The following is a 57,671-nucleotide window of genomic DNA, read 5'->3' as shown; positions in this document are numbered from 1 at the left end:
AAGAAATATGGCAAACGGTTCTAAAAAAGGTTCTCTTTTAAGCGTTATTGATAGAACAAAAACAGCTACGGGAGCTAGAAAAATAAAAAAATGGCTAGAAAATCCCTTAATTAATTTAGAAGAAATTATAAATCGCCAAAATATTATTACAGATTTTATTGAAAATTATTTTGAAAGAATGGAAATTCAAAACTTTTTAAAAAAAGTTTATGATTTAGAAAGAATAGCGACAAAAATTTCTTATAATATTGTTTCGCCTAAAGACCTAGTTAATTTGAAAACTACCTTAGAAAAAATACCAGAGATAAAAAATATTCTTTCTAGTATTAAATCTGATAATATAACAAGATTAAATAATAAAATTTTTGAACTAGATAACTTAAAAGAATACTTACAAAAAGCAATAAGTGATAATGCTGGTCAAACAGTAAAGAGTGGTAATGTAATAAAAGAAGGTTTTAATGTAGAATTAGATAATTATAGAAACGCTCAAGAAAATTGTAATAATATGCTTATAGAAATAGAAACTAGAGAGAAAGAGCGTACAGAAATAAAAAATTTAAAAATTAAATACAATAAAATTTTCGGTTATTTTATAGAAATATCTAATGCAAATTTAAAAAATATTGATATAGAAAGTTTGGGTTATATTAGAAAACAAACACTTTCTAATTGTGAAAGATATATATCAGAAGAACTTAAAAAGGTTGAAGATTACATATTAAATTCAAATTCTAAAATTGAAGATTTAGAATTAGCATTATTTCAAGATATAAAAACAAGGACAAGAGATTATATCCAAGATTTACAAAAACTTGCAGATAGACTTAGCGATTTAGATGTATATATTTCTCTTGCCAATGTTTCAGAAGAATTTTCTTATGTGAAGCCTATTTTTAATAGTGATAGAAGTATAAATATAGTTAATGGTAGACATCCTATAGTAGAAAGAATGGTAGGAGATTTATCTTATATTAGCAATGATTGTGTTTTTGATACTAAAGATAATGTTTTATTAATTACAGGTCCGAATATGTCTGGTAAGTCAACATATATGAGGCAATTAGCATTAATAGTAATTCTTGCACAAATAGGTTCTTATGTTCCATGTAGTAGTGCAAATATACCAATATTTGATAAAATATTTACAAGAATTGGGGCATCTGATGACTTAGCTGGTGGAAAATCAACTTTTATGGTTGAAATGATGGAAGCTAAAAATGCCTTGCTTGAATCAACTGACAAATCCTTATTAATATTTGATGAAATAGGTAGAGGAACATCAACATACGACGGTATTGCACTAGCACAATCTATCTTAGAATATATTAATAATAATATAAAGTGTAAAACTTTATTTTCAACTCATTATCATGAATTGACGAAATTAGGAAAAGAGGTAGCAGGAATTAAAAATATTCACGTTTCAGCTAAAGAAGATAAGGGAGAACTCATATTTTTATACAAGGTGATACCAGGAGCAATAGAAAAAAGTTACGGGATTCATGTTGCTAAATTAGCTGATTTGCCAGAAGAAATTATAGATAAAGCAAATGTAATATTAACAAACTTAGAAAAAGATAACGAAGATATTAATACTTCTAAGATAAATGAAAATATTTCTAATGAATACAAGATGTTATCATTTGATTTAGATGATAATAATGAAAAATATCAGTATATCGAAAAAATATTAAAAGAATTAGATTTGTTTAACACAACGCCATTAGCCGCATTACAAGTGTTAAATGATTTGAAAAATAAATTAATTGAATAAATAGGAATAGAAGGGAGGTAAATAATGAGCAAAATAAATATTTTATCAGCTGAACTTTCCAATAAAATATCAGCAGGAGAAGTTGTTGAAAGACCTGCCTCAGTTGTCAAAGAATTACTAGAAAATTCTATTGATGCTGGGAGTACAAACATAAAAATTATAATAAAAGAATTTGGAATAGAAGAAATAAGAATTATTGATAACGGTAGTGGCATTAGTAATAATGACATGGAAAAAGCATTTATGCGGCATGCAACAAGTAAAATACGTACAGATTATGATTTATTCCACATAGAAACTTTGGGTTTTAGGGGAGAAGCATTAGCAAGTATTGCCTCTGTTAGTAATATTGATATAAAAAGTTGTGCTTCTGATGAACAAGGTAAGCGTCTTATACTAGAAGGTGGTAAAATTGTAAAAACAGAATATTATGCCCTTATACAAGGAACAGATATTAGCGTGAAAAATTTATTTTATAATACTCCAGCTAGATTAAAATATTTACGTAATTCTTATACAGAACAAGCAAATATAATGAATGTAGTTAATAAGCTAGCTCTATCTTATCCTAATATAGCTTTTGAAGTAATAGTTGATGATAAAATATTGTTAAAAACATACGGAGATAATAATATTCATAAAATTATTTCTAAAATATATAGTCTTACTGTTGCAAAAAATATGCTTAAATTTAAGGCAACAAGTGATGACTATAAAATAGATGGCTATGTGTCAAAACCAGAGGAAACTAGGGCGAATAAAAATTATATAAATATTTTTATTAATGGTAGATATATTAAAAATTATGCTATTCAAAATGCTATAACAGATGCCTACGGAACATTTTTGATGAAAAACAGGTTTCCTATTGCAGTTATAAATATAAATATGAATCCTATTCTCTTAGATGTTAATGTTCACCCAACAAAACAAGAGATTAGACTTTCAAAAGAATATGAATTAATTTCACTAATAAAAGATGCTATATCAGAAAGATTATCAGAAAACACCTATATACCAGATGGAATTAATAATGTTTTGCGTAATAAAAGTAAAGATTATTCTAAGCAACTAGATTTTTCAAATGATTTGGATAAAGAATTTGTTGCCAAAGATAGTCCTTATTTAGATTCAATAATTAATAATATTTCTTACAATCAAAGGATAAGTGATAAAAATGTAGAAATAAATACAGAAGATAAATTTGATAATTTTACAGACCAATCTTATAAAAATTATAATATTAATTTTGAAGAAAATACTCTAAAGGTAGAAGAAAAAATTGAGGACAGATATTTAAGCAATATTGAGGAAAAAAATTCTAAATATACTAAAATAAATTTACCTCAATTATCAGTTTTAGTACAAATATTTAAAACTTATATATTGGCACAAGCTGGAGAGAATTTGTATTTAATAGACCAGCACGCAGCACAGGAACGTTACAATTTTGAGAAATTTCAAAAAATATTTTCAGAATCAAAAAATATTTCCAAACAATTATTAATACCTATAACTTTTAATTTTTCAGTCGAAGAAGTGGCAAATATAAAAAATATATCTGAAAAATTAAATAGCTTAGGTCTTGTTATTGAAGAATTTGGTAATAATTCTTATATAGTTAGAGAATATCCGACTTGGATAGAAAATGACGCAGAGCATATCATAAGAAGTATTATTGACAAAGTCTCTTCTGATAAAAATATTGATATATTAAAACTTAGACATGATGCCATAGCAATGGCTAGTTGTAAAGCTTCTATAAAAGCTAATCAATATTTAACACATTTAGAAATGGAAAAAGTAATTTCAGATTTATATTCTTGTAAAAATCCATTTACTTGTCCTCATGGCAGACCGATAATAAGTAAACTTACAAAAAAAGATTTAGAAAAAATGTTTAAAAGAATAGTTTAATAATATAAGTAGGAAGAAAAGATGAATATACCAGTTATAGCTATTGTTGGAGCAACATCAGTTGGAAAAACAAATCTTAGTATAGAACTAGCAAAAAAATTTAATTGTGAAATAATTTCTGTGGATAGCGTTCAAATATATAGAGATTTCAATATAGGTTCGGCAAAAATAAAAGAAGAAGAAATGCAAGGAATAAAACATCATTTGATAGATGAATTAGACCCAATAGAAAATTTATCTGTATATGAATTTCAAAATCTAGCTAGAAGAAAAATTGAAGAAGTTTACTCAAGGGGGAAAATACCTCTTTTAGTTGGTGGTACCGGATATTATATGAATGCTATTTTATATAATTATGAATTTTCAAATTATAATAAAGATTTTAATATTGATAATATATCCCTAGAAGAGATGTTACAATATCTAAAAGAAAATTTTTTAGAAACCTACGAAAAAATTGATAAAAAAAATATGCGTCGAATAGTTAATGCTTATAAATATGCTATTTACGAAAGTAAATCATTGATAGAAAATAATAAGGGAACAGAAATTTATTATAGGTACAATCCTCATATCATAGTTTTAAATAGAGAAAGAGAAATTATCTACAATAGAATAAATGTTAGAGTAAATATTATGTTAAAAGAAGGACTTGTAGAAGAAGTAAAATCTATTATAAATAAATATGGCAATAAACTTCAAGCACTTAATTCTATTGGCTACAAAGAAGTAGTTAATTACTTAAATAATAATCAAAATCTTGAATTTCTTGAAGAAGATATAGCAAAAAACTCAAGAAGATTTGCCAAACGTCAAATAACTTGGTTTAGAAATAAAATGCCAGATACACATTGGTATAATATAGATAATATCGAAGAAATAGAAAGTATTTATCCTGATGTAGAAAATTTTTTAATGGTAAAAAATAATGAAAATAATTAATATAATAAAATTTAAAAAAAAATATAAACTTGACTTTGATAGTAGAGAACCCATATTTATCTCTGAAAATACTTTATTGAATAATAATTTAATAAAGAAAGGTGAAATATCAGAAGAAAAATTATTAAATATTTTATCAGACGAAAAAAACGAACAAGCCTTTTCTAAAGGTCTAAATTATTTAAGTTATGGTTTACGTACAGAGCAGGAAATTGAAAATTATCTTATTAAAAATAATTTTTTAGGAAATCAAATACAATACGCTATTGAAAAATTAAAGAAATTAGATTATATTAATGATATAAAATTTACAGACTTATATACTAAAGATAGTGTTACTATAAAGAAAAAAGGGCCTAGCTATATAAAAAGAAAATTGCTAGAAAAAGGAATAAAAGAATCTTATATAGATAGTTCTATTTTAAAAATTTGTACTTATGAAATCCAATGCGATAATATTTATTCAATTATAAAAAAAGAATATCTTAAAAATTCAGAATCAAAAAATAAAAAAATTCAAAAAATAACAAATAAACTTTATTCAAATGGCTATAATTTTGATATAATAAATTCTGTCTTTAAAATTTTTTTTGAAGATAATATTGAAGAAAATAATGATGAAATTATAATAAAAAAATATTATGATAAAGCATATACAAAATTTAGTAAAAATTATGAAGACAAGTATATTTTAAAACAAAAAATACTTGAGAAGTTGTTAAGAGATGGTTTTTCTTATAATGATATTAAAGACTATTTTTCAAAAATTGGAATTTAAAGGATTAAATTGATGGATAAAAGAAAAGAAAGACAAAAAAGAATAAGAAATTTTTCTATTATAGCCCATATCGACCATGGCAAGTCAACGCTGGCAGATAGAATTTTAGAAAAAACTAAAGCTATAGAGTCTAGAGAAATGAAAGCTCAACTTTTAGATTCTATGGATATAGAAAGAGAAAGAGGTATAACAATAAAATTGAATGCAGTTCAATTAAAATATACTTCAAAAAACAATGAGGAATACATACTACATTTAATAGATACACCAGGACATGTAGATTTTACCTATGAAGTATCTCGTTCTTTGGCTGCTTGTGAAGGAGCTATCTTAGTTGTTGACGCGGCACAAGGCATAGAAGCACAAACTTTGGCTAATGTTTATTTAGCACTTGATAATAATTTAGAAATTATTCCAATTATTAATAAAATTGATTTACCTGCCGCTAATCCAGAAAAAGTAAAAAAAGAAATAGAAGATGTAATAGGTTTACCAACAGACGATATAGTTCTAGCTTCTGCTAAAGCAGGTATTGGTATCGAAGAAATTTTGGAGCAAATTGTAGAATATATACCGGAGCCTACGGGAGATTCTAACGCTCCTCTACAAGCCTTAATATTTGATTCTGTTTACGATCCGTATAGAGGAGTTATAGTATCAGTAAGAATAAAAAATGGTACTGTTAAAGCAGGTGATAAAATTAAAATGATGGCAACAGGTGGAGTTTTTGATGTTACAGAAGTAGGGATACACACACCTAAAGAAAAAATTATTGATGAACTTACAGTAGGAGATGTTGGTTTTATCTGTGCATCTATAAAAAATGTTAGTGAAACTCGAGTAGGAGATACTATAACGTTATTAAAAAATCCAGCTAACCAAGCCTTACCTGGTTATAGAAAATTAAATTCTATGGTTTATTGTGGTTTATATCCGATTGATTCAGCTAAGTATAATGATTTAAGAGAAGCTTTAGAAAAATTAGAATTAAATGATTCTGCCTTGCAGTATGATGCTGAAACTTCTCAAGCCCTAGGGTTTGGTTTTAGATGTGGATTTTTGGGAATGTTGCATATGGAAATAATCCAAGAGCGTATAGAAAGAGAGTTTAATATAGATATTATTGCTACTGCTCCTTCTGTTGTTTATAAGGTTGAATTAACTGACGGAAGTGAAATTGATGTTTCCAATCCTTCAGAAATGCCCGACCCACAAAAAATAAATCAAATAAAAGAGCCTTATGTAAAATCTAGTATTATGGCACCTAATGATTATGTTGGCTCAGTAATGGAACTGTGCCAGAAAAAAAGAGGGACTTTTATAAATATGGATTACATTGACGCAACAAGGGTAAATATTATCTACGATATGCCTTTATCAGAAATTGTATTTGATTTCTTTGACCAGTTAAAATCTAATACTAAGGGGTACGCATCTTTCGATTATGAAATGACCGGTTATAAAACAAGTAATTTGGTAAAAATGGATATACTATTGAATGGGGAACAAGTTGACGCACTAAGTTTTATAGTGCATAGAGAATTTGCATATAATAGAGGAAAAGTTATAGTTGAAAAACTTAAAAAATTAATTCCGAAACAACAATTTGAAATACCAATTCAAGCAGCAATAGGTAATAAAATTATATCTCGTGAAACTATAAAAGCTATGAGAAAAAATGTACTGGCAAAATGTTATGGTGGAGATATTAGCAGGAAAAGAAAATTATTAGAGAAACAGAAAAAAGGAAAAGAACGCATGAAAGCAGTAGGAAGTGTAGAAGTTCCTCAAGATGCATTTATGTCAGTTTTAAAAATGGACGATGAATAAAATAATAAAAAATAAAAAGGGAATATATATACATATTCCCTTTTGTAAATATATATGCTCTTATTGTGATTTTAATAAATTTTATATTCAACATCAACCAGTTGATGAATATATAAAATATTTAATAAAAGAAATTCAAAATATAAAAGATAAGAATGAAATAGAAACAGTATACATTGGAGGAGGCACACCAAGTGCTCTTAATGATGGTCAGTTAGTTTTGTTATTAAATGCGGTTAGTCAAGTAGTAGATATAAATCAATTAAGAGAATTTTCTTTTGAAGCTAACCCAGAAGATTTAACACTAGATAAAGTGAATATCTTAAAAAAATTTGGAATTAACAGAGTGAGTATGGGAGTTCAAACCTTAAATGATGAATTACTAAAAGTAATTGGCAGAGGTCATAAAGAAAGTGATGTAGAAAATGCAATCTTAAATTTAAAATTAGTTGGCATAAAAAATATAAATGTTGATTTGATGTTTTCTTTACCCAATCAAACAATGGAAGACTTGTATTTAACTATGAAAAAAATAATTTCTTATGATATACCTCATATTTCTTGTTATTCATTAATTCTTGAACAAAGAACTAAGTTGTATAATCAAGTGAAAAATAAACACGTTATATTACCAACTAACGAAGTAGAAGAAAAAATGTATTCAGCTGTTATCGACTACTTAACAAACAATGGCTTCACTCAATATGAAGTTAGTAATTTTTCGAAAAAAGGTTACGAGAGTATTCATAATACAAATTATTGGAAAAATTTTGAATATTACGGATTCGGTGCTGGGGCTCATGGCTATATAGATGGAGTTAGATATTCTAATCATGGTCCTGTTAAGTTTTATATTGATAGTATGAAAAAAAATGGTCATGCTCGTAAAGAGATAACGCAAGTTTCAAAAAAAGAAAAAATAGAAGAAGAATTTTTTTTAGGACTAAGATTGCTTAGTGGAATTAATTTATTAGAAATTGATAAAAAATATAATATTAATTCCAGAGAAATATATATGAATAGTATTGAGAGTAACATAAGTAAAAATTTTTTATCGCTAGAAAATAATATAATTAAGCTAACTTATAAGGGTTTATTTTATGGAAATGATGTTTTTTCAGATTTTATAATTATTTCAGAAAATGAGTAACGAAAGTTACTCATTTTTTATATGATAATCTTTATTATTATTGTATTTTCAAACAATACATAGTATAATATGTTAGTGAATTTATAGACTAATCTAGCATTAAAATAAAAATTATTTGATAAGTTAAATAAAATTAATTGAAATTGAAAGGTAAATATAATGTTTGAAAATAAAAAAATATATAAAACTACATTAGCTGGTAAAGAATTAATAGTAGAAATTGGAGAATTGGCAAGACAGGCAAATGCTTCTGTTTTAATAAGATATGGAGATACGGTTGTATTGACAACAGCAGTAGCATCAAAAGAAGCAAAAGATGTAGATTTTTTCCCGTTAACTGTTAATTATGAAGAAAAAATGTATTCTGTTGGGAAAATCCCAGGAGGTTTTTTACGAAGAGAAGGACGTGCAGGAACGGAAGCAACTTTAGCGGCACGTTTAATAGATAGACCAATTAGACCACTTTTTGAAGATGGATTTAGAAATGAGGTACAGGTAGTTTCAACAGTTCTTTCAGTAGAATATGATTGTGATCCAGTTATGGCAGCTATGTTGGGAAGTTCTTTATCTTTATCTATATCAAATATACCATTTAAATCTTCGATAGCTGGAGTTACAGTTGGATATATTGATGGTCAGTATATTATAAATCCAACTGTTGACGAATTAGAAAAATCATTAATAGATTTAAAAGTAGCAGGTACTAAATATGCTATAAATATGGTTGAAGCTGGTTCTAAAGAAGTATCAGAAGAAGTTATGTTAAATGCCATAATATTTGGTCATGAAGAAATAAAAAGACTAATATCATTTCAAGAAGAAATTGTATCAGAAATTGGACAAAAAAAAATGGAGGTAACTCTAAAAGTTCTTGATGAAGAAATATACAATGAAGTTTATAATAAAGTAATTGAAAAAATGAAATTTGCAATTTCTATAAAAGATAAACAAAGTAGAGATGAGGCTATTTCTCTAGTTAAAAATGAAGTGATTGAATATTATGAAACATTAGAACTAGAAGATTTAGAAAAAACTATAAAAGAAGTCAAAGACTCTTTAGATAAAATTATAAAAAATGAAGTTAGACGAGAAATAACTGAAGATAAAGTTCGTCCTGATGGTCGTGAACTAACAGAAATTCGTCCACTGTCATCAAGAATAGATATTTTACCGAGAACGCATGGATCAGCAATATTTACTAGAGGTCAAACACAATCATTAGGAGTTGTAACTTTAGGTAATATTTCAGACGAACAAATAATTGATGATTTAACACAAGAAGAAAATAAAAGATTTATGTTACACTATAACTTCCCATCGTTTTCTGTTGGAGAAATAGGGTTTAGTAGAGCACCTGGTAGACGAGAAATAGGTCATGGGGCATTAGGAGAAAGAGCATTAGAACAAGTAATCCCTTCTAAAGAAGAATTTCCTTATACTATACGTGTAGTATCAGAAATTTTAGAATCTAATGGCTCAAGTTCTCAAGCAACTATTTGTTCAGGTTCAATGGCTCTTATGGCTGCAGGAGTACCTATAAAATCGCAAGTGGCAGGTATTGCTATGGGACTTATTAAAAAAGATGAAAATTATACTATTTTAACTGATATACAAGGTATGGAAGACCACTTAGGAGATATGGATTTTAAAGTAGCAGGAACTGAAAATGGAATTACCGCTCTTCAAATGGATATAAAAATTGATGGTCTTAGTGAACAAATATTAAAAGAATCTTTAGAACAGGCTCGTATAGGAAGATTAGAAATTTTAAACCACATGAATAGTATCATATCTTCTCCTCGTTTGGAAGTTTCAGAGTATGCACCAAAAATTAAAATTATTAAAATTAAACCTGATAAAATTAAAGATGTTATCGGTTCTGGTGGAAAAACTATCAATGAAATTATTGATAAGACTGGCGTAAAAATTGATATTGAGCAAAATGGAGATGTATTCATTTCTTCACAAAATATTTCAGATATAAATCATGCTGTTGAAATAATAGAAAACATTGTTAGGGAAGCAGAAGTAGGCGAAGTATATTTAGCTACTGTTAGAAGAATTGAAAAATTTGGAGCGTTTGTTGAATTATTCCCAGGTACAGATGCATTAGTACACATTTCAAAACTTTCTGATAAACGTGTAGAAAAAGTAGAGAATGTTGTAAAAATAGGAGATACCATTAAAGTAAAAGTAACTAAAATAGATGAAAAAGGAAGAGTTGATGCAACTTCTAACTTTGAGTAAAAGAGGTTATTTATGCAATTATTTTCAAACAAAAGAAAAGGCATATATGTTTATTTTAAACATGTTAGAGATATAAATAAATTAGAAAAATATGGCAATGTAATAACATATTCAAAAAAAAATAGATATATTTATTTTTATTTAGATGAAAATAAGGCAAATAAAGTTGTTGCTGAACTTAAAGAAAAAAAGTTTGTAAAAAAAATAATTTTCTCTGAATTGGCAGAACTAAATATTGATTTTCACAAATAAATGTATATAGAGGAATTATGAGAGTAATATCAGGAAAATATAAATCTATTAAATTAAACAGCCTAGAAGGAATGACTACAAGACCTACAACTTGTAAGGTAAAGGAAAGTTTATTTAATATGATTGACTGCTACAACATGAAAATTTTAGATTTATTTGCTGGTAGTGGTGGTTTAGGAATAGAAGCAATAAGTAGAGGTGCTAGGCACACAACATTTATAGATGGTAGTTCTTTGGCAATAAAAATTATTAATAGTAACATAAAAAAATGTAATGTTGATAATGAGTTATTCAATGTTTTTAAAAATGATTACCTAAGGTCTTTAAAAATATTTTCAAAAAAAAATGAAAAATTTGATATTATATTCTTAGATCCACCCTACAAAAAAAAGTTAATTGATTCTGCATTAGAAAATATAGTAAATTTGAATTTATGTAAGGATTTTTGTCTTATTGTATGTGAATATAGTTCAGAAGAAAAAATTAATTTTGATAGTAAAAAATTATCAGTTTATAAAGAAAAAAAATATGGAAAAATAAATATTACAATTTTTGAATATAGGGAGAATTAAAGTGAAAAAGAAAATAGCAATAATTCCAGGAAGTTTTGACCCTATCACTAATGGGCATTTAGATATTATAAAAAGAAGTAGCAAAATATTTGATGAAATAATAATAGCTATATTGGTTAATCCTGACAAAAATTATTTATTTACAAGAGAAGAAAGAGTAGATATGATAGAAAATATTGTATCTAATTTGCCTGAAATGAAAAATGTTAGGGTTGATAGTTTTTCTGGATTGTTGGTAAATTATGCAAAAAAAGTAAATTCTAATGTTATAGTTAGGGGACTAAGGGCAGTTTCAGACTTTGAATATGAAATGCAACTTACATCAATGAATAAAACATTAGATGAAAATATAGAAACATTTTATATGATGACAAATACAAAATATTCTTTTATTAGTTCTAGTATAGTAAAAGGGGTTTCAGGATTTGGTGCGGATTTGACAAAATTTGTTCCTAAATTAGTTGCAGAAAAATTAGAACAAAAATTGAAAGAGGAATAGAAGTGAAAAAAATATTATTTACTGGTGGTGGAACCATAGGGCATGTCGCTGTAAATGTAGCCCTAATAGCAGAATTTAGAAAATTTGGATACAATATTTCATACATAGGTAGTAAGAGTGGTATAGAAAAAGAAATGATAGAGAGTATTTCTGATGTAAGATATTATGAAATAAGTTCAGGAAAGTTAAGAAGATATTTTTCTATTAAAAATTTTACAGACCCCTTTAGAGTTCTAAAAGGAATAATTGAATCTATAATAATTATGAAAAAAGAAAAGCCGAATTTTGTATTTTCAAAAGGTGGCTTTGTAAGTGTTCCAGTATGTATAGCAGCAAAAATTTTAAAAATACCGTCATTACTACATGAATCTGATTTAAGTCCAGGACTTGCAAATAAGATAAATATAAAATTTTGCAAACATATATTTACAACTTTTGAAGAAACTATAAATTACTTACCAAAGGAAAAATCAAGTTTAATAGGTGTTATAGTTAGAGATGATATATATACTGGTGAAGCTGAAAAAGCATATAAATTTACTGGCTTAAATAAGGCAAAACCTATAATTTTGGTTATGGGAGGGTCTTTAGGCTCTAAAATCATTAATGAATATATATGGAATAACTTATCAAAATTATTGGAGAAATACCAAATAATCCACTTGGTAGGAAAAGATTTATATAATAAAAATGCTAAAGGTAATGGATATGTTCAATATGAATTTTTAAATAAAGAACTTTTTGATATTTTTCAAATTGTAGATTTTTCAATATCAAGGGCAGGTGCAAATTCAATTTATGAATTTTTAGCTCTAAATATTCCATCTATTTTAATTCCCTTAGGAAAAAATCAAAGTCGTGGCGACCAAATAGAAAATGCAAGTTTTTTTGAAAAAAATAATTTTGCAAAAGTTATAAACGAAAATGATTTACCTAACTTAGATACAAAATACTTTGATGATTTTTCATCTAACATACCAACTATTAAAAACAATATGATAAATTATAAGAAAGAAAAAGATATTATAAATACTTCTAAGAAATTTTATAATAAAATACTTGATATATTGGAGGATTAGAAGTGAAGAATATAAAAATTTTAACTTATGCCAAAATAATATTTTTTATTTTATTAATGGCTATTGCAATAATATATCCTAAAAATTTATTTGATTTTATTTTAACGGATATGATTACATCTATTTTTAAAAACAGTATTTTTTTAACGCTAGCAAAATTCATTTCACATTTACTTCATGATAAGATTTTACTTTTACTAATGGGAATTTTAGGTATATTTTTATTTTTTATAAAAGAATACAAGAAATCTATATTTATTTTAGGGAGTGCATTTTTTTCTGCTAGCATAACTTTAATTTTAAAGCATATTATTGGTAGAGTTAGACCACTACCAGATGTTTTTTCTGGTGGAAGTTTTCCTAGTGGGCATTCTGTTGTAGTTGTAGTTTTCTTTATGGCTTTAATATTTGTTATTAACAAAAAAAATCTATTGAAAAAACTTTTTACTGTATCAATTATATTAATAGGATTTTCAAGGTTAGTTCTTGGGGCTCATTATTTTACAGACGTTTTGGCTGGTATGCTTTTGGGAAGTATATTTATAGATTTAATGAAAGAATATTATCTTAAACTTTATACAATTTTTTCAAATATAACGGGGTTAGAAGATGAATAAAAATAAAGATTATGTATATGCTTTGATTTTAGTATTCATACACTTTTCTTTATGGTATTATTTTGCATACATAAGATATGCTGATATTGAAGTTAAAGATTATAAGTATATCTTAGGAATACCAGAATGGTTTTTTTATAGTTCAGTTGTAACAAGTATTTTTGTAATATTACTACTAATTTTATTTTGTAGAAAAATATTTAGTGAAGATATTTCTGAGGATTTAAAATAATATGAATAACGTAAATAATATTAAAGTAATTTTATTGTTTTCTGTAATATTTTTAACTATAATACTTCTTCCGCTTATTTTAAATAAATTAAATATTAATAAAAATAATGGAACTTTTTTTGAAAAATATTATTTAGCAGATAGAAAAGTTAGTGGTGTAATTCTTGCAATCACCCTTATGTCTACTTATGGTTCTGCTTCTACGTTTTTATCAGGTCCTGGTGTAGCCTATAAATTAGGTCTTGGTTGGGTTTTATTAGCGGTTATTCAAGTTACTGCTGGCTACTTTGTATTGCTGGTATTGGCAAGAAGATTTCAAAAAATTGCTAAGAAAATCAATGCAATTACAATAACTGATTATTTAAAATATAGATATAATTCAAATTTATTGGCTTATATTGCAACTTTTGCAATGATAATATTTATTTTAGCAGCCATGTCAGGTCAATGGATAGGAGGAGCTAAGTTAATATCTGCTCTTTTTGGTGTTGAATATAAATTTGCTATTATAATAGTTTCAGTAATTATATTGTTTTGTGTAGTTTTTGGTGGTCTTAAAAATATTTTAATAACGGACATGATACAAGGTTTAATAATGATTTTTGCGACGATAATATTATTTATTTCTGTTTTACGTTATGGCGGGGGAATAGAAAATATAATGAATAACTTATATGCACAAAATCCAAATTTATTAACTCCTTATGGTTCAAACGGAAGTTTAACAGCCATGTATGTAACATCTTTTTGGGTTTTAGTTGGTATTGGTTTAGTAGGTATTCCACATATCGCTATTAATTCTATGCTTTATAAAAATGAAAAAAGTTTAAAACAATCTATAATAATGGGAACAATAGTAATATTTATAGTAATGTTTGGAGTTCATTTTATTGGAGTTATAACAAGAGGTTTATTTTCAGATATTACAGATTATGATTCATTAATACCCATTGTTTCAATTAAAATATTACCTTGGTATTTAACAGCCATAGTATTATCATCACCAATGGCGGCAATAATTACTACTGTAAATGCACAGTTTTTATTAATATCATCTAATTTAACAAAAGATATTATTTTAAATATAAGAGGGATAAAAGATAAAATTTCGGGAAAAAATATACCGATATTAGTTTATTCTGTAAATATAATAATTTTAATACTGGCTGTAATTTTAAGTATTAATCCTCCTGCTATTATAGTAGAAATTAATTTATTTGCTTTTGGAGGTTTAGAAGCAACTTTTTTATGGCCGATAGTTTTAGGTTTATATTGGAAAAAAGCAGAAAAATTTGGAGCTTTAAGTTCAATATTTTTAGGTTTATCAAGTTATATCATATTTAAAAGATTTTATAAAATAACTTTTATTGAACCAGTAGTTATATCTTTAGCAATATCTTTGATAGCATTTTTAATAGTATCAATTTTATCAAATATAAATAAAAATAAAAATTTAATTTAGGAGAAAATTATGAAAAAAGTAAGAGTAACAAATACAAATGCAGAAAAATTTACTGTAAGCAATGTTTTAACAGTAGGAAAAGAATATGAAGTAGTTAATGAAACGGGAGAATATATTTTTGTTAAAGATAATACAGAAGAAATAGCAGGATTTTATAAAGATTATTTTGAAGAAATAAAATAAAATTTAGGTATTATTAATGGAAAATTTTAATTTTAAAAATTATGTATTACTTATTATTGCGGTTATAATAATACCTGTATTATTATTTTTAATAACTACTTTAGCTAATACTATTTCTAAAAAAAACATTACAATAAATAATTTTTCAGAAGTGAAAATTGCTAATCAAGTCCCTGAAGAAGCAAAAAAAGAAAACAGCATTCCAGCTGCAAATTCTACAAATAAAAAAAGTTAAAAATATAAAACACAGTTTAATAATTTAAACTGTGTTTTTGTTATATCGTTGATATTTTGACTTTGTAATTTCTTTATAGTATAATTAGAAATATTTTGCGAGGTAAAAATTATGGATAAAGATAAGGAACTTCATTGTTCATTTTGTGGTAAAAAATCAGAAGATGTTTTTAAATTAATAGCAGGTAATGGAGTATATATCTGTGATGAATGTGTAGAATTATGTTCTGATATTATAGACGAACAAATTTATGCAGAAAAACAATATAATAATAAAAGATTTGAATTGTTAAAACCAAAAGAAATTTTAAAAAATTTGAATGAATATATAATTAGTCAAGATAAGGCAAAAAAATCAGTAGCAGTAGCTGTGTATAATCATTATAAGAGAATAACTTCAGATAAAAATAATTCTGATATAGATTTACAAAAAAGCAATATAGGATTAATAGGCTGTACTGGTTCTGGAAAAACTTTGATAGCTCAAACTTTAGCTAAAATGTTAGATGTTCCTTTTGCTATTGCAGATGCAACTACATTAACAGAGGCTGGCTATGTAGGTGAAGATGTAGAAAATATATTATTAAGATTAATTCAAAATGCTAATTATGATATAGAAAGAGCAGAAAAAGGAATAATCTATATTGATGAAATTGATAAAATTGCTAAAAAAGGTGAAAATGTTTCTATCACACGAGATGTATCAGGAGAAGGAGTGCAGCAAGCATTACTTAAAATCTTAGAGGGAACTGTAGCAAGCGTTCCACCACAGGGAGGAAGAAAACATCCCGGAGAAGAAATGATAAAAATAAATACAAAAGATATTTTATTTATAGTAGGTGGAGCATTCGCAGGAATTGAGGAAATTATAAAACGACGTCTGGGAGATAAGGTAATAGGTTTTTCAAATAATGATGAATTACACAAAACTTCAGAAAGTGCAACTATAATTTCTAAAGTTAAGCAAGAAGATTTGGTTAAATTTGGTATTATTCCAGAATTTATAGGAAGGATACCCCTAATTTGTTCATTAGATGAACTTAATGAAAAAGATTTAGTTAGGGTACTACTAGAACCAAAAAATTCTGTGGTTAAACAATACAAGTATTTATTTGAATTAGATAATGTAGAGTTGATATTTGAAGATGAGGCATTAAAAGAAATTGCTAAAGAATCAATAAGCAGAAAAACTGGTGCTAGAGGATTACGCTCAATTATTGAAGAAATATTGATGGATACTATGTTTGAAATTCCGAGTAGAGATAATATTAAAAAATGTATAGTATCCAAAGACAATGTAATTAAAAAAACAAGTCCTAAATTAATTTAAGGAGAAAAAAATTGACTAAGTATTATTTATTAGAACATAAGGAACTTTTTATTCCTGATAATATATATAATATAGAAATAAAAGATAAATATTTTTTAAGTACTATAAAAAATATTAAAAATAAACAATTTAGAATTTTTGTAACAATTAATAGGAAACCTATGGATAGTTTTAATGGTGACAAAGATTTAGATATTTATGATGAAAATGGTTTTAATAAATTTTATGGTACATATGGTAGCTTGAAATATGCTAAAGATAGCAAATTATACACATATATTTGTGAAGGTGTTGCAGATGTTTTAAGTGGCGTTTATAAAGATGATAGAGTTGAACATTTAGAAATTGCACAAAAAAATACAACAAATATTAACTTCGACCAAGAAAAAAAGTTGAAAGTTTTGAAAAAAATATTTAAAGAATTTTTAACTTTGGAAAGATTGGATTTAGGAATATTTAATATTAAAAATTTAGAAAAATTTATAAATAAAAATTTAAAATTTTTTCCATTAGATATTTTAATGATGAGAAGAGTTGTCTTTACTACCGACTTAGAAAAAAAAACAGACATTATTATAAAATCAATAGAAAATATAACTTCAGCTTCTACTTATAAGAGAGATATTGATAATAAAGTTCGTATTAATATAGATAATCAGCAAAAAGAATACTTTTTAAGAGAACAGATGAAGGTAGTACAAGATGAGCTAAAAGAATTATCTCCAGATGAAGATGATATAGAGTTATTAAGAAAGAAAATACTTGAGTTAAAATTAAATAAAAATGATGAAGATACTCTTCTTAAAGAATTAAATAGATTAGAAAAAACGCCTGCTATAGCTCCTGAAAATTCTATAATTAGAAGTTATTTAGAAACAATAATATCGCTACCTTGGAATAAAGAAACAGTAGATAGAATAGATATTAAAGAATCTGAGAAAATACTTAATGAGTATCACTATGGCTTAGAAAAAATTAAAGAAAGAATTTTAGAGTTTTTAGCAGTTAAGAAATTGCGTAATGATATGAAATCTCCAATATTATGTTTAGTGGGACCTCCTGGAGTAGGTAAAAGTTCACTTGCAAAATCAGTAGCAAAGGCTATGGACAGAAATTTTATAAGATTGTCGCTAGGTGGAGTAAGAGATGAAGCTGAAATAAGAGGTCATAGAAGAACTTATGTTGGAGCTATGCCAGGTAAATTAATTCAATCTTTAAAAAAAGTTAAAACAAAAAATCCTGTAATATTACTTGATGAAATTGACAAGATGGCTTCTGATATAAAAGGCGACCCTGCGTCTGCCATGCTTGAAGTTATTGACCCAGACCAAAATTATGAATTTGCAGACCACTATTTAGATATTCCTTTTGATTTGTCAAAAGTACTATTTATAGCTACTGCTAATAATTTATCCCTTATTCCAGCACCACTAAGAGATAGAATGGAAGTAATCGAGTTAGAATCATATACAATAAAAGAAAAAGAAAATATTGCAACTAAGTATTTGATAAAGAATCAGATTTTAGAAAATGGTTTAACAGCAAATCAGATTAAATTTAGTAAGCAAGCTATCCTGAAAATTATAAATGGTTATACCTATGAAGCTGGTGTAAGAAATCTAAATAGATTGATAGGAAAAGTTTGTAGAAAAGCAGCTTTAAGAATATTAAAGGGTGAGGAAAAAATCAAAATAGGACTTGCAACGATTGAAGAATTTTTAGGTTATGCTAGGTATGACTTAAAAGAAAAAAATTCAAAACCAGAAGTTGGTATTGTTAATGGACTTGCATATACAACAGTAGGAGGAGATACTTTAGAAATAGAAACAAGTATATCTAAAGGAAATGGAAAAATAATTCTAACAGGTAAACTTGGAGATGTTATGAAAGAATCTGCACAAACTGCCATATCTTATTTGCGTTCACATTCTAAAGAATTAGAATTTGATAATATTGATTTTAATAAAATCGATATACACTTGCACGTGCCAGAGGGTGCTATTCCAAAAGATGGCCCTTCTGCAGGAATAGCAATAACAACTTCATTATATTCTACTTTAACCAATAAAAGAGTTAATAACGATATTGCTATGACTGGAGAAATTACTCTTCATGGTAAAGTTTTGCCAATAGGTGGAGTTAAAGAAAAAGTTCTTAGTTCTGAGAAAATGGGTATCAATACTATTATTTTACCTTTTAAAAATAAGGGAGATTTAAGCGACATACCCTCAGAAATAAAAGAAAACCTAAATATTTATTTTGTTAAAAATATTTCTGAAGTTTTTGAAATAGTTTTTAAAAAGGAGATTAGATGCTAAAATTTAATATAAATAATGTTGAATTAATAATTAGTGCCGTTTCTAAAAAACAGTATCCAGAATATGTTCTTCCAGAAGTAGCTATGTGTGGTAGGTCAAATGTTGGCAAGTCTTCTTTTATAAATACTATTTTAAATAGGAAAAACTATGCTCGTGTTTCAGCAAAACCGGGTAAGACAAGAACATTGAATTTTTTTGATATAGATAAAAAACTTGTTTTAGTAGATGTTCCTGGTTATGGTTATGCAAAACTATCAAAAAAAGAAAAAGAGAAATTATATGATATGATAGTAGAGTATTTTGTTAATAGGGGTAATTTACAATTTGTCTTACATTTATTGGATAGCAGACATACTCCATCTGAAGATGATATAATGATGAATGAATTTTTGAATTATTATCAAATACCATTTGTTATAATATTAACAAAAACAGATAAAATTTCTAAAAATGAATTATTAAAAAATAAAAACAAAATTACAAAATTTTTAGATTTAACAAATAATATAGATATAATTCCATTTTCAGCTGTAAAAAAATTAAATATTGACAAAGTATTATCTACAATTAATAAAGTTGTCGAGTAAAATAAGCAAGGCACTATTAGTGCTTTGTTTATTTTTTGATAAAATTAGTTTAAGTTATTATGATAAAATTATTATTTGAGGTATAATTTATGATATACGGGATAGGAACTGATATAGAAAGCATAGAAAGATTTTATGAATTTTTTGATAAAAAAAATTATATAGAAAAAATTTATACACAATCTGAAATAGAAGAATTTAATAGTATAAATAATTCTAGGAGAAAAGCAGAATTTTTAGCAAGTAGATATGCAGTTAAAGAAGCTATGAGTAAAGCATTGGGTGTTGGAATTTCTAAATATTTTTCTTTTAAAGAGGTTGAAGTAAAAAAAGATATTTTAGGAAAACCAATGATTGAATATAAAAATTTTGTTGTACATCTTACGATTAGTCATAATAAAGATAATGTAGTTGCTTTTGTCTTATTAGAGAAAGAGGATGAATAAAATGATACAGGATAGACCAACATATTTAAAAGTAGATTTAGATAATATATTATTTAATTATAATGAAATAAAAAAATTATTTGATAACAAAGAAATTATGGCAGTTATAAAAGCTGATGCTTATGGTCTAGGTGCTAAACAAGTAGGTAAATATCTGTATGATAATGGAGTAAAATATTTTGCAGTTACTACACTAGAAGAAGCCATAGAATTGAGAAAAAATGTTGGTGATGAACCTTTAATTTTAGTTTTAGGGGTAATAAATCCACAAAATATAAAATATGCAACTGATAAAAATATATCACTTTGCTGTCCATCAGTAGATTGGTTAAAAGAAGTTATTTTATATTTAGATGATATTTCAAAAAAACTTAAATTACATTTAAAAATAGATAGCGGTATGTCTAGGATAGGTATAACTACTGAAGAAGAAGCTATTGAAATAAATAATTTATTACAGGATGGTAGAATAGAATTAGAAGGAATTTTTAGCCACTATGCAAACTCTGATGACAGTAATATTGATTATGATATTAAACAAAGAGAAAAATTTAATTCTTTAGTATCAAATATAAGTTTAAAAGCAAAATATATTCATCAAGAAAATTCTGCAGCAACACTTAGATATGTAAAAAATGATTATAATTTTAATTTGGCAAGAGTAGGAATATCTATTTTTGGGCAATATCCAAGTGAAGAAATTAAAAAAATTTCTAACGTAAAATTAAAAAATGTGTCTTCACTTATTAGTAGAGTTATTCATGTTAAAAAAATAGCTCCACATACAAAAGTAGGTTATGGTTGTACATATGAAAGCTCTGAAGAAGAATTTATAGCTACTATACCAATAGGTTATAGGGATGGTTTACTTAGAAGGGCACAAGGTTGGTCTGTAATGATAAATGGTAATTTATGCCAAATTGTTGGTAGAGTATGTATGGATCAATTAATGGTTAGATGTCCTAAAAAAGTTTCAGTGGGAGATGAAGTATTGTTCTATGGTTCTCATAATAATCAAACTTTAGATGTTGAAGAATTTGCTAATCATCAAAATACTATTCACTATGAAATTTTTTGTGTTATAGGTTCGAGAGTTCCAAGAAAATATTTTATAGCTAATAAAGAAGTGGAGATATAAAATGCAAGAAAGCATAATAAAAAATTTAGCTGCTAAATTAAAAGTTGATAAAAAATATGTTATTAATGTTCTTGATATGTTAGAAGCAGGTAATACTATTGCTTTTATAGCTAGATACAGAAAAGAAATGACAAATTCTTTAGATGAAGTAGCAATAAAGCAAATACAAGATGAATATAATTATTTACAAACGCTAGAAAACAGAAAAAAAGAAGTTATTAGATTGATAGAAGAAAAAGGTTTATTGACAGAAGAGTTAGAAAAGACAATTAATCTTCAAGAAAAATTACAACGTGTAGAAGATTTGTATAGACCTTTCAAAGAAAAAAAGAGAACAAAAGCAAGGATAGCAAAAGAAAAAGGACTAGAAGAGTTAGCTAAATTTATACTAACATTACCAAAAACTAAAATAGTATTGAATAAAGAAGCTAGTAAATATATTAATGAAGAAAAAGAAGTTTATAATGAAGAGGAAGCAATAAATTACGCTTTAGATATTATAGCTGAAAATATTTCTGATAATGCGAAATATAGGGAATATATCTTAGAAAACACTCGTAAATTCGGAAAATTAATAACTAAAGTCAAAAAAAATTCTGAAGAAAAAGATGAAAATAAAGTTTATATAAATTATTATGATTATACTGAACCAGTTTCAAAAATAGTTTCTCACAGAATATTAGCAGTAAATAGGGCAGAAAAAGAAGATATAATAAAAGTAAGTATAGATAATGACAAAGAAATATTATGTACTTATATTTTAAGAGATATTATAAAAAATAAAGATACAGAAATTAAGGAAATTTTATTAACTTGTATAGAAGATTCTTATAAACGTCTAATATTTCCATCAATCGAAAGAGAACTTAGAAGTGATTTGACGAAAAAAGCTGAAGAAGAAGCAGTAATAATTTTTTCCGAAAATTTAAAACAACTTTTATTACAAGTGCCATTAAAAGATAAAAGAGTTTTAGGTATTGACCCTGCTTTTAGAACAGGTTGTAAAATAGCTGCGGTTGATGAATATGGAAATTTTATTAGTAAAAATGTGATATATCCTCACAAACCAGCAAATTTAGAAAAACAAAAAGAAGCTGAAAAAATATTAATTGATATAATTACTAAAAATAAAATAAATTTAATTGCCATAGGTAATGGAACAGCATCAAGAGAAACTGAAACTTTTGTTTATAATACTTTGAGAGATAACAAATTAAAAATAGAATTTTGTATAGTTAATGAAGCTGGAGCTAGTGTATATTCTGCAAGTGAAATTGCTAGAGATGAATTTCCAGATTTTAATGTTGAAGAAAGAAGTGCAGTATCAATAGCAAGAAGAATACAAGACCCCTTAAGTGAGTTAGTAAAAATAGACCCTAAATCAATAGGAGTTGGTCAGTATCAACATGATATTAATCAAAAATATTTGGGAAAAGAATTAGATTTTGTTGTAGAAACTGTGGTTAATAATATTGGAGTAGATGTAAACACAGCTTCTGTTCCTCTTTTATCTTATGTGTCTGGAATAAATAGACAGATAGCTAAAAATATTGTAAAATATCGAAAAGAAAATGGGAAAATTACTTCTATAAAAGAAATTTCTAAAGTTTCAAGACTAGGTGAAAAAACTTACGAACAATGTGTAGGATTTTTTAGAATAGTTGATGGTGATAATATTTTAGATTCTACTGGTATTCACCCTGAAAGTTACCACATTGCAGAAAAAATAATAAATAGTTATGGAATTGAATTAAAAAATATTGGAACTAAAGAATTAAGTCAAAAATTAGATAACTTAGATTTGAATAAGGTATCCTTAGAATTAGGTTGTGGTTATGAAACTTTGTTTGATATAGTTAAAGAATTAAAACAACCGATGAGAGATATTCGTGATGCTTTTGAAAAAACATTATTAAAATCAGATATTTTAACTATTGAAGACCTTAAAATAGGCGACAAATTAAGTGGAACAATAAGAAATATTACTCAATTTGGAGCTTTTGTTGACATTGGTCTAAAACAAGACGCAATGGTTCATATTTCAAAAATCAGTAAAAGTTTTGTAAAAAATCCACTAGAAGTTTTAAATGTAGGAAAAATTGTTGAAGTTTATGTTATTGATATTGACAAAGAAAGAGGAAGGGTGTCCTTATCAATGATTAAAGATTAGTGAGGTAATGTATGAAAAAACATAGATATTTACCAAGTATAGATTCCTTGAGAGCCTTGGCAGTAATTTCGGTAATAATTTATCACATGATGCCTAATCATTTGCCAGGTGGTTTTTTAGGAGTAGACTTGTTTTTTGTACTATCTGGATATTTAATTAGTTCGTTAATTATGCAAGAGTATTCAGAAACAGGAAAAATATCACTTTCAAAATTTTATATAAGAAGAGCAAGAAGACTATTACCTGCTGTATATTTAATGATAAGTATAATATTAATTATTATGGTTTTGTTCAATAAATATATTCTGGAAAAAAGTTATCTCGATGCAATATTCGGTTATATTTATTCTAGTAATTGGTGGTATATGTTTCATAAATTAGATTATTTTGATTCTTTTTATTCTATAAGTCCATATAAACATTTATGGTCTTTAGCAATAGAAGAACAATTTTATATGATATTTCCTTTAATATTTATTATATTGCAAAAAATATCAAGTAAATTTAAAAACAAGAATATATTTTTTTATTCAATAATTTTTATGAGCTTATTGTCATTAATTAATCATATAATTTTATTTGATATAGACAATATAAATCGTGTTTATTATGGTACTGATACTAGAGCTTTTGGGCTTTTAGTGGGAGTTTTAGGAGCAATTTATTTTCCACTTTCAAAATTAACAGAAAAAGTAACTTTACAAGAAAATAAAAATTACACATTAATTTCGCTAGTTTCCATTTTAATTTTTATAATATCAATGTTTTATGTATCAGAATACAGTAAATTTTTATATTACGGTGGATTTTTCTTATTTTCTTGCTTGTTTTTGATTATTTTAATAAGCACAGGACATCAAAATACCTATATTTCAAAAATAATGTCATTTAAACCCTTAGTATATATTGGAAGATTTTCTTATAGTTTATACTTGTGGCATTTTCCAATAATTATCTTGACAAGACCTGCTTCCGAATCTGGAAATCCAAATTTATTTTTTAATTTAGCTAGATTAGTATTGATATTTCTAGTATCTTGGATAAGTTATAAATTTTTAGAAACACCGATAAGATATTTTGGATTTGCCAATTATTTAAAAAATATATTCAAAAAAATTTCCAACTTGTCAAAAAATATAAAAATATCTTCTTTATTAACAAGTTCATTAATAATTATCTTACTAGTTATGGGCTTGTTCGGTAAGGCATTTCCTTATATTTCTACAAAATTTGCAAATGATAATAGTGTAGAATTATCTAGTTCATTTGTTACAAACAATGCAGAAAATAATAACTACAATAAAGATAATAATAAAAAAGAAGATAAATCTAATGATGCTAATTCTGAAGAAACATTATACAATAAAATCTTATTAATAGGTGACTCTCTTGCTGTTAATATTGGGGAAGAGATGACAACAAGATATCCAGAAATAGTTATAGACGGTAGAATAAGTAGACAAGGTGCAGAGGCTGTTGAAGTAGCAAAAAAATATGAAAATTATAATGATAAGAATGCAGCTGTAATATTCATATTAGGTACTAATGGAACTATAACAGAGAAACATATTGAAAGTTTAATTAAAACTTTTGAAAAATCTGATGTTTATTTTGTAAATATAAATGTTCCTAGAGCTTGGGAAGAAGGAAATAATAAACTTTTAGAAGAATCTAAAACAAAATATGAAAATTTTAATTTAATAGATTGGAATAAAAAATCAAAAAATCATCCTGAATATTTTAGACCTGATAATGTTCATCTTAGAGAAGAAGGTGTTACTGCTATGGCAGATTTAATTTCAAAAAATTTAAAATATCAAGTAAAGACAACGCCAACTCAATAAATTATAAAAAATCTCAAAATTTAAAGATAATTTTGAGATTTTTTATATTAATAATATACTTGTTAGATACTAAAAAAAAATGTATAATTAAAAAATATAAAATATTTTCAGGAGAATAATAATGATGAAAAATTTACAAACACCTCACATTAAACCAAATGGTGTAGAGATTGCAGAAACTATACTATTACCTGGCGACCCACTTAGAGCAAAATTTATAGCTGAAAAATTTTTAGAAGAGCCTGTTTGCTTTAATGAAGTGAGAGGTATGCTTGGATATACAGGAAAATACAAAGGCAAAAAAATATCTGTAATGGGAACAGGAATGGGACCAGGAAGTATAGGTATTTACTCTTACGAATTAATTCACTTTTTTGGAGTTAAAAATTTAATTAGAATAGGAACTTGTGGTTCTCTTCAAGAGAATGTAAAAATATATGATATTATTTTAGGTATGGCATCATCAACAACAACTAACTTTACAGATCAATATAGATTGCCTGGTCAATTAAGTTTACACTCATCATTTGATTTGTTATCTAAAGCACATAATATTGCTAAAGAAAAAGATGTAAATGTTCATGTAGGAAATATTTTATCTAGCGATGTATTTTACAATGCAGACCCAGACGCTATGAAAAATTGGATGAAGATGGGGCTTCTTGGTGTTGAAATGGAAAGTACAGCCCTATATGCAACAGCTATGGCCGCTGGAGTTAATGCTTTAACTATTTTGACAGTTAGTGATTCTTTAGTTACTGGAGAAGAAACTACACCAGAAGAACGTCAAACTGCTTTTACTAAAATGATGGAAATAGCTTTAGAGTTAGCATAATATTTAAGAAAGGTAACAATATAATGTTTAATAAATTATTTGAACAGTGGATAAATAGTGATGCACTAACAAATGAAGAAAAAAAACAATTACTATCTATTTCTGATAATGAAACTGAAAAAGAAGATAGATTTTATAAAGAGTTAGAGTTTGGCACTGCTGGTTTGCGTGGTAAAGTAGGCATGGGAACAAATAGAATGAATAGATTTGTAATTGCTAGAGCAACAAAAGCAACGGCAAAAACTATAATTAACAGTGGCTTACAAGAAAAAGGAATAGTTATAGCCCATGATTGTAGGTTATTTTCTAAAGAATTTGCCAAATTATCAGCCTTAGTAATGGCAAGTAATGGAATTAAATCCTATCTTTTTGAAGATTTAAGACCGACCCCAGAATTATCTTATGCAATTCGTTATTTAAAAACTGCTAGTGGAATAAATATAACAGCCAGCCATAATCCTAAAGAATATAATGGCTATAAAGTTTATTGGGAAGAAGGTTCTCAAATAAAATCAAATATAAGCGATAAAGTATTAGAATATATCAATGAAATGGATATATTTGAAGAATATGTAAATATTTCTGAAGAAGAAGCTATAAAACAAGGATTGTTAGTTTATGTTGGAGAAGAAATAGACGAAGAGTTCTATAAAGAAGTTTTATCCCAATCTATTAATGACGATAATGTTGATAAAAATATTAGTGTAGTCTACACGCCATTAAATGGAGCAGGATATAAGGCAGTAACTACAGTTTTAGAAAGAAGAAATTTTAAAAATGTTCATGTTGTAGAAGAACAAAAAAAAGCTGATGGGACATTTCCAACAATAGAATATCCTAACCCTGAAGATTTAACAGCATTTGAATATAGTGAAAAATTAGCTAAAAAAGTTAATGCTGATATTCTTATTGCTACTGACCCAGACTGCGATAGACTTGCAGTAGAAGTATTACATAATGGAGAAATAGTTGCTCTTAATGGAAATCAAACTGGAGCAATTTTAGTTCAATATGTAGTTGAAAATTTACATAAAAAAGACAAACTACCAAAAAATCCTGTAATTGTAAAATCAATAGTTACTTCTAAGATGATAGAACAACTTTGTAAAGAATACGGAATAGAAGTTGTAGATGTTTTAACAGGTTTTAAAAATATAGCCGCCCTACCTAATAAGTTTGATATAACAAAAGAAAAAAATTATGTCATGGGTTATGAAGAAAGTATAGGTTATAATGTAGGAACTTTTGTTCGTGATAAAGATGGTGTTACCATAGCAATGATGCTTGTAGAAGCAGCAGCATACTACAAATTACAAGGGAAAACATTAATTGATGTAATTGAAGAATTTTATGAAAAATATGGATACTATTTAGATAAAACAATATCAGTTACTTTAGAAGGTGTAGCTGGTGCTAAAAGAATAAGTCGTATGATGACCGAAATAAGAAATATTTATGCTCGTGAAATTTCTGGAGCTAATATAGTTTCTGTAACAGATTACTTAGAAGAAAAAGAATATAACATTGCAAGTGGAAAAGAAATATCAATAGATATTGAAAAAACTAATGCTGTGAAATTTTATTACTCTGATGAAACTTGGTATACCCTGAGACCAAGTGGAACAGAACCAAAAATAAAATTATATATATATACAAAAGGAAACGACAAAAAATCTGCTGAAAGTAAAATATCTTTAGTAGAAAAAACAGTTCTTGATTTATTATATTCAATAGAGTAATTATAAATAATAAAGGAGTTATAATGAAAATAAGTGATACAAGAATAATAAGTAATTATACAGTTTATAAAAAACATTTGAATAGGCATAACACTTTATTCGGAGGTCAAATTCTTTTTTGGTTAGATGAAGTTATGGGTATGACTATAAGAAAATATTCTAAAACATTATTTGTAACAGCAAGTATAGATACTTATCAATTTATAGAACCTGTACAAGATAATGAATTATTAAAAATAGAATCTTATGTAACAAGAGTAGGTAACAAAAGTGTTGAAGTTTTTGGAGAAGTAACAGCCTATAACACAGAAGAAAGAAAAAATAGATTGGTAGGAATTTCTTTTGCAACTTTTTCTATAAGAAAAGATATTAAAGAATTTTCTAAACTAGAAGATGTAGAATATGAAACGAAACTTGAAAAATTTGTTTGTGAAACTTATAATGATAGAAAAGAAAATAAAGTTTCTATAAGAGAATTTACTAAAAACTATATAGAAAAATTCAATGAATATTACAGAGGATAAAAATATGAAATATGAAACTATGTTAAATAGATTTTTAAATTATGTGAAATTTGAAACTAGGTCTGATGCTAAAAACTTCACAATACCATCTACACCACAACAAAAAGATTTTTTAAAAATGCTTCAAAAAGAATTAGAAGAACTAGGTTTAGCAGACATATATTTAAACGATAAAAATTGTTTTTTAACTGCGACGCTACCAGCTAATACAAATAAACCTTACGACAAAATAGGATTTATTGCTCATGTTGACACTGCCGATTTTAATGCTGTCGGAATTAAACCAAACGTTATAGAAAATTATGATGGACAAGATATTATATTAAATAAAGAAGAAAATATCATTATGTCAGTAAAAGATTTTCCGAATTTATTAAATTATGTTGGACAAACCTTGATTACAACAGACGGAACAACGCTTTTAGGAGCAGATGACAAGGCAGGTCTTGTTGAAATAGTAGAAGCTATTAAATATTTAGTAGAACACCCAGAAATAGAACATGGCGATATAAGAATAGCATTTGGTCCTGATGAAGAAATAGGTAGGGGGGCTGATAATTTTGATGCAAAACACTTTGCAACTGACTATGCATACACTATGGACGGTAGTGTTTTGGGAGAATTACAGTTTGAAAGTTTTAATGCTGCTCAAATAACTTATAAAATAAAAGGTGTAAGTGTTCATCCTGGAACAGCAAAAGATAAAATGAAAAATGCTAATACAATAGCAGTTGAGTTAGCAGCAATGTTCCCAGAAAAAGAAGTCCCAGAACATACTTCAGGTTATGAAGGTTTTTATTTATTACACAACATGGAAGCAAGAATCGAAGAAGCTAGTTTAACTTATATAATCAGAGATTTTAACAAAGAAAATTTCAATAAGAGAAAAGAGTTTTGTAAAGAAGTTGCTAAAAAAATTAATGAAAAATATGACGATGTAGTAGAGTACGACCTTTTTGACCAGTATTACAATATGGGAGATATAATAAAAAGTGATAAACGTTCAGTAAATAAAGCTGAACTAGCAATGAGAAATTTAGATATTACTCCGATAATTATACCAATTCGTGGGGGAACAGACGGTTCTAAAATATCATATATGGGTATTCCAACTCCTAATATTTTTGTTGGAGGAGAAAATTTCCATGGACAATATGAATTTTCTTGTTTAGAACATATGAAAAAATCTTCTGATGTAATAGTGGAGATAGCAAAATTAGCAAAAAAGTAAAACCAATACGTTGGTGTAGTAGATAAGCTGGTATTTACCCAGCTTATTTATTTTATAATTATATATTTACATTATTAAATAACTATGTTAATATTGTTTGGTTAGTAAACTTTAAGGAGAAGATTAATGTCTAAAAAATTTAGAGAAGATATTAGAAATATAGCTATTATTGCCCATGTTGACCACGGTAAAACAACTCTTGTTGATGAATTGTTAAAACAATCGGGTATATTTCGTTCTAATGAACATGTAGAAGAAAGAGCAATGGATTCTAATGATTTAGAAAGAGAACGTGGTATAACAATATTAGCAAAAAATACTGCTATTGATTATGACGGAAAAAGAATTAATATACTAGATACTCCAGGACATGCCGATTTTGGTGGAGAAGTAGAAAGAATAATGAAAATGGTTGATGGTGTTCTTTTGGTAGTAGATGCTTATGAAGGAACAATGCCACAAACAAGATTTGTATTAAAAAAAGCTTTAGAACAACACTTAAAACCAATAGTTGTTGTTAATAAAATTGATAAAGATTCAGCTCGTCCAGAAGAAGTGGTGGACGAAGTAATAGATTTATTTATTGAATTAGGATCAGATGATGACCAATTAGAATTTCCAGTTGTCTATGCTTCAGCAATTAATGGAACTGCTTCTTTAGATAGCGACCCAAGTAAACAAGATAGCAACATGAAGTGTCTGTATGAAACAATTTTAAAATATGTCCCAGCACCAGTAGACAATCATGAAGAACCTTTACAATTTCAAACAGCCCTATTAGATTATAATGATTATGTTGGACGTATTGGAATAGGTCGTGTATTTAGAGGACAAATGAGTCTAGGGGACTCTGTTACACTGATAAAATTAGACGGAACAGTTAAGAATTTCCGAGTTACAAAAATCTTTGGATATTTTGGTTTGAAACGTGAAGAAATACAAACAGCTAAAGCAGGAGATATAGTTGCAGTTAGTGGTATGGATGATATTAATGTTGGGGAAACAGTTTGCTCTATTGATTGTCAAGAGCCTTTGCCAGTTCTGCACATAGACGAACCGACATTGCAGATGACATTTTTAGTAAATAATTCACCATTTGCAGGAAAAGAAGGAAAATGGGTAACTGCAAGCAAAATTGAAGATAGATTAATGCAACAGTTAGAAACTGATGTTTCTTTAAGAGTAGAACAAGCAAGTAGTGATTCTTGGGTTGTTAGTGGACGTGGAGAATTGCATTTGTCAATATTAATAGAAAATATGAGAAGAGAAGGTTTTGAATTGCAAGTTTCTAAGCCCGAAGTAATAATAAAAAATATTGACGGTGTTGATTGCGAACCTATCGAAAGAGTACAAATAGATACTCCTGAAGATTGTGTTGGAGCTGTAATAGAATCTATCGGTCAGCGTAAAGGTGATATGGTTGATATGCAATCAGACGGAAATGGACAAACAAGACTTATATTTAATGTTCCAGCAAGGGGATTAATAGGATATAGAACAGAATTTATGTCTTTAACTAAAGGATATGGTATTTTAAATCATACATTTGATTCTTATCAGCCTATGCAAAAAGGGCGTGTCGGTGGTAGAAGAAATGGAGTATTAGTTGCTCTTGAAAACGGACAGCCTACAGCTTATTCAATATCAAGTTTAGAAGATAGAGGTATTGTATTTGTTGAACCAGGAACAGATGTTTATGGTGGTATGATTGTTGGTGAAAATAATAGAGAAAATGATTTAACAGTAAATATTACAAAAGCAAAAGCACAAACCAATGTTCGTTCATCAACAAAAGACCAAACTGTAACACTGAAAAAAGCAAAAATAATGACTTTAGAAGAAAGTTTAGAATACTTAAATGATGATGAATATTTAGAAGTTACTCCAGAATCTATCAGATTAAGAAAAAAAGAACTTGATAAAGCTGTCAGAGAAAAGATGGCAAGAAAAGCTAAATATTCTGAAGAATAAAAGATATTAGCTAAAGTTTAAAAACTAGAAAATAAATAAAGAATATGTTATAATCTATTCATAATTTTATTCATAGGAGGTATGAATTATGCCAAATATTTATGGATTTGGAATGTATGGAATATCAGGAACTTATTTACTTTATTTTGCTTTACTTATGATAATTCCACTTTGGGCACAAATGAAGGTTAAAAGCACATATAGTAGATACAAAACAGTAAAAACTTTATCTGGACTTACAGGAAAAGAAGTAGCAGAAGTAATATTAAAAGCTAATGGAATAACAGACGTTAAAGTTGTTAGGGGAGAAGTTGAACTATCAGACCACTATAATCCTAAAGAAAACGTAGTTGTATTATCTCCGATAGTATATTCACAACCAACGGTGGCTTCTGTTGCCATAGCAGCACACGAAATTGGACATGTTATTCAAGATAAGGTTGCAGACTATAAGCCTATGAGATTAAGACATTCATTTGTACCTATTGCAAATTTAGGAAGTAATTTATCTATGATTTTAATAATGGTAGGTCTAGGTTTGACTTACTTTATGACAGGAGGCTTAGGTATTTATATAGCATGGATTGGTGTTCTATTTATGTTGTTTGCGGTTCTGTTTCAAATTGTAACTTTACCAGTAGAATTTGATGCTTCAAAAAGAGCTTTGGAGCAAGTAGTTGATTTAGGAATAGTAAACAGTCAAGAACACAGACACTGTAAAAAAGTTCTTACAGCAGCAGCCCTAACTTATGTTGCAGCTGCAGTTGTTGCATTAATGGAATTAATGAGATTTATCTTGATAATTTTAAATGTAAATAATAATAGAAGTTAAATATACAAGAATTACTTAAAATTAATAAATTTATTTTAAGTAATTTTTTTTTGTGCTATAATTATATTGAAAAAATTTTTTACATTTGGAGGTAACATGAACAATATAAAAGTTGAACGATTAGTAATGGATATGATTGATGAAAATTGTTATATCATTCATAAAGATGAGAGGGCAATAATTGTAGACCCAGGGTATGGTTTTAAAAAAATAAAAAAAGAAATAGATAGATTGTGTTTGAATGTAGAAGCTATTATTTTAACACATGCACATTTTGACCACATAGCTGGACTAGATGAATGTAGAAAATATTATAAAATTCCGGTATACATTTCACCAAAAGAAAGTGATTGGCTTTCTTCTCCAGAATTAAATTTATCTTCTGTTGCGGGTATAGAAAATGGTATTAAAACTTTCCCAGCAGAATTTGAATTTGAAAATTACAAAGAATATACTTTAGCAGGTATGACATTTAAAGTTTTACCTACACCAGGGCATTCGCCAGGAGGACTGTCATTTGACTTTGGAGATTTTGTTGTAGTAGGAGATGCTTTATTTATGAGCGGTTATGGTAGATACGATTTACCTGGTTCAGATTATAAGGAGTTAAAAAATTCTATACATAATGTATTATTTAAGTTAGATGGAAATAAAAAAGTTTATCCAGGACATGGCTATGATACTTATATAAAAAGAGAAAAAGACTTAAATTTAATATAAAATTTTAATTCATAAGGAGGAAGGTTTATGAAGTATAATTTACCGAATATTAGAAAATATAAGTTATTAAAAGGTATAATTAATTCTTTAATTATTTTTTTTATATCATTTTTATTTGTTAAAATTTTTAATTTTTACTTATATATATTGTTATTTTTCATCGTTTTATTTTGTATTATGATATTTAATATTATTTTTTATCAAATTTTCTTTAAAAAATATCAAGAAAATACATATATAACTTTAAGTGATATAGAAATTATTAATAATATAAATAGATTTTATACATTTTATTTTAAAAAGGATATAATACCTACTAAAAATCTTTTATGTTATGAAATAAGACAAGGTTTTATTATGAAATATTTTTCTTTATATAAATTATCAATATCATCTTCATCTGACACAACAAGTATTTATGTGGAAGAAACCAAGATATATCAAATTGAAGAAATTATAAAAAATTATATTAATAAAAATATTATAAAGGAGGAAAATTATGAAGAATAAGAAAATAAAATTAAGTCCTTTTTATATTCTTTTTAGATTTTTTTCAAATTATAAGCTGTTAATACTATTCTTATTTAATCTTAAAAATACTAAAAGTTCAAAAGAATTTTTGCTTATGTTACTATTATTTGGGTTAATAAATTTGGCCTATCAAATTTTAAGTTATGTTAATACTTTTTATGAGTTAAAAGAAGATTCTTTGATATATAATCATGGTTTTATAAAAAAAGAAATAAAAATAATACAATTTTCAAATATTCAAAATATAGATTCTTCAGCTAATATTTTATATCAATTATTTGGTTTAGTGTCTTTAGATATTAATATTTTGAATGAAAATGTTAAATTATCTCCTATTACAAGAAACGAAGCAAATATTCTTATACATAATGTAAATAAATTGCCATCAGAAGATAATTTATTAGCAAAAGATGATGCAACTTTTAAACTAACATTAAAAAATTTATTTCTTTTAGGTTTATTAGAATCTAAGATAATAGCAACAATTCTTATAATTATGACTTTTTTAGATAAAATTGCAGACTTTTTTAAAGATTTTTTTGATTTTAATTTAAAGAATTATATACTTTCTAAAGGTGATGGTTATTTTATAGATATTATATCTTTTATATCTGCCTTGTTCCTTATTTTATTTATTATTTTTATCATTTCATTTTTACTAGCAATGATTAAATTTTATGGATTCACTTTACAAAATAAAGAGGATAAACTTATTTTAAAATACGGTTTAGTAAATAAAAATGCTTTAGTTATTAAAAAAGAAAGGATACAAAAAATTTCGATAATAGAAAGTTATAAATCTAGGTTATTCAAGTTAGCAAGTTTGGAAATAGTTACTACTGCAAGTAATGTAATTGATGATATATCTAAAAATAAAAACAATATAATATTAATTCCTATAGCTAAAAAAGAATTTATTGATAATTTTTTAAAAGAAGTTTTATACTTAGATACTGCTAATTATGAAAAAGAAAATTATGAAAAAACACCTGCTAGGGCTAAGAAAATTATTTTACGTTGGAGAATAATTGGTTGCTTTACTGTTTTAGTTTTAATTAATATTTGCTTGCTTGTTTTACCAATAGAAAAATGGAAACTTTCTGTTTTTTCAATATATTTTATAAGCCATTTTGCTTTTTTAATTCTAGTAGTTTTTGCCATAGGAACTTACAAGTATAATGTTAAAAATCTTGCCATAAGTTTGTCAGAAAATATGATTATAAAAAAAGATACTTTTTATTTTAATAAAAGAATAGATTATTTAAAGTCCATTAAGGTAGGTAGTATTTCAATAAAAAGTAATGTGTTTTTGAAAAAGAAAAAATTATGTCATATAGTTATAAATTCTATCGGTAAAAATTCTGACTTGATATTACCCTATTATGAAGAAAATTTTGTCGATAAGGTTAAGACCTATTTAGAAAAGGAGTAGTTATGAAAGAAATATTTAAAAAACAAAATATAGAACTTGATAAAGAAAGTTTAAAAGTTATAAGAATAGGTAATTTTATACCTCTTGCTGTATATTCTTTAATAATTTTTAGTGTTTTTACATATTTGATAATTTCTAACAAAATTTCAGTAATAAATTTTAAAAATTTTTTGATAATTTATTTTGTGTTAAATTTATTAATAATAGCATATATCTTAATAGAAACTAATGTTTTTTGTAAAATTTATTCTTATACAATATCTAATGAGGGAATTATAATTGTATCAGGTGTTTTTATTAAATCAAAAATATTTATACCCTATAATATTATTCAGAGTGTGGATATAAATAAAGGACCTATAATTAGAAAATTTGGATATTCAAATATTGATATAAAAACTTTAAAAGAAAATATTGAAATATATTATATTAAAAATGAAAATCTTGAAAAAATAAAGGAACAAATATTAAATAATAAAAATTTATATAAATTGAAATATTAATTAATTTTACTATTGACATTCGGATATAAAATTTGTATAATTATAAATGTTCTGTTGAACGTTATATTCCACAGTAGCTCAGTTGGTAGTAGCATCTGACTGTTAATCAGAGGGTCGCAGGTTCGAGTCCTGCCTGTGGAGCTTGGAGTAGTACTCAAGAGGCTGAAGAGGCGCCCCTGCTAAGGGTGTAGGTCGGGAAACCGGCGCGAGGGTTCAAATCCCTCCTGCTCCGTTATTTTGGCCCGTTGGTCAAGTGGTTAAGACACCGCCCTTTCACGGCGGTAACACGGGTTCGAATCCCGTACGGGTCACCATTTGAATTTTTTAGAGATTATAATATCGTTTTGGTCCCGTGGTGTAGCGGTTATCACGCCTGCCTGTCACGCAGGAGATCGCGGGTTCGATTCCCGTCGGGACCGCCATTATAATTTCTTTTTTTATTTATGGCGGCTGTGGCGAAGTGGTTAACGCATCGGATTGTGGTTCCGACATACGCGGGTTCGATTCCCGTCAGCCGCCCCATTTTTGAATTTATCTAGTTCTAATTTAGTTATCTAAGTTAGAACTTTTTTAATATCCTGTATCGCTTATAATTAGTGTTTATGTTATAATCAATAAAGGTGCTTTAAGGAGAAAAAATGAATAGAATCAATGAATTAATTAATGAACTAAATAAAATTTATGATATGAAGATTAATTATAATAAAAATTATGAAATGGCATTTACCCATTCTTCGTATATAAATGAACAAAAAAATTTACTCAAACATGATAGTTATGAAAGACTAGAATTTTTAGGTGATGCAACTTTAGAAATAAGTGTCAGTGAGTATTTATATATAAAATTCCCGAATTTTTCAGAGGGGCAATTAACAAAAATAAGGGCTTCGGTAGTTTGTGAGCCATCATTAGTAAAACAAGCTAAAAAATTAGGATTTGACAAATATATTATTCTAGGCAAGGGTGAAGAAAAAATTGGTGGAAGAAATAGACCAGCTTTGCTAGCAGATATATTTGAATCATTTCTTGGTGCACTTTATCTTGATAAAGGTTTAGAAAGTGTAAAAAATTTCTTGAGTAAAACATTGTTTAAAGAAATACAAGACGAAGATTATAGCACGTTTATTGATTATAAAACAATCTTACAAGAGTATATAAGTAAGGAAAAATTAGGAGTTATAGAGTATAAACTTATTTCTTCCATTGGTCCTTCTCACGAAAAGATTTTTGTTAGTGCAATATACATAGACGAGAAAAAATTTGGGGAAGGCACAGCTAAAACAAAAAAAGAGTCTGAACAAATTGCAGCGAAATTAGCTTTACAAAAACTTAATTTTATTTAAAAGGTGAATTAATGAATTTAAAAAGTATTGAAATTAATGGATTTAAGTCTTTTAGGTCTAAATCTATTTTCAAAATTGATAGTAATTTAATAGGAATAGTAGGTCCAAATGGCTCTGGTAAAAGTAATATCATTGATGCTATCAGATGGGTTTTAGGAGAACAATCAGCCAAAAATCTCAGAGGTGGTAGCATGAAAGATGTTATCTTTTCTGGAACTCAAGAAAAAAGAGAGAAAAATTTTGCTGAAGTATCTATAACTTTTTCTGTAAATAAAGAAGATAAAACAATAACTAGACGTTTGTATAGAAATGGTGATAGTGAATACTTAATTAACGGAAAAAAATCTAAATTAAAAGAAATTACGGATATATATTTTGATTTAGGAATTAATAAAGAGAGTTACAGTATAATTACACAAGGTAAAGTTGAAAGTATATTGTCATCAAAACCGCAAGACAGAAGAATAATTATTGAAGAGGCTGCTGGTGTTTTAAAGTATAAGAATAAAAAAAAGGAAACAAATTTAAAACTAGAAAAAACTGAAGATAATATAAAAAGACTGAATGATATTTTCATAGAAATTAAAGAACGTTACAATGTTCTTTATGAACAAAAAGAACTTACTGAAAAGTATACAAAACTAAAAGATGAATTACGAAAAAAAGATATAATAGTTAATACACTATCTGCTAAAAATTATAAATTAGAATTAGAAGATTTGAAAAGTAAGGCTGATTTATATCTTAAAAATATATATACTTTAGAAGAAGATATAAAATCTTTAGAGGAAAATGTTTCTGATATAAAAAAAAATCAAGTTGCTTTAGATAAAGATTATACTGAAAAAAAAGAAAAAGAAGTAGAATTAATTAAGGAAGTAGAACAATTTAATTCTTTGTTAAATCTTCATAAAGAAAGAGCAAATAATAAGAGTAATTTATTATTAAAGATAAATAAGGAAAGAGATGAATTATTTTCACGAAAAAATATTATTGAAGAAAAAATTAATAATTTAGAAGAAGAAATTAATATTTTAAAAAATAATCTTGCTGAAGTATCTTCTAAACTTAAAATTTTACTTGCTGAAAAATCAAATTTATCAGTATCTGATATAGAAAATAATATTGAAAATTTAAAAGATGAATATTTTAAGTTAATTAGTTTAGAAGGAAAATTACGCAACGATTTAGAATTTTCTAAAAAAGTAGAGGATAATAACAAGCAAAATATCAATAAAATAAATTTAGAAATAGATATACTTGAAAATAAATTACTTGATGAAAAGAATAAATTAAATAATATTAATGAGGACTTGTTATTAAAAAATAAAGAATTTACTGCTTTAGATATAAAAATAAGTAATAGTAATTCTGAATATAAGCTAGAATTAGCAAACAAAGAAGAGTTGGAAAAAAATATTTATAGGGAAAAAGAAATACTAACTAATTTAACTCATAAGAAAAACTTTTTAGATAATCAAAATAATAATTTGAATAATTATAATGTTGGAGTTAAGGAAATATTAAAAAATAAAAGTAATATAGCAGGTGTTCATAATACAATAGCTGATATAATTAGGTTTGATAATAAATACACCATAGCATTAGATACTGCCCTGTCAACCTCTCAGCAAAATATTATTGTTGATAATGAAGATGTCGCTAGAAAATGTATTGAACACTTGAAAAATAATTCTAAGGGGAGGGCGACATTTTTACCTATAAATAGTATAAAAAAGAAATTTATAGATAGCGATACCTATTCAAAAATTTCTACTGAAAATGGATTTATTGATATTGCCTCTAATTTACTAAGTTATGAAAAAGCATATAGTAATATAATTTCTTATATGTTAGGTAATGTTATTATAGTAGATAACTTATTAAATGGTAATAAAATAGCAAAAAAAATAAGTTATAAATATAGAATAGTTACCTTAGATGGTCAAGTTATTAATAGTGGTGGTTCAATAACAGGGGGAGCAATATTTAAAAATAACAATTCAATAATAAAAAATAAATCTGAAATTGAAGATTTGAATAAAAAAATATTACAAATAGAAAACAGAGTACAGAGTTTTAATAAGGATTTAGAACTTTGTGAGTATAATCTAATAAAATTTAGTAAAAAAATTGAAAATGATGTAACTATTCGTTCAAAATTAGAAATAGAAATTAAAGAATTAAGTCTTAAAAATAATTTATTATTAGAAAGTATAGATAATATAAAATCAGCTATTGAAATAGAAAATTTAAAATTAGATGATATAAATAAACTAAATAATAATAATTTAAACGAAGAAAAAATTGCTGAAGAAATATTAGCAATAAAAAAATCTTTAGCAGAAATTGATGATAAAATTAATGAAGAAAACAATAAAAAAATATTAGTTTCTAAGAATGAAGAAGATAGTAAAAATACTTTAAATGAACTAAATATTGAAAAGTCAAAAATTACAGAAAATATTAAAAATAAAAAATCTATTTTAGATGATACAAAAACAGATTTAGATTATATTAATTCTCAAATTTTAAAAATAAATTATGAAGAAAAGAATATAGAAAATGAAAAATTATCTAGTGATGATGAAGAAAGTTATAAACTTCAAATTAAGAAAATTCAAGAAAATTTAGACTTAATACATAAGGATATAGACTTATTAAAACATAAAAGAGAAGAGTTATATTCAGAAGATAATTTATTAAATAATCAATATAAAAACAAATTGGTAGAACTAAAAGAATATAATAAAAATTTAGAAAAAACTAATTTAAAAGCAACAAAATTAGAAGTTAAATTAGATGAAATAATAGAGTATTTGAGTAATAATTATAGTGTAACTTATGAAAAATCTGAAGAATTATTAACAAATATAAGCTCTAAAGAATTTTCTAGCTACAAGGAAGATGTAAAAAAAATAAAAGCAGAAATTTCTAGCTTAGGTAATGTTAATATGAATGCAATAGAAGAATTTGCTGAAGTTTCAGATAGATATAATTTCTATAATTCAGAAATAACAGATTTAATTAATTCTAAAGAAAAATTAAAATCTACTATTAAAGAAATTGATAAAGAGGTAGAGGACAGATTTTTAGATACATTTAATAAGGTTGCAAATAATTTTAATAGAATATATAGTGCTTTATTCAAGGGGGGAAATGCCAAGATAATATTAGAAGAGCCGAATAATATCTTAGATACTGGAATAAATATAGAAGCAAGCCCTCCAGGAAAAAAACTTCAAAAACTATCTCTTTTATCAGGAGGAGAAAAAGCATTAACGGCTATAAGTTTACTTTTTGCAATATTAGAAATAAAACATTCTCCTTTTGTCATACTAGATGAGGTTGAAGCAGCTTTAGACGATGTTAATGTTAATAGATTTGCAAAATTTTTAGAATTGTATTCCGAAAAAAATCAATTTTTAGTTATTACCCATAGAAGAGGAACTATGGAAGCAATGAATAAATTATACGGAGTAACTATGCAAGAAAAGGGAATAAGTTATTTATTGCCACTTGATTTAGATAATATATTAAAGGAGGATTATATAAGTGAGTAGTTTTTTTCAAAAATTAAAAGAAAAATTTTCTAAAAGAGAAGAATTAACAGAAGAACTAATTTCTTTAGATGAATATGAAGAGTTAGTCGAAAGTCAATTAATAACAGAAAAATTTAAAAAAGGTTTAAAAAAATCAAGGGATAATTTTTCCAACGCTTTAAATATTTTAATAAGTTCTTATAGAGAAATTAATGAAGAATTTTTTGAAGAGTTAGAGGAATTATTAATTCAATCAGATGTTAGTTATAATACTGTTTTAGATTTAGTAGATTATTTAAAAATAGAATCTAAACGTCAAAACTTAAAAGAACCAGCTCAATTACAAGATATGATTGTAGAAAAATTAGTAGAAATTTATATGGATGGAACTACTAAGGTTGAATTGAAAACTAATAATGAAGACAAATTATCAGTTTATCTTTTTGTAGGAGTTAATGGTGTTGGTAAAACAACTTCTATTGGGAAGCTGGCTTACAATTTTAAAAAATCAGGCAAAAAAGTTTTAATTGCCGCAGGAGATACATTTAGGGCTGGGGCGATAGACCAATTAGATGTTTGGGCAAAAAGAAGTGGAGCTGATATTATAAAATCTCATGAAGGAGCTGATGCAGCCTCTGTAATATTTGATGCTATTCAATCAGCAAAAGCAAAAAATTATGATGTTTTATTATGTGATACTGCTGGAAGATTGCAAAATAAAGAACATCTTATGAAAGAATTAGAAAAAATTGTCAGAGTTATTAAAAAAGAAATTCCTAATGCTCCACATGAAGTTTTATTAACGATAGATGCAACAACTGGTCAAAATGGAATTTTACAAGCAAAAACTTTTAAAGAAGTAAGTGATGTTACTGGAGTAATTTTAACAAAACTTGATGGAACTGCTAAGGGTGGTATAGTTATTGCTATAAAGAAAGAGTTAAATATTCCTGTTAAACTTGTAGGTTTAGGAGAAAATATTGACGATTTAGAAGAATTTGACCCAGAAAAATATATATACGGATTATTTTATAAAGAAAATGAAGAAACTTTAAAAAGAATAGGTGATGAGAGTAATGAGTAAGTGGGATGAACAAATATTAGTTGTAGAAAGAAATATTATTTTTGATAATGAAAAAAATAACTTTTATGGATTTATACCAAAATCTGATGAGAAAGTTAGCAATATAAGAAAAACATTTTCTAATTATCAAGTAAAAAGACGTGGAGATATGGAAGAAGACCCTTCATATAAACAATTAATTAGTTATACTTTGGTTAAAGATAAAAAAACAGGTAATGTTCTCGTCTATACTAGGCTTATTGGTGGAGGAGAAGCAAGACTACACGGTAAATCATCAGTTGGAATTGGTGGGCATATGAATAATGTTGCTGAAAAAAATATTGATGAAATTTTAAAAATAAATGCATCAAGAGAAGTTGAAGAAGAAATTGGAATAGATTTTCAAGAAGTGTTAGATAATATAGAATTTATCGGTTTAATAAATGACGATAAAGAAGAAGTAGGTAAGGTGCATATAGGCTTAGTATATATCGTCGAAGTAGATAAAGAAAAAATAAATGTTACAGAAGATGATACTCTGCTAGTTGAATGGTTAAATTCAGACAAGGCGAAAAATATAGGAAATTATGAGTCATGGTCTGAATTTTTAAAACCTATAATGTAGGAAAATTTTCTTTCTATAATTTAATAACAAAATAAAAAGACAACAGCAAGGTTGTCTTTTTATTTTATTTAAGAAAATATAAAATAATTTTTATTCTAAAATTTCAGATAAAATAAGTTTAACAAATTAAAAATTTATAAAAAATATTAAGCAAGAAAAGAAAAGTTGAACTAGTTAAAATATCAAACTAAAATTAAATATGTTATAATATTGTAATTGTAAAATTAAAATTAGAAGTTTTGGAGATGATTTTTTGCGAGTATATAAAGATAAAGAAGAACTTATAGCAGAAATAAATCAAAAATTTGAAAAGTATATTTCAGAATTTGATAATATTCCAGAAAGTTTAAAGGATAAGAGAGTTGATGAAGTAGATAGAACGCCAGCAGAAAATCTTGCTTATCAAGTTGGCTGGACAAGTCTAATTTTAAAATGGGAAGAAGATGAAAGAAAGGGACTTAAAGTAAAAACACCTTCTGATAAATTCAAATGGAATCAACTTGGTGAATTGTATCAATGGTTTAACGAAACTTATGCTCATTTATCTTTGCAGGAGTTAAAAGATAAATTAAATGAAAATGTTAATTCTATTTATGCAATGATTAATTCTTTAAGTGATGAAGAATTATTTAAACCCCATATGAGAAAGTGGGCTGATGAAGCTACAAAAACAGCTACGTGGGAGGTGTATAAGTTTATTCATGTAAATACTGTTGCACCTTTTGGGACTTTTAGAACAAAAATTAGAAAATGGAAGAAGGTAGTTTTATAAATAATATTTTATCTAATTTAATATAGTAATTTAAGAAACAGTAAATTTTAATTTGCTGTTTCTTGTTATTAAAAGCAGAAATAGTTTATAAATAAAACTATTCAAAAAAATAAATATTTTTGAAATATTTTATTTAAGAAAAAATCTATTTATCTATTATTATAAAAAATTAGTATTTAAATTTTTATTTTAGAATACTTATATATAATGATTAAAAATAAAATATTTTATTGCTGTATTGAAAATTATATTGTAATTTTAACACTTGATTTTTGCTTTAATATCCATATTGTGTGACAAATATATTAATATAATGTATACTTATAAAGTTATATTAATACATATGTACAGAATTAAAAGAAACTAAGGAGAAATAGATGACAAAATTTGAAGATTTAGGAATTAGTAATGAAACTATAAGTTCTTTACTAGATATGGGTTTTTTAGAGCCAACAGGAATACAGACAGAAACAATTCCCTATGTCTTATCTGGAATAGATGTTTTGGCACAAGCACAAACAGGTTCTGGGAAAACAGGAGCTTTTGGAATACCTATAATAGAAACTATTAAAAATAATAAGGATATTCAAGCATTAATTCTAACACCTACAAGAGAACTTGCTCAACAAGTTGGTGAACAATTAAGATTAATGTCAAAAAATAAAAAATTGAAAATTTCTATAATATTTGGAGGAACAAGTATCGAAAGACAGATTAAAGATATTAAAAATTCTCCGCAAATTCTTGTAGGTACACCGGGAAGAATTATAGACCACATAAACAGAAAGACTTTAAAATTACTCAACCTAACTCACTTAGTTTTAGATGAAGCTGATGAAATGTTGAACATGGGATTTATTGATGATGTTAAGTACATATTATCAAAAATTTCTACTAACCATCAAACACTATTATTTTCTGCAACCATGCCTGATGCTATAAAAGAATTATCAAAACAATTTATGAATAATTATAAATTGATAAAAACAATGAGCCTAGAAGAATTAAATCCAGATATAGAAGAATTTGCAACCATAGTAAAAGATAATGAAAAATTATCAACATTAGTAGGTTTTTTAGATGTTCATAATCCTAATCTTGCAATAGTGTTCGGTAGAACTAAAAAAAGAGTAGATGAACTATCAAGTGCCCTTATTGCTAAGGGATATTTAGCAGAAGGATTGCATGGTGATATAACTCAATCAAAGAGATTAGAAATTTTAAAAAAATTTAAAAATAATTCTCTGCAAATACTTGTTGCTACTGATGTCGCTGCAAGAGGAATTGATATAATGGATGTTACCCATGTCTATAATTTTGATGTTCCCCAAGATACAGAAAGTTATACACACAGAATAGGGCGTACTGGACGAGCAGGAAAATCTGGTGTTTCAGTAACATTTATAAATCCTGTTGAAATGCCATATCTTCGTGATATAGAAGATATGAAAGGCGAAAGATTAAAAATGTTACGTCCATTTACAAAAGATGAAATTAAAAAATCACGTCACAATAGATTATTTGATGAAATTCTTGTTGATTTAGAAAAAGATACATCAAGTTTAGCAAGTTTAGCTAATAAATTAGTTGCTGAAAGAAATTCAGAAAAAATTATAACAACTTTACTAAATAAATTATTAAACGATAAAAAAGATATAGATATTGAATTATCTTATGAAAAACCTTTAATTAAAAAATCACAAAAAAATAAAAAATTTAATTCTTCATACAAAAAATCTAAAAAGAATGATAATAAAAAATACACTAAAAAATATAGTGATAAAAAATTTTTTGATAAAAGAGGAAAGAGAATGCAAAATAAATAAAACTTTTGTTTTATTTATTTTTTTTATTAATATAAAGAAAATTTATATTTAAGAAATATTTTTTTCTTACATAAAAAATTTTTTTGTGTTAGAATAATCTTTAAAATTATTTTTTGAAAGGATTATTATGAAAGTAGGATTATTATTAGAAGGCGGAGCAATGAGAGGCATGTATACTGCTGGTGTTTTAGATTCTTTTTTAGATAATAATATAAAAGTTGATGGCATTATAGGTGTGTCTGCAGGTTCACTTTTTGGTGTCAATTACGTTTCTAAGCAGAGGGGAAGAGCCTTAAATTACAATACAAAATACATAAAACATCCTATGTATATGGGTTTAAAATCTTTTATTAAAACTGGAAATATAGTGAATAAAGAATTTGCATATTATACTATACCTCAAAAATTAGATGTTTTTAATCAAGAAAAATTTGCAGATTCTAATATTGATTTTTTTGCTACTGTTACAAATATCGAAACTTGCGAAGCTGAATATATAAAAATAAAAGATGTTTTTAAGCAAATGGAAGTCTTTAGAGCAAGTTCTGCCCTTCCTTTTTTCTCACAAGTAGTTGAGATAAATGGTAAAAAATATTTAGATGGCGGAATAGCTGATAGTATCCCTATAAATAAAATGTTAGAAATGGGTTATGATAAAATTATTGTAGTTTTAACAAGACCACATGAATATAGAAAATCTACTAAAAAAAATCCAATACTTTTTAAAATTGCAGAAAAGAAATATGGAAAATTAGCTGAAACTATTTTTAACAGAGCTAAAGTATATAATAATTCACTAGATAAGATAGAAGAATTAGAAAAAAACAAGGAAATATTTGTAATAAGACCCTCTTATGACTTAAAAGTAAAAAGGTTGGAAAAAGATGTAGAAAAAATTACTAAAATTTATAATTTAGGTTTTTCTGATACTGAAAATATTATTGATGATTTAAAAAAATACTTAAATGTGTAGTAATAATTTATATACTGTGGTATAATTAGAAAGTAAAATTTTATATAAAAGAGGAATGACAGTGAAATTTTTAAAAGAAATATTAGAGTGGATTTTAGTTGTAATTGTATCTTTATCCCTATATTTTGCAATTACAACTTACGCAGCAGCACCTTATACAGTAAAAGGGCATTCTATGGATTACACATTCGCAGATAGTGATAAAGTGCTTATAAATAAAGTTAGTAAAAATTATGAAAGAGGAGATGTAATAGTCTTTCACGCTAATGAAACAGATGATTATATAAAAAGAATAATTGGTATTCCTGGAGATACCGTAGAAGTTATAGATGATGTTTTGTACATTAATGGTGAAAAATTTGAAGAACCATATTTGGAGAAAAAAAAATCAGAGTTAAAATCTAATTCTAAGAATGTGAATCTTACGCTAGATTTTAATATTGAATACTTAATAAGCACGAAATCAAAAACTGTTCCAGAAGGTTCATATTTTGTTATGGGAGATAATAGACCAAACAGCACGGATAGTAGGTCATTTGGTTTTGTTAAAAAAGACACTATCGTAGGAAAAGTTATGCTAAGATATTATCCATTTACATCTGTTAAAACATTCTAATAAAACGAGAATTAATCTCGTTTTTTATTTTATTTAAAAATAGTTTAGAGTTTACATAAATTATAAAAAAATGTAAAATATATATTATATTAATTTTATAGTAGGGTGTTAGTTAATGTTTAAAAAATTATTAATAGATATTGAATTAAAAGATATAATTGACAACAATATAAAAAATCTTTATTTAGAAAATAATATTAATTTTGATTATATAGATAGGATTGATAGCCCCATAAAAAATACTCTATATTTAACTGCAAATAAAGATAAAATAACAAGTAATTGTCAAAGTGTATTTCTAATATTGAATGATTATGAATTTTTAGACATTAAAAATTCTATATGTATAAAGTTTTTAGAAGATGTTATTAAAATATACAAATCAGATTTGCTAGTTTCTTGGGCGACAGAATTACAGTTTTTAGCACAAAATACTCTAGCATATAGTAAAAATCAGTTTGATATTGAAAGAGCAGAAAGAATTAGAGAAATAGCTTGTGAAATGATAAGTTATAAATATAAACTTCCAATAAAAAAAGTAAAAAATTTTTTTGCAAATGAAGTAGGGTATCAAACTCCTAAAATAGAAAATAGGGCAGTTATAATAAAAGATTATAAGATACTTTTAGTTAAAGAAAAAATAGATGGAAAGTGGGCTTTACCTGGCGGCTACCAAGATGTAAATAAAACATTAAGGGAAAATATAATTAAGGAATCTTATGAAGAAGCTGGTGCAGTAGTAAATCCTATAAAAGTTATAGCTCTATTAAATTATAATAAGCATCATGAATATTCATTTCCTTTGGGAATGATGAAAATTTTTGTTTTATGTGATTATTTAAGTCATAATTTTTTAGAAAATACAGAAACAGAATCTGTTGGATTTTTTTCGTTAAATGAATTACCTGAACTTTCACAAAATAGAACAACAAAAGAGCAGATAGAAATGTGTTTTGAATGTTATAAAAATGTTGATGAATGGGAGGTTATTTTTGACTAAGGTCAATAATCTATTATGCAAATAAAAAATTTAATTATTTTAAATAAAAACTTACCCAGTAATGAACAAATATTGGTAGCATTATTATTAACATTTGTTGGAGGATTTTTTGACGCTTATACTTTTATAAATTCAAAGGGAATATTTGCTAATGCTCAAACAGGAAATTTAATATTTATAGGTTTAGAAATTGCAAAAGGAGATTTTTTAACCTCTTTTAACTATGTACCACCAGTTTTATTTTTTATTATGGGTGTTATTTTTAATGAATATATTGTAACAAAATATTCAAATTTATCTATTGCTAGGTATCTTAATTTATCCTTAATCATTCAGACCATATTATTAGTTATTGTATATTTAGTACCTAATATTATTGTTTTTGATATAAGACCACTTATTATTTCATTTGTTTGTGCCATGCAGTATGATAGTTTTAGAACTGTAAATAAAATACCCTTTGCTAGTATTTTCTGTACTGGGAATTTAAGGTCGGCTAGTGAACATTTGTTTAGATATTTTTATAAGAAAGAATTAGCTAGTAGAAATAAATTAATATTGTATTTTGTAATAATATTGTTTTTCTTTTCTGGAGTAATTGTAGGAGGAATTTTTTCTAATATCTTTGGGCATAGGGCAATACTATTAACAATATTGATATTATTATTTAATCTTTTTATTTCAACCATACACGATAAGTATATTTTTAATAAAAATTAATAATTGGAGGTCTAATGACTGTAAAAATAATTGATAGATTTAGAACATATTTAGAAAATAAATCCCTGTCTAAAAATACTATAAACTCTTATATATTGGATATTACAAAATTAAATAATTATTCATTAAAAAAAATACTGGAAAATTTTACAACAAATAACGAAGACGTAAAAAAATACTTATTATTTTTAAAAAAAGAAAATTATTCAATTTCAACAATTTCAAGAATAGTTTCCTCTATAAATATGTTTAATAAATTTTTATTCGAAGAAAATCTTGTTGCAAACAAGATAAAGATTGACTTACCAATAAAAAAAAATAATTTACTTGAAGAAGAAATAGTGATATTTTCTAGGGAAGAAATAAGTGAAATTCTGAATTTTAAGGGAGATACTTTTATTGAATTACGAGATAAGGCAATTTTTGAATTGGTTTATGCAATAGGAATAAAACCAACAGATTGTATAAATTTAAAGTATGAAGATGTAAATTTATCAATAGGCTATTTAAAATATAAGGGACAAAAAGATATTATTCATACTGTACCACTTAATAAAGAAACTATAAACTCTTTGCATAAATATATTTTTGAATGTAATAAAAAATTTGATAGTATGGAATATTTATTTGTTTCTTCAAAAGGAGATAAATTAACAAGACAGGGATTTTGGAAAATTTTCAAGAGAAGAGCGGAAGATATTTCAATTACAAAAGACCTTAATCCAACAACTTTTAGAAATTCCTTGGCAGTTCATTTACTAGAAGATGGCATATCAATAGACGAAGTAAGGGAACTTTTGGGATTAAGCACAATTCAAAGTTTAAAAAATTATTTAGATAGTATGAATAAAAGTTCAAAGATAAATAAAATTATAAAAAATCATCCTAGAAATAGAATTAATAGTTAGGAAATATATTTAATGTACAATGTAGAATTAGAAGTTTTCCAAGGACCAATGGATTTACTGCTTCACCTTATTGAAAAGATGGAGATAGATATTCATAATATACCCATAGAAAAATTGACAGATAGTTATTTAGAATATATTAAGCAATTAGACGAAATTTCATTAGAAAATGCTGAAGATTATATTGTTATGGCGTCAACACTAATACTTATTAAAAGTAAAAGTTTACTACCCAAAGATGAAGAAGCCGACTATATTGAAGAAGAATTAGTAACGAAACTTGTAGATTATAAGAATTACAAGGAAATTCAAAGTATTTTATCTGAAATGCAGGAAATAAGAAATAATTTTGGAGAAAAAGAAAATGAAGAAATCTTGTTAGATTCCAAATTAATGAATATGCCTGCTAAAAAGCTATATGTAGCCTTTAAAAACATCTTAGAAAATTCCAATAAATTAAGAAAATTAGAAGAAAATATACGTTATAGGAAAGAAATATCCATAGAAAAAATTAGAGAAGAAATAATTTTCAAAATAAAATCTTACGATAGTAAATTTGAATTTGAAAAATTTATTTTGAATTTTCAAACTAGAGATGAATTAGTCGCAGCTTTTATTTGTATTTTAGATATGTTAAGAGAACAGTTAATTATTTGTAATGAGTTAGGAGAAAAACTATATATCGCGGCTAAAGATATTTAGTAAAAATAAATTTATGTTATTAGATAATACAAAAGAAATATTAGAAGGCTTATTTTTTATAAAAGGCGATGAAGGGATATCCATAGAATATTATTCAATTTTCTCTGATATTACTTTAAATGAAGCAGAAAATATTTTAAATATATTTCTTAATGAATACAATAAAAATTCCAAAGTTTTTGTCATAAAAAAATTTGGTGGTGTTTATAAAATGTTGGTTAAGGATAATATTTATAAATTCATAAAAGAAAAATTGTCTTCTAAAAATTTAGTTAAATTGTCAAAAGCCGCTTTGGAAACACTGGCAATAATTGCTTATAATCAACCTATTTCTAAAGCTCAAATAGATGAAATAAGAGGAGTTAATAGTGATAGCATGCTCTATAATTTATTGGAAAAAGAACTTATTTTTTCAAACAAGACTTTAGATAAAATTGGAAAACCAAAATTATATGAAACGACTGACTTATTTTTAGATATATTTGGTTTAGAAAAAATAGAAGAATTACCTAAAATATAAGAAAATATAAATGAGAAATTATAATTTTAATAGTAGGAGGAAAAAATGGAAGAAAGATTACAGAAATTAATAGCGGCTTCTGGTTATACATCTAGAAGAAAGGCTGAAGAATTAATAAAAGATGGTAAAGTTACAGTTAACGGACAAGTTGTTAGAGAACTTGGGACTAAAGCTAGTTCTAGCGATATAATAATTGTTGAAGGAATTAGGCTGCTGAAAGAAAATAAAAGATATTATTTATTTTACAAACCAGAAAAAGTTATAACTTCAATGTTTGATGAAAAAGATAGAAAATGTGTAAAAGATTTTTTCACAAATGTTTCAGAGAGAGTTTTTCCTGTTGGAAGATTAGATTATGATACTTCAGGTCTTTTACTTATGACTAATGATGGAGAATTTACAAACTTAATTACACATCCTAAACACAAGATTAGTAAAACCTATATTGCTAAAATTAAGGGTTCAATAGACGAAAAACATATAAAAATTTTAAAATCTGGAGTTAGAATAGATAATTATAAAACATCTCCTGCCAAAGTAAGTATTGTAAAAAATAAGAACAAGTCTAGCAATACACTTATTCAAGTAACTATTTTTGAAGGTAAAAATAGACAAGTTAGAAAAATGTTTGAAGCTTTAGGTTATGAAGTAATCAAACTTAAAAGGGTAGCAATAGAGGGCTTAAATTTAGAGGGACTTAAAATAGGAGAATATCGTCCATTAACTATTCATGAAGTAAAATCACTAATAAATAAAGCTAAAAACGGATAATTTTTTGAATTTGGAGAACTAATATATGTCAGAAAAAATACTTGTAATAGATGATGAAGAAAGAATAAGAAAACTTTTAACAATGTACCTGGAAAGAGAGGGGTACATAGTCGACGAAGCCTGTGATGGACAAGTGGGTTTGGAAAAATTAAAAAATGTTGATTACTCTTGTATTCTGTTAGATATTCATTTACCAAAATTAAATGGAATAAAAATATTAAGAGAAGTAAGAACTACTAAGGCTACACCAATTATAATAATTTCTGCCAAGGGAGACGAACAAAGTAGGGTTGACGGTTTTGAAATGGGGGCAGATGACTATGTTATTAAACCCTTTAGTCCAAGAGAAGTAGTTTTGAGAGTTAAGGCAATTTTACAAAGAACGAAAAAAAGTGTTTTTTATATGCCAGAATTTAGTGTTAAAGATGTATTGGTATTTAATGAATTAATAATTGATGTTAATTCTCATAAAGTTTTTGTTTCAGGTTATGAAATAAATTTAACTCCAAAAGAATTTGAACTATTAATATTTTTATCTAAATATCCCGATAAAGTACATAGCAGAACTGAATTATTAAAAGCAGTATGGAATTATGATTCTTATGGCGATTTAAGAACTGTCGATACTCATATAAAACGTATAAGAAAAAAAATTAATGTATACTCTCCTGCAGTTTCAAAAATGATTGTTACGGTTTGGGGAACTGGATATATGTTTGATTCTAGTAAAAATTAATTAAGGAGTTAAGATGATAAAATTTTATAGTGTATTAGCAAAATTAATAAGATTTTCTAGCATACTTGTTGGTAAGAAAGGAACGGATTTACCTGGAAAAATTTTGAGAAAATTAGATAAAAATATATTAAATAAACTATCAAATCAATTTAATGAAATAGTATTTATTACAGGAACTAACGGAAAAACAACTACTTCTAACTTAATAGGCCATACTTTGAAAAAATCAGGCTTTAATATTATTAATAATTTTGAAGGTGCAAATATGCTAGATGGCATAATATCTACGTTTGCAATTCAAAGTAAACCAGATACAAAAATAGCCATTATTGAAATTGACGAAGGTTCAATAAAAAAAGTAATGAACTATATAATACCTACAAAATTTGTATTTAATAATTTTTTTAGAGACCAAATTGATAGATTTGGAGAAATTGATACATTAATAAATACAATAGCTGATGAAATTAAAGACAAAGATATTCAGTTAATTCTAAATAGCGATGACCCTTTTGTAAATAGATTATCAAAATACGGGAAAAATAATGTTTATTTTGGGATAAAAGATGGGGCATATAAATTTCAAGATATTGGAATTACTGAATCAAAATTTTGTCCTGTTTGTTCTAATAAGTTAAATTATTCTCATATTAATTATAGTCAATTAGGTAATTATTCTTGTGATAATTGTTCTTTTAAAAGAGTAGAGCCAGATTACGAAGTAACTTTAGCAGAAGTTAATCCGATTATAAATTTATCAATAAATAATGAAGGGCTATTTTCAACTAATCAATTAGGAGATTTTAATATATATAATTTAATTTCAGCCTATGCAACACTAAAAGTTTTAGGTTTAAGTGAAGAGGAAATAAAAAAAGGAATTTCAACTTATTCTTCTAATAACGGAAGAATGCAAATTTTAAAAAATTCCAAAGAAGCCATGACTTTAATAAATCTAGCAAAAAATCCAGCAGGTATGAATGTATCTTTATCTATGGCAAATACAATTAATAAAAATTCAGCTATAAACTATCTTATTGTATTAAATGATAATGGGGCAGATGGATTTGATATTTCTTGGATATGGGATTCAAATTTTGAAATTTTAAAAAAGCAAAATATTGCTAATATTATTTGTGCTGGTAAAAGGGCTAAAGACTTGGCTTTAAGAATTAAATATGCTGATATAAAAACAGAAATTTTTGTAGAAGAAAATATTAAATTAGCTGTTAAAAAATTAAAAAATCTCAATAGTGAATACAATATTGTAATACCTAATTACACCGCATTGGTAGAAACTCAAAAAGAATTAGAAAGTAGGTAAGATAATGAACTTAAAATTATATCATTTTATGCCAGACAAGTTAAATCTTTACGGAGATATAGGAAATGTCATCTCATTAAAAAAACGTTGCGAGTGGCGTGGAATAAATTTAGAAGTAGAAAATATTACTGATACGAGGGGAGTAAAACTTTCTAATTGTGATATGTTTTTTATTGGTGGTGGTTCAGATAGGGAACAATCTATTGCTACTGAACAATTTGTAAAAATAAAAAATGAATTTAAAGTAGCGATAGAAGATGGTATACCAGCCTTAACTATATGTGGAGGTTATCAATTTTTAGGTGAATATTACAAAACTGCTGATGGAAATAAGTTAGCGGGATTAAATATTTTAGATTTTTATACAGAATCTCTTGCAAATAAACCAAGACTTGTTGGAAATATATTATTAGAATCTGAAAAGTTTGGAGATATAGTTGGTTTTGAAAATCACGGAGGAAGAACATATCATAATTATAATAGCTTGGGTAATGTTATAGTAGGTTATGGAAATAATGACCATGACAAAAAAGAGGGCTTACTTTATAATAATTTAATAGGAACTTATCTTCATGGTCCAATACTACCTAAAAATCCTAATGTAACAGATTATTTAATAAAAGCTGCTTTAGACAATAAATATGGAACTTACGAATTTTTAGAATTAAATAATGACGTGGAATTAACTGCTAATAAGTTTATAGCAAACAAGTTAAGAGGTAAGTAATTAATAATGTTAATTATAAAATAATCGAAAAAATTTCTGTTGAAGATTTTATTGAAATTCTTAATAAGTCAACATTAAGAGAAAGACTACCAGTAAATGATAAAAATAGAATAAAAAATATATTAGATAATTCTAATTTATTAATAGGTGCTTATTTGAATCAAAATTTAGTAGGTATAGTAAGATGTGTAACAGATTTTTATTATTGTTGTTATATTTCTGACTTAGCAGTATATGTTGAATATCAAAATAAGGGAATAGGTAAACAGTTAATAGAAGAAGTTAAAAATAAATTAATGAAAGATACAAAGATAGTATTATTAGCTGCTCCTAATGCAATTAACTATTATAGTAATATTGGTTTTGAAAAATCTGAAAATTCTTTTCTAACAAAAGTATAAAAAATAGATTGATAAGTATCAATCTATTTTTTTATTTCTTCTATTACAGTTTCTAACTTCATTCCTCTACTAGCCTTAAATAAAATAATTTCATTTGTTTTCTTATTTTCTTTTAGGTATTCAGCAACTTCTTTAGTAGTTGTAAAACTTTTTATTTCTATATTTTTATTATCAATTGTATCAGTAATATGTTTTCCTAATTTCCCAACAGAAATTACTTTATTTATAGTAGTATTTTTATTTTTTGAAATATATAATCCTATTTCTTTGTGAAAATTAATTTCGTTACTACCTAGTTCGTACATATCGCCCAATACAATTGTTTTGTAAGAATAACCATTTATTTCTTCTAAAACATCTATTGCAGCTTTCATAGAAGTAGGGCTGGCATTATATGCGTCATTTATTATTAAAGAATTATTGCCATAATCTATGTTTTCCAATCGCATTTTTGTTATTGTTTTTATATTTTCAATAGACTTAATTATAGTTTCATCGCTAATATTTAAAGATTTAGCTATAACACTAGCATACATAATATTTAAAAGATTATGTTTTCCTTTTAATTTAGTTTTTAATTCTCTATCTATATTACTTATATTAAATTTTATAATATTATTTTCTTGTGTATAATTTTCTAAAATTACTTTATTATTACTGTTTATACCACAAGAAATGTAATTTATTTTACTAGATTTTACAATATTATTTAGTAGCTCTTCATCACCGTTATAAATAAATAAACCGTCTTTTTTTAAATGTGAAGTAATTTCAAATTTTCCTCTTGCAATACCACTTCTATCTTTAAAAAATTCAATATGGCTTTCACCAATATTTGTTATTATAGCAAAATCAGGTTGAGTTAATTTAGATAAAAATTCTAATTGTCCAAATCCATCTGCTCCCATTTCTAATACTAATATTTCTGTATCTTCTGGTGCTGCTAGAATAGTTATAGGTAGACCTAATTCATTATTATAATTACCACTTGTTTTGTGAACCTTATATTTAGATGATAGAATTTCTGAAACTATATCTTTTGTAGTTGTTTTTCCGTTTGAACCCGTAATTGCTATAACTTTCGCATTTAATTTTGTTAAATAATTTTCTGCAAGTTTTTGGATAGCTACTAGACTATCTTCAACAAAAATAATATTATTTTTGGTAGCTATATTTTTTTTCATAGATAGAGAAGCACTAGCCCCATTTTTAAATGCTGTATCTATGTATTCATGTCCATCAACATTTTCTCCAATAAAAGGAATAAACAAATCTCCTTTTTGTACTTTTCTACTGTCAATGGCAATTCCTTTAATAAAAATATCATTTTTTATAACTAGTTTATTTGAATTAAGTATTGTATTTAATTCGTTAAGACTATAATTCATATTTTTTCCTACTTACATTCGTTTTGAATTTCTTTTCTTTCTTCATATCTTTCTTTTGCAAGTTTTATAATTTCTTCTATTAAATCAGCATATTTAATTCCCATGTTAGCCCATAGTGCTGGGAACATTGAAAATGGGGTAAAGCCTGGCATAGTATTAACTTCATTTATAAATATTTTATTGTCTTTTGTTAAGAAAAAATCGGCACGGGCAAGACCAGAACAGTCTAAAACTCTAAATGCTTTTTCTGCAATTTCTTTAAAGAGTGGATAAAATTCTTCGTTAATTTGTGCAGGTATTTCCATTTTTGATTGTCCGTCTGTATATTTAGTTTCGTAATCATAAAATTCAGTTGTTGATATATTTATTATTTCTCCTGGGTCTGTTGCTTTTATTTCCTTATAACCCAGTACAGCTACTTCAATTTCTTTTGCTCCGACAAGACCTTCTTCAACAACTATTTTTCTATCAAATTTTAATGCAGAATTAATGCCTGCTATTAATTCATTTTTGTTATTACATTTACTTATTCCTACAGATGAACCTAGATTAGCTGGTTTTACATACATAGGATAAGGTAGTAAATCTTCAAGTTTATTTAAAATATCTTCTTTATTATTTTTCCAATCAACTGCAAGAAAATCATAATAAGGAAGTTGAGGTAGGTTGGCACTAGCAAATAATTTTTTCATTATCGATTTATCCATACCAGTTGCTGAAGATAAAACGTTATTTCCTACATAAGCAAGGTTCATTATTTCTAAAAATCCTTGGATAGTTCCATCTTCTCCGTTAGGTCCATGTAATACAGGAAATACAACCTCATATTTCTTATTTTCATAAAATAGTAGTTCACTAATATTTTCATTAAAATTATCAAATATTAAAGTTTTTTCATCTTTAATTTCTTCAGTAATATTTTTTCCTTTTGCCCATTGCCCTGAATAAGAAATAAATATTGGAGAAATATTATATTTTTCTTTATTAATTGCATTTATTATTGATTTTGCAGTAAGTAATGAAACTTCATGTTCTGCACTTTTTCCACCATAAATTATTGCTATATTTTCTTTTTTCATTTTATTCTCCTAATTTTTTATAGTTGTAAGTGTTATTATATCATATAATAAGATTATTCAATACTATATTTAGTTTTAGTTTCTGATATTTTATCTCTAATTTCTGCAGCTTTTTCAAATTCAAAATTACCAGCCGCAGTAAACATTTCTTTTTCTAATTCTTCTAAATATTTTTTAATGTCAGAAATTGTAGTTTTATCTTTTGATTTATCAATTTTTTCTTCGAGGTCATTGTATTTTTCTTTTTTAACTCCTATAGAATCACTTATGTCTTTTATAATTGTTTTTGGAGTAATATTATGAATTTTATTATATTCTTCTTGTATTTCTCTTCTTCTTGTAGTTTCTTTGATTGCCTTATTCATACTACGAGTAATAGTATCTGCATACATTATTACTCGACCGTTAGAATTTCTTGCAGCTCGTCCTATAGTTTGGAGAAGAGCTTTGTCGCCACGTAAAAATCCTTCTTTATCTGCATCTAGTATTGCAACCAAAGATACTTCTGGAATGTCCAAACCTTCTCTTAAAAGATTTATTCCTATCAGTATATCAAATTTATTTAAACGTAAATCTCTAATTATTTCTGTTCTTTCTAATGTTTTAATATCTGAATGCAAATATTTTACTCTTAGTCCATTTTCTTTTAAATAGTCTGTTAAGGCTTCTGCCATTTTTTTTGTTAGTGTGGTTACTAAAATTTTCTCTCCATT

General features: G+C 25.9%; 54 protein-coding genes and 5 tRNA genes (2 of these 59 running past the window's edge). 56 read left to right on the top strand and 3 right to left on the bottom strand.

The annotated features are described in order from the left end of the window. The 56 genes from mutS to KMP11_RS04015 all read left to right on the top strand — a co-directional run. A protein-coding gene (gene mutS / locus KMP11_RS04290) for a DNA mismatch repair protein MutS (RefSeq protein ID WP_253195934.1) crosses the window boundary here: on the top strand, positions 1-1,777 show its 3' portion. The gene continues 764 nt to the left of window position 1, outside the view; the window shows 1,777 of its 2,541 coding nt (coding positions 765-2,541); the start codon falls outside the window, past its left edge; its stop codon occupies positions 1,775-1,777. A 24-nt stretch (positions 1,778-1,801) separates the two neighbouring features. After that, entirely contained in the window at positions 1,802-3,694 is a 1,893-nt protein-coding gene (mutL, locus tag KMP11_RS04285; RefSeq protein ID WP_215755978.1) for a DNA mismatch repair endonuclease MutL, read from the top strand. A gap of 21 nt (positions 3,695-3,715) precedes the next feature. Beyond that, entirely contained in the window at positions 3,716-4,636 is a 921-nt protein-coding gene (gene miaA / locus KMP11_RS04280) for a tRNA (adenosine(37)-N6)-dimethylallyltransferase MiaA (protein ID WP_215755979.1), read from the top strand. After that, positions 4,623-5,414: a regulatory protein RecX gene (locus KMP11_RS04275; RefSeq protein ID WP_215755980.1), complete on the top strand. Its 792-nt coding sequence runs from the start codon at positions 4,623-4,625 to the stop codon at positions 5,412-5,414. The genes miaA and KMP11_RS04275 overlap by 14 nt, the downstream gene beginning before the upstream one ends. 12 nt (positions 5,415-5,426) lie before the next feature. Continuing rightward, the gene (gene lepA, locus KMP11_RS04270; protein WP_252344654.1) at positions 5,427-7,244 is read left to right on the top strand and encodes a translation elongation factor 4; all 1,818 of its coding nucleotides are present in this window, start codon (positions 5,427-5,429) and stop codon (positions 7,242-7,244) included. Beyond that, entirely contained in the window at positions 7,237-8,394 is a 1,158-nt protein-coding gene (hemW, locus tag KMP11_RS04265; RefSeq protein WP_215755981.1) for a radical SAM family heme chaperone HemW, read from the top strand. Before lepA ends, hemW begins: the two co-directional genes overlap by 8 nt. Before the next feature lie 159 nt (positions 8,395-8,553). Then, positions 8,554-10,641: a polyribonucleotide nucleotidyltransferase gene (gene pnp / locus KMP11_RS04260; RefSeq protein ID WP_215755982.1), complete on the top strand. Its 2,088-nt coding sequence runs from the start codon at positions 8,554-8,556 to the stop codon at positions 10,639-10,641. A 12-nt stretch (positions 10,642-10,653) separates the two neighbouring features. Beyond that, positions 10,654-10,893 carry a DUF2129 domain-containing protein gene (locus KMP11_RS04255; RefSeq protein ID WP_215755983.1) on the top strand — a complete coding sequence of 80 codons (240 nt, stop codon included), beginning with the start codon at positions 10,654-10,656 and terminating at the stop codon, positions 10,891-10,893. Between the two features lie 17 nt (positions 10,894-10,910). After that, a complete protein-coding gene (gene rsmD / locus KMP11_RS04250) occupies positions 10,911-11,465 on the top strand; it encodes a 16S rRNA (guanine(966)-N(2))-methyltransferase RsmD (protein WP_215755984.1) in 555 nt (184 codons plus the stop codon). Position 11,466: 1 nt separating this feature from the next. After that, on the top strand, positions 11,467-11,964 hold the full coding sequence (gene coaD / locus KMP11_RS04245) for a pantetheine-phosphate adenylyltransferase (RefSeq protein WP_215755985.1): 498 nt from the start codon (positions 11,467-11,469) through the stop codon (positions 11,962-11,964). Between the two features lie 2 nt (positions 11,965-11,966). Continuing rightward, positions 11,967-13,043 (top strand): undecaprenyldiphospho-muramoylpentapeptide beta-N-acetylglucosaminyltransferase, encoded by a 1,077-nt coding sequence (locus KMP11_RS04240; RefSeq protein ID WP_215755986.1) that lies wholly within the window; start codon positions 11,967-11,969, stop codon positions 13,041-13,043. Positions 13,044-13,045: 2 nt separating this feature from the next. Further along, positions 13,046-13,660, top strand: a complete 615-nt coding sequence (locus KMP11_RS04235; protein WP_215755987.1) for a phosphatase PAP2 family protein — start codon at positions 13,046-13,048, stop codon at positions 13,658-13,660. Next, positions 13,653-13,892 carry a YhdT family protein gene (locus KMP11_RS04230; protein WP_216279540.1) on the top strand — a complete coding sequence of 80 codons (240 nt, stop codon included), beginning with the start codon at positions 13,653-13,655 and terminating at the stop codon, positions 13,890-13,892. The genes KMP11_RS04235 and KMP11_RS04230 overlap by 8 nt, the downstream gene beginning before the upstream one ends. 1 nt (position 13,893) lies before the next feature. Next, complete coding sequence (gene panF, locus KMP11_RS04225) at positions 13,894-15,354, top strand: sodium/pantothenate symporter (RefSeq protein WP_216279539.1); 1,461 nt, start codon at positions 13,894-13,896, stop codon at positions 15,352-15,354. A gap of 9 nt (positions 15,355-15,363) precedes the next feature. Beyond that, a complete protein-coding gene (locus KMP11_RS04220) occupies positions 15,364-15,537 on the top strand; it encodes a DUF6501 family protein (protein ID WP_215755990.1) in 174 nt (57 codons plus the stop codon). A 16-nt stretch (positions 15,538-15,553) separates the two neighbouring features. Then, entirely contained in the window at positions 15,554-15,772 is a 219-nt protein-coding gene (locus KMP11_RS04215; protein WP_215755991.1) for a hypothetical protein, read from the top strand. A gap of 111 nt (positions 15,773-15,883) precedes the next feature. Continuing rightward, entirely contained in the window at positions 15,884-17,101 is a 1,218-nt protein-coding gene (gene clpX / locus KMP11_RS04210) for an ATP-dependent Clp protease ATP-binding subunit ClpX (protein ID WP_215755992.1), read from the top strand. Between the two features lie 11 nt (positions 17,102-17,112). Beyond that, complete coding sequence (gene lon / locus KMP11_RS04205) at positions 17,113-19,419, top strand: endopeptidase La (RefSeq protein WP_215755993.1); 2,307 nt, start codon at positions 17,113-17,115, stop codon at positions 19,417-19,419. Next, positions 19,413-20,006 (top strand): ribosome biogenesis GTP-binding protein YihA/YsxC, encoded by a 594-nt coding sequence (gene yihA / locus KMP11_RS04200; RefSeq protein ID WP_215755994.1) that lies wholly within the window; start codon positions 19,413-19,415, stop codon positions 20,004-20,006. The genes lon and yihA overlap by 7 nt, the downstream gene beginning before the upstream one ends. A gap of 89 nt (positions 20,007-20,095) precedes the next feature. Further along, entirely contained in the window at positions 20,096-20,452 is a 357-nt protein-coding gene (acpS, locus tag KMP11_RS04195) for a holo-ACP synthase (RefSeq protein ID WP_216279538.1), read from the top strand. Continuing rightward, positions 20,445-21,590 carry an alanine racemase gene (gene alr, locus KMP11_RS04190; protein WP_253195933.1) on the top strand — a complete coding sequence of 382 codons (1,146 nt, stop codon included), beginning with the start codon at positions 20,445-20,447 and terminating at the stop codon, positions 21,588-21,590. Before acpS ends, alr begins: the two co-directional genes overlap by 8 nt. Before the next feature lies 1 nt (position 21,591). Further along, on the top strand, positions 21,592-23,760 hold the full coding sequence (locus KMP11_RS04185) for a Tex family protein (RefSeq protein WP_216279537.1): 2,169 nt from the start codon (positions 21,592-21,594) through the stop codon (positions 23,758-23,760). A gap of 11 nt (positions 23,761-23,771) precedes the next feature. Beyond that, on the top strand, positions 23,772-25,604 hold the full coding sequence (locus KMP11_RS04180) for an acyltransferase family protein (RefSeq protein WP_216279536.1): 1,833 nt from the start codon (positions 23,772-23,774) through the stop codon (positions 25,602-25,604). Positions 25,605-25,728: 124 nt separating this feature from the next. Next, positions 25,729-26,439, top strand: a complete 711-nt coding sequence (gene deoD, locus KMP11_RS04175; protein WP_215756032.1) for a purine-nucleoside phosphorylase — start codon at positions 25,729-25,731, stop codon at positions 26,437-26,439. A 23-nt stretch (positions 26,440-26,462) separates the two neighbouring features. Next, a complete protein-coding gene (locus KMP11_RS04170; protein ID WP_216279535.1) occupies positions 26,463-28,178 on the top strand; it encodes a phospho-sugar mutase in 1,716 nt (571 codons plus the stop codon). A gap of 23 nt (positions 28,179-28,201) precedes the next feature. Continuing rightward, positions 28,202-28,702 carry an acyl-CoA thioesterase gene (locus KMP11_RS04165; RefSeq protein ID WP_216279534.1) on the top strand — a complete coding sequence of 167 codons (501 nt, stop codon included), beginning with the start codon at positions 28,202-28,204 and terminating at the stop codon, positions 28,700-28,702. Positions 28,703-28,706: 4 nt separating this feature from the next. Further along, positions 28,707-29,933 carry a peptidase T gene (gene pepT / locus KMP11_RS04160; protein ID WP_216280183.1) on the top strand — a complete coding sequence of 409 codons (1,227 nt, stop codon included), beginning with the start codon at positions 28,707-28,709 and terminating at the stop codon, positions 29,931-29,933. A gap of 126 nt (positions 29,934-30,059) precedes the next feature. Next, on the top strand, positions 30,060-31,904 hold the full coding sequence (gene typA, locus KMP11_RS04155; RefSeq protein ID WP_216279533.1) for a translational GTPase TypA: 1,845 nt from the start codon (positions 30,060-30,062) through the stop codon (positions 31,902-31,904). An 88-nt stretch (positions 31,905-31,992) separates the two neighbouring features. Beyond that, positions 31,993-32,736 (top strand): zinc metallopeptidase, encoded by a 744-nt coding sequence (locus KMP11_RS04150; RefSeq protein ID WP_371741325.1) that lies wholly within the window; start codon positions 31,993-31,995, stop codon positions 32,734-32,736. Positions 32,737-32,832: 96 nt separating this feature from the next. Continuing rightward, the gene (locus KMP11_RS04145) at positions 32,833-33,456 is read left to right on the top strand and encodes an MBL fold metallo-hydrolase (RefSeq protein ID WP_216279532.1); all 624 of its coding nucleotides are present in this window, start codon (positions 32,833-32,835) and stop codon (positions 33,454-33,456) included. 177 nt (positions 33,457-33,633) lie between these two features. Continuing rightward, complete coding sequence (locus tag KMP11_RS04140; protein WP_216279531.1) at positions 33,634-33,966, top strand: hypothetical protein; 333 nt, start codon at positions 33,634-33,636, stop codon at positions 33,964-33,966. Next, the gene (locus tag KMP11_RS04135) at positions 33,956-35,419 is read left to right on the top strand and encodes a PH domain-containing protein (protein WP_216279530.1); all 1,464 of its coding nucleotides are present in this window, start codon (positions 33,956-33,958) and stop codon (positions 35,417-35,419) included. The genes KMP11_RS04140 and KMP11_RS04135 overlap by 11 nt, the downstream gene beginning before the upstream one ends. Before the next feature lie 2 nt (positions 35,420-35,421). Further along, positions 35,422-35,922 carry a PH domain-containing protein gene (locus KMP11_RS04130; protein ID WP_215756005.1) on the top strand — a complete coding sequence of 167 codons (501 nt, stop codon included), beginning with the start codon at positions 35,422-35,424 and terminating at the stop codon, positions 35,920-35,922. Positions 35,923-35,989: 67 nt separating this feature from the next. Further along, positions 35,990-36,063 (top strand) — tRNA-Asn (locus tag KMP11_RS04125). 3 nt (positions 36,064-36,066) lie between these two features. Then, a tRNA-Ser gene (locus KMP11_RS04120) sits at positions 36,067-36,154 on the top strand. Between the two features lie 7 nt (positions 36,155-36,161). Then, a tRNA-Glu gene (locus KMP11_RS04115) sits at positions 36,162-36,236 on the top strand. A gap of 32 nt (positions 36,237-36,268) precedes the next feature. Then, a tRNA-Asp gene (locus KMP11_RS04110) sits at positions 36,269-36,344 on the top strand. Positions 36,345-36,368: 24 nt separating this feature from the next. After that, positions 36,369-36,444 (top strand) — tRNA-His (locus tag KMP11_RS04105). Between the two features lie 116 nt (positions 36,445-36,560). After that, the gene (rnc, locus tag KMP11_RS04100; RefSeq protein WP_215756006.1) at positions 36,561-37,265 is read left to right on the top strand and encodes a ribonuclease III; all 705 of its coding nucleotides are present in this window, start codon (positions 36,561-36,563) and stop codon (positions 37,263-37,265) included. Between the two features lie 11 nt (positions 37,266-37,276). Next, the gene (gene smc, locus KMP11_RS04095; protein WP_216279529.1) at positions 37,277-40,828 is read left to right on the top strand and encodes a chromosome segregation protein SMC; all 3,552 of its coding nucleotides are present in this window, start codon (positions 37,277-37,279) and stop codon (positions 40,826-40,828) included. Further along, positions 40,821-41,891, top strand: coding sequence for a signal recognition particle-docking protein FtsY (gene ftsY, locus KMP11_RS04090; protein ID WP_216279528.1), 1,071 nt, complete (start codon positions 40,821-40,823; stop codon positions 41,889-41,891). The genes smc and ftsY overlap by 8 nt, the downstream gene beginning before the upstream one ends. Continuing rightward, positions 41,884-42,495 carry an NUDIX domain-containing protein gene (locus KMP11_RS04085; RefSeq protein WP_216279527.1) on the top strand — a complete coding sequence of 204 codons (612 nt, stop codon included), beginning with the start codon at positions 41,884-41,886 and terminating at the stop codon, positions 42,493-42,495. Before ftsY ends, KMP11_RS04085 begins: the two co-directional genes overlap by 8 nt. Positions 42,496-42,748: 253 nt before the next feature. After that, positions 42,749-43,267 carry a ClbS/DfsB family four-helix bundle protein gene (locus KMP11_RS04080; protein WP_216279526.1) on the top strand — a complete coding sequence of 173 codons (519 nt, stop codon included), beginning with the start codon at positions 42,749-42,751 and terminating at the stop codon, positions 43,265-43,267. 377 nt (positions 43,268-43,644) lie between these two features. Then, positions 43,645-45,093 carry a DEAD/DEAH box helicase gene (locus KMP11_RS04075; RefSeq protein WP_215756011.1) on the top strand — a complete coding sequence of 483 codons (1,449 nt, stop codon included), beginning with the start codon at positions 43,645-43,647 and terminating at the stop codon, positions 45,091-45,093. 127 nt (positions 45,094-45,220) lie between these two features. After that, positions 45,221-46,066, top strand: coding sequence for a patatin-like phospholipase family protein (locus KMP11_RS04070; protein ID WP_216279525.1), 846 nt, complete (start codon positions 45,221-45,223; stop codon positions 46,064-46,066). A 61-nt stretch (positions 46,067-46,127) separates the two neighbouring features. Further along, positions 46,128-46,682, top strand: coding sequence for a signal peptidase I (gene lepB, locus KMP11_RS04065; protein WP_215756035.1), 555 nt, complete (start codon positions 46,128-46,130; stop codon positions 46,680-46,682). A 115-nt stretch (positions 46,683-46,797) separates the two neighbouring features. Next, complete coding sequence (locus tag KMP11_RS04060) at positions 46,798-47,682, top strand: NUDIX hydrolase (RefSeq protein ID WP_216279524.1); 885 nt, start codon at positions 46,798-46,800, stop codon at positions 47,680-47,682. Between the two features lie 15 nt (positions 47,683-47,697). After that, positions 47,698-48,402, top strand: coding sequence for a YoaK family protein (locus KMP11_RS04055; protein ID WP_216279523.1), 705 nt, complete (start codon positions 47,698-47,700; stop codon positions 48,400-48,402). 14 nt (positions 48,403-48,416) lie between these two features. Then, positions 48,417-49,310 (top strand): tyrosine-type recombinase/integrase, encoded by an 894-nt coding sequence (locus tag KMP11_RS04050; protein WP_216279522.1) that lies wholly within the window; start codon positions 48,417-48,419, stop codon positions 49,308-49,310. Between the two features lie 12 nt (positions 49,311-49,322). Continuing rightward, positions 49,323-50,012, top strand: a complete 690-nt coding sequence (locus KMP11_RS04045; protein WP_215756016.1) for a segregation and condensation protein A — start codon at positions 49,323-49,325, stop codon at positions 50,010-50,012. A 13-nt stretch (positions 50,013-50,025) separates the two neighbouring features. Continuing rightward, the gene (gene scpB, locus KMP11_RS04040; protein WP_215756017.1) at positions 50,026-50,532 is read left to right on the top strand and encodes an SMC-Scp complex subunit ScpB; all 507 of its coding nucleotides are present in this window, start codon (positions 50,026-50,028) and stop codon (positions 50,530-50,532) included. Positions 50,533-50,577: 45 nt separating this feature from the next. Next, entirely contained in the window at positions 50,578-51,303 is a 726-nt protein-coding gene (locus tag KMP11_RS04035) for a pseudouridine synthase (protein WP_215756018.1), read from the top strand. A gap of 25 nt (positions 51,304-51,328) precedes the next feature. Further along, positions 51,329-52,039: a response regulator transcription factor gene (locus tag KMP11_RS04030; protein WP_215756019.1), complete on the top strand. Its 711-nt coding sequence runs from the start codon at positions 51,329-51,331 to the stop codon at positions 52,037-52,039. A gap of 13 nt (positions 52,040-52,052) precedes the next feature. Continuing rightward, the gene (locus tag KMP11_RS04025) at positions 52,053-53,363 is read left to right on the top strand and encodes a MurT ligase domain-containing protein (protein WP_215756020.1); all 1,311 of its coding nucleotides are present in this window, start codon (positions 52,053-52,055) and stop codon (positions 53,361-53,363) included. Positions 53,364-53,367: 4 nt separating this feature from the next. Then, complete coding sequence (locus KMP11_RS04020; protein ID WP_215756021.1) at positions 53,368-54,090, top strand: type 1 glutamine amidotransferase; 723 nt, start codon at positions 53,368-53,370, stop codon at positions 54,088-54,090. After that, a complete protein-coding gene (locus KMP11_RS04015) occupies positions 54,090-54,491 on the top strand; it encodes a GNAT family N-acetyltransferase (protein WP_215756036.1) in 402 nt (133 codons plus the stop codon). Before KMP11_RS04020 ends, KMP11_RS04015 begins: the two co-directional genes overlap by 1 nt. A gap of 23 nt (positions 54,492-54,514) precedes the next feature. Here KMP11_RS04015 and murF read toward each other — a convergent pair whose 3' ends face one another. The 3 genes in view from murF to uvrB are tightly spaced (at most 53 nt apart) and all read right to left on the bottom strand, a layout consistent with a single transcriptional unit that may run on beyond the window. Next, complete coding sequence (gene murF, locus KMP11_RS04010) at positions 54,515-55,879, bottom strand: UDP-N-acetylmuramoyl-tripeptide--D-alanyl-D-alanine ligase (protein ID WP_216279521.1); 1,365 nt, start codon at positions 55,877-55,879, stop codon at positions 54,515-54,517. A gap of 8 nt (positions 55,880-55,887) precedes the next feature. After that, positions 55,888-56,958 carry a D-alanine--D-alanine ligase gene (locus KMP11_RS04005; RefSeq protein ID WP_216279520.1) on the bottom strand — a complete coding sequence of 357 codons (1,071 nt, stop codon included), beginning with the start codon at positions 56,956-56,958 and terminating at the stop codon, positions 55,888-55,890. A 53-nt stretch (positions 56,959-57,011) separates the two neighbouring features. After that, a protein-coding gene (uvrB, locus tag KMP11_RS04000; protein ID WP_371741369.1) for an excinuclease ABC subunit UvrB crosses the window boundary here: on the bottom strand, positions 57,012-57,671 show its 3' portion. It continues 1,314 nt past the right edge of the window; 660 of the gene's 1,974 nt are visible here — the last part of the coding sequence; its start codon lies beyond the right edge, outside the window — the gene reads right to left on this strand; it ends in the stop codon at positions 57,012-57,014.

The sequence above is a fragment of the Gemella sp. zg-570 genome, from assembly GCF_018866345.1.
In the GTDB taxonomy this organism is placed as follows: domain Bacteria; phylum Bacillota; class Bacilli; order Staphylococcales; family Gemellaceae; genus Gemelliphila.
The sequence above is the reverse complement of the archived record's forward strand: the minus strand, read 5'-3'. Positions and strand labels throughout refer to the sequence as shown.

Coding starts and splice junctions, on each gene's coding strand:
- KMP11_RS04045 (WP_215756016.1), top strand. CDS start 49,323: ATGTACAATGTAGAATTAGAAGTTTTCCAAGGACCAATGGATTTACTG.
- KMP11_RS04165 (WP_216279534.1), top strand. CDS start 28,202: ATGAAAATAAGTGATACAAGAATAATAAGTAATTATACAGTTTATAAA.
- KMP11_RS04145 (WP_216279532.1), top strand. CDS start 32,833: ATGAACAATATAAAAGTTGAACGATTAGTAATGGATATGATTGATGAA.
- KMP11_RS04215 (WP_215755991.1), top strand. CDS start 15,554: ATGGAAAATTTTAATTTTAAAAATTATGTATTACTTATTATTGCGGTT.
- mutL (WP_215755978.1), top strand. CDS start 1,802: ATGAGCAAAATAAATATTTTATCAGCTGAACTTTCCAATAAAATATCA.
- lepA (WP_252344654.1), top strand. CDS start 5,427: ATGGATAAAAGAAAAGAAAGACAAAAAAGAATAAGAAATTTTTCTATT.
- KMP11_RS04255 (WP_215755983.1), top strand. CDS start 10,654: ATGCAATTATTTTCAAACAAAAGAAAAGGCATATATGTTTATTTTAAA.
- yihA (WP_215755994.1), top strand. CDS start 19,413: ATGCTAAAATTTAATATAAATAATGTTGAATTAATAATTAGTGCCGTT.
- smc (WP_216279529.1), top strand. CDS start 37,277: ATGAATTTAAAAAGTATTGAAATTAATGGATTTAAGTCTTTTAGGTCT.
- KMP11_RS04035 (WP_215756018.1), top strand. CDS start 50,578: ATGGAAGAAAGATTACAGAAATTAATAGCGGCTTCTGGTTATACATCT.
- KMP11_RS04030 (WP_215756019.1), top strand. CDS start 51,329: ATGTCAGAAAAAATACTTGTAATAGATGATGAAGAAAGAATAAGAAAA.
- KMP11_RS04075 (WP_215756011.1), top strand. CDS start 43,645: ATGACAAAATTTGAAGATTTAGGAATTAGTAATGAAACTATAAGTTCT.
- miaA (WP_215755979.1), top strand. CDS start 3,716: ATGAATATACCAGTTATAGCTATTGTTGGAGCAACATCAGTTGGAAAA.
- murF (WP_216279521.1), bottom strand. CDS start 55,879: ATGAATTATAGTCTTAACGAATTAAATACAATACTTAATTCAAATAAA.
- KMP11_RS04150 (WP_371741325.1), top strand. CDS start 31,993: ATGCCAAATATTTATGGATTTGGAATGTATGGAATATCAGGAACTTAT.
- scpB (WP_215756017.1), top strand. CDS start 50,026: ATGTTATTAGATAATACAAAAGAAATATTAGAAGGCTTATTTTTTATA.
- rnc (WP_215756006.1), top strand. CDS start 36,561: ATGAATAGAATCAATGAATTAATTAATGAACTAAATAAAATTTATGAT.
- pnp (WP_215755982.1), top strand. CDS start 8,554: ATGTTTGAAAATAAAAAAATATATAAAACTACATTAGCTGGTAAAGAA.
- pepT (WP_216280183.1), top strand. CDS start 28,707: ATGAAATATGAAACTATGTTAAATAGATTTTTAAATTATGTGAAATTT.
- KMP11_RS04140 (WP_216279531.1), top strand. CDS start 33,634: ATGATATTTAATATTATTTTTTATCAAATTTTCTTTAAAAAATATCAA.
- deoD (WP_215756032.1), top strand. CDS start 25,729: ATGAAAAATTTACAAACACCTCACATTAAACCAAATGGTGTAGAGATT.
- alr (WP_253195933.1), top strand. CDS start 20,445: ATGAATAAAATGATACAGGATAGACCAACATATTTAAAAGTAGATTTA.
- KMP11_RS04275 (WP_215755980.1), top strand. CDS start 4,623: ATGAAAATAATTAATATAATAAAATTTAAAAAAAAATATAAACTTGAC.
- acpS (WP_216279538.1), top strand. CDS start 20,096: ATGATATACGGGATAGGAACTGATATAGAAAGCATAGAAAGATTTTAT.
- KMP11_RS04085 (WP_216279527.1), top strand. CDS start 41,884: ATGAGTAAGTGGGATGAACAAATATTAGTTGTAGAAAGAAATATTATT.
- KMP11_RS04025 (WP_215756020.1), top strand. CDS start 52,053: ATGATAAAATTTTATAGTGTATTAGCAAAATTAATAAGATTTTCTAGC.
- hemW (WP_215755981.1), top strand. CDS start 7,237: ATGAATAAAATAATAAAAAATAAAAAGGGAATATATATACATATTCCC.
- panF (WP_216279539.1), top strand. CDS start 13,894: ATGAATAACGTAAATAATATTAAAGTAATTTTATTGTTTTCTGTAATA.
- KMP11_RS04170 (WP_216279535.1), top strand. CDS start 26,463: ATGTTTAATAAATTATTTGAACAGTGGATAAATAGTGATGCACTAACA.
- KMP11_RS04135 (WP_216279530.1), top strand. CDS start 33,956: ATGAAGAATAAGAAAATAAAATTAAGTCCTTTTTATATTCTTTTTAGA.
- clpX (WP_215755992.1), top strand. CDS start 15,884: ATGGATAAAGATAAGGAACTTCATTGTTCATTTTGTGGTAAAAAATCA.
- KMP11_RS04180 (WP_216279536.1), top strand. CDS start 23,772: ATGAAAAAACATAGATATTTACCAAGTATAGATTCCTTGAGAGCCTTG.
- KMP11_RS04130 (WP_215756005.1), top strand. CDS start 35,422: ATGAAAGAAATATTTAAAAAACAAAATATAGAACTTGATAAAGAAAGT.
- KMP11_RS04060 (WP_216279524.1), top strand. CDS start 46,798: ATGTTTAAAAAATTATTAATAGATATTGAATTAAAAGATATAATTGAC.
- KMP11_RS04185 (WP_216279537.1), top strand. CDS start 21,592: ATGCAAGAAAGCATAATAAAAAATTTAGCTGCTAAATTAAAAGTTGAT.
- KMP11_RS04055 (WP_216279523.1), top strand. CDS start 47,698: ATGCAAATAAAAAATTTAATTATTTTAAATAAAAACTTACCCAGTAAT.
- typA (WP_216279533.1), top strand. CDS start 30,060: ATGTCTAAAAAATTTAGAGAAGATATTAGAAATATAGCTATTATTGCC.
- rsmD (WP_215755984.1), top strand. CDS start 10,911: ATGAGAGTAATATCAGGAAAATATAAATCTATTAAATTAAACAGCCTA.
- KMP11_RS04230 (WP_216279540.1), top strand. CDS start 13,653: ATGAATAAAAATAAAGATTATGTATATGCTTTGATTTTAGTATTCATA.
- KMP11_RS04050 (WP_216279522.1), top strand. CDS start 48,417: ATGACTGTAAAAATAATTGATAGATTTAGAACATATTTAGAAAATAAA.
- KMP11_RS04020 (WP_215756021.1), top strand. CDS start 53,368: ATGAACTTAAAATTATATCATTTTATGCCAGACAAGTTAAATCTTTAC.
- KMP11_RS04070 (WP_216279525.1), top strand. CDS start 45,221: ATGAAAGTAGGATTATTATTAGAAGGCGGAGCAATGAGAGGCATGTAT.
- KMP11_RS04005 (WP_216279520.1), bottom strand. CDS start 56,958: ATGAAAAAAGAAAATATAGCAATAATTTATGGTGGAAAAAGTGCAGAA.
- KMP11_RS04220 (WP_215755990.1), top strand. CDS start 15,364: ATGAAAAAAGTAAGAGTAACAAATACAAATGCAGAAAAATTTACTGTA.